Genomic DNA, 56,857 nt, shown 5'->3' with positions numbered 1-56,857 from the left:
GTGGACGGCATCGTGTTCGTGGCCGACAGCCAGACGCCGATGCTGGACGCCAACAAGGAGAGCCTGCAGAACCTCCGGGACAACCTGCGGGAACTGGGGCTGGACATCCAGGACATCCCCCTCGTCTTCCAGTGGAACAAGCGGGATCTGCGCAACATCGTCCCCGTGGAGACCCTGGAGGCGGAACTCAATCCCGACGGGCGCATGAGCTTCCAGTCCGTGGCCCAGGACGGCACGGGGGTCTTCGAGACCCTCCGGGGCATCACCCGGATCGCGCTGGCCCAGATCAAGGCCCTCCACCTGGCCGACGGCGCCCGCACGGCGCCCGCGCCGCCGCCGCCTCCGCCGCCCGCCCCGGTGGCCCTCGATGCCGCGTCCCTGCAGGTGCCCGCGGAGTTTCGGACGCCCCCTCCCGTTTCCGACGCCACCCAGACCCAGGGCGTCTCCGGCGCCCGGGACACCCGGGGCGACGCCGAGACCTCCTCCGGGTTCGCTGCGCCGGCCCCGGAGCGCGGCACCCAGCCCGTCCGGGCCCCCGGGATCCAGGTGATGGCCCCCCTGCGGGTGAAGGTCTCCCCCCAGGGCGCCCCGCCGGTGCCCCGCGTCGTGATCAAGCCGCCCACCCCCCGGGGGACCTCGCCGGGCCTGCGGCCGCTGCCGGTGCCCCTGCCGACCCGCCCCGCGGCGAGCCGCATGCTGGCCCACCGGGTCGACCTGGCCCCCGCCGTCCAGGACGGGGACCTGGAGGTGGTGATCACCGTTCGCCAGGCCGGAGTCGAGGTCGGCCAGGCCACCCTCCACCGCCCGGCGCCCGGGCATGGCGGGCTGGAACACCTCACCCTCGAGCTGAAGAGGTCCTGAATGAACGCAGCACCGATGCTCATCGCCCTCCTCGCCGCGGGCCAGGCCGGGGCCCAGGTGCCCGCCTGGTGGAAGGCCTTCACGGCCTCGCCCCGCCTGGAGAGCCGGTTCACCCAGACCTCCGAGAGCGCCGTGTTCGGCCAGCTGAAGCGGACCGGCCTGCTGCGCCTCGCCCGGGGCGGGAAGCTGCGGGTCGACTACCACCAGGGCCTCCTCCTGGTGGCCGACGGCACCTCCCTCGTCCAGTACGATCCCTCGACGCGCACGGCCCAGAAGGTGGACATCCAGGGCGCCCTCAAGGACGCCCCGCTGCTGGCGGTGCTCCTGGATCCCGCCGCGCTGGAGCGGGTCTACACGGTGAAGCCCGGCCCCGGCGCCGACGCCTTCAGCCTGGAACCCCGCGCCAAGGGCCTGCCGCCCGTGGCGCTGACGGGGCGGGGCGGCCTGCCCCGGAGCCTGGCCTGGACGGATCCCACCGGCGCCAGGCAGGTGCTCACCTTCGAGGACCCCCGGGTGCCCGGGAAGCCCTTCGAGGGATCGCTCTTCACGTTCAAGGCCCCGGCCGGGACCCGGTGGCTCAAGCCTTGAGTTCCTTCTGGATGAAGGCCACCACGTCGTCGGTGTTGGTGCCGGGCTGGAAGACCGCGCGGATCCCCACGGCCTGAAGGCCCGGGATGTCCTCGTCGGGGATGATGCCGCCGGCGAACACGAGCACGTCGTCGATGCCCTTCTCCTTCATGAGGCGCATCACCTCGGGGAAGATCTGGTTGTGGGCGCCGCTGAGGATGGACATGCCCAGCACCTGGGCGTCCTCCTGCTCGACGGCGGCGACGATCTGGGCCGGCGTCTGGCGCAGGCCGGTGTAGATCACCTCCATGCCCGCGTCCCGGAGGGCGCGGGCCACGACCTTGGCGCCGCGGTCATGGCCGTCCAGTCCAGGCTTGGCGATGATCACGCGGATGGGGGAAGTGGACATGGGTCTCTCCAGGCTATGCCCGGATTATAGGGTGTTCCGGGCCCGGCCCGGGAGCAGTTGTGACGGAGTTGCTCAGGGCACTTCCTTGACGGCGACGATGGTCACCGGCGCCGCGGGCACGTCCTTCATGCCTTTCTGCTCGGAGGTCTTCACCTTCGAGATGCGCTCCACCACGTCCATGCCCTTGACCACCTTGCCGAAGGGGCAGTAGCCGAAGTCGCCCAGGGTGCGGGCCTTGTGGTTGAGGGAGGGGTTGTCCTTCACGTTGATGAAGAACTGCGCCTTGGCGGAATCGGGCAGGCTCTCCCGGGCCATGGCGATGGTGCCGCGGGTGTTGAGGAGCTTCTTGGCCTTGGCCAGATCCGCCTCGTTGCGGATGGAGGCCCCCACGTTCTTCTTGGAGAGGTCGGGCAGGTGCTGGCCGCCCTGGATCACCGTGATGGAGCCGCGCACCACCCGGTGGAAGATGGTGCCGTTGTAGGTGCCGTTGCGGACATAGGCGAGGAAGTTCTGGACCGTCGCCGGGGCGGCCTCCGGGGCCAGCTCCACGGTGAAGGCGCCCAGGCTGGTGGCGATCTCCACCTTCGGGTTGCCGGCCAGCAGGGGCAGGGCCAGGGTGAGGGCGAACAGGACTTTGCGCACGGAATGCTCCTGGAAGGGGGGGACGTATTATCCTAGCTCAACCCGGAGACGCCCATGATCCCGCTTCTGACAGCCCAGGACATGAGGGACCTGGAAGCGGACGCCATCCAGGGCTGGGGCGTCCCCTCCCTGGTCCTCCAGGAGCACGCCGCCCTGGGCGCCCTGGACCTGCTGCCCGCCTCGGGGCCCCTCCACGTGCTGGCGGGCCCCGGCAACAACGGCGGGGACGCCCTGGCCCTGGCGCGCCTGGCGCGCCTGCGGGGCCGGGCCGTGGACGTGTGGGTCCTGGAAGGGGTGCCCGCCTGGAAGGGCGACGCGGCCCTCCAGGCGCGGCTCTGGGAGGGGATCGGCGGGACCTATCGCATGGCCGACCACCCCCAGGCCGCCGTGGAAGGCTTCGCCGGCTGGGTCGTGGATGGCCTGTTCGGCCTGGGGGCGCGTCCCCCCCTGCGGGGCGCCGCCGCCGCCTGGGCCGGGGCCCTGGCCGGCCACCCCCGGATCCTGGCCCTGGACCTGCCGTCGGGCCTGGATCCGAGCGCCGCTGAAGTGCCCGGCCCCGTGATCCCCGCCGCCCGCACCGCCGCCTTCGGCCGCCTCAAGGTCTGCCATGGCCTGCGCCCGGCCCGGGACCTGTGCGGCGCGATCTCCGTCGTCCCCATCCCCCTCCGGGGCGAGGGCCCCTGCGCCCTGCGCCTGCTGGAGGCCCCCGCGCCCCGCGCCCCGCGCTGGGACACCCACAAGGGCGAGGCCGGGCACCTGGCCATCCGGGCCGGATCCCGGGGCATGGCCGGGGCGGCGGTGCTCGCCGCCCTGGGGGCCCTGCGCATGGGCGCCGGTCTGGTGACCGTCTTCTGCGACGCCGAGGTGCGGGCCGAGGTGGCCGGGCAGGTGCCCGAGGCCATGGTGCGCCCCTGGGAGGGCGCCCTCCCCGCCGGCTTCACGGCCCTTGTGGCGGGGCCCGGCGGCATCGCCGAGGTGCCCGCCTGGGAGGGCCCCCTGGTGCTGGACGCCTCCGCCCTGCAGCCGGGGGAAGGCCCCCGGTGGCTGGCTCGGCCCGGCACCGTCCTCACCCCCCATCCGGGTGAGTTCAACCGGCTGTTCCCCGGGGCCGCGCCCCTGGGGCGGGGCCCCGACGCCCGCATCGCCCGGGTCCGGGAGGTGGCGGACGGTCCTGGCGTCCTGGTCCTGAAGGGCGCCCAGACGCTGGTGGCCGGAGGCGGCCTGGCCGAGGTCTGGGCCAATCCCACCGGCCATCCCGGCCTCGGCACCGGGGGCGCCGGCGATTTCCTGGCCGGCATGGTGGGGGCCCGGGGGGCCCAGGCCGCCGCCGCCGGCGGCGACCTCCGCGCGGCCGCCGCCGAGGCCGTGTGGCTCCACGGCGCCGCCGCGGACCGCCTGGGCCCCGGCCCCATCCTCATCCGCGAGCTGGGGGAAGCCCTGGCCGCCCTGCTCAGGACCCTGCACGGAGGACCCCATGACTGAGACCCGACCCCTGGCCGGCGAGGCCGCCACGGAGGCCCTGGGCGCCGAACTGGCCCGGACGACCCCCCCGGGCGGCACCTGGCTGCTGCGGGGCGCCCTGGGGGCCGGCAAGACCACGTGGACGAGGGGCTTCGTCCAGGGCCTGGGCGGCGACCCCGACCAGGTGGCCTCCCCGACCTACGCGGTCCTGCACCGCTACGCCGTGCCCGGCGCCCACGTCCATCACCTGGACCTCTACCGCCTGGGCGAGACCGGCGCCTGGACCCTGGGGCTGGAGGAGACCGTCGCCCCCGGGGACTACCTGGTGGTGGAATGGGCCGGCACGGAAGGCCCCTGGCCCACCGCCTGGGTCGCCGAACTGGCCCTGGAGGGGGAGGGCGAGGCGCGGACCGCCACCTGGCGCGTGCCCTGACGGATTCCCGCCGCCGCCGGCATCCATCCGGTTGCCCTGGGCCCGGGTTGTCCCGCACAATGGAGGGGACCCCACGGCCACCCAGGGGTGACCATGAAAGACAAGGCCGACAGATCCGCAGGGAACGCGGTCATCGCCGTGGACCGGAACTATGTGCCGATGATGGAGGTCGCCCGCCGCAAGGCCATCCGGGCCGTGGCCTCCGGCCGGGCCATGGTCCTGGATCCGGCGAGCCTCGACCGCCACGACAACCTGAAGGGGCGGATCCTCCTGATCATCTTCCCCCACGCCCGGGCCTGCGCGGAGAGCAAGCTCCTCATGGGCCGCCTGGACCGGCGCGTCATGCGGCGGGACCACTACCAGTGCCAGTACGAGGGCTGCCACAACCGGGCCGACACCATCGACCACATCATCCCCCTCTGCCAGGGCGGCCGGACCGCCTGGCAGAACCTCGTCGCCTGCTGCCTCCTCTGCAACCAGACCAAGGGCGGCCGCACCCCTGAGCAGGCCGGCATGCGCCTCAAGAAGGTGCCCGAAGCCCCCCGGGCGCACCTCTTCCGGCGGTTCGAGGAGATCCTGAAGGACGGGTCCGCGGCCTGAGGTTCCGGCCGCCGGGACCGGGACGCGGCGGAGGGGGGCCCGCCTCGGGTAGACTTGTCCCATGAAGACGATCTCCCTCCGCGTGGACGTGGACACCCTCGAGGGGTCCCTGAAGGGCATCCCGGCCCTGCTTAGGATGCTGGACAAGGTGGGGATGCAGGCCAGCTTCTACTTCAGCCTCGGCCCCGACAGCAGCGGGAAGGCCCTGCGTCGCATCTTCCGCAAGGGCTTCCTGGCCAAGCAGTTGCGCAACAAGGCCGGGAGCTACTACAGCCTGAAGACCATGATGTACGGCGTGCTCCTGCCGGCCCCGGTGATCGGCAAGCGCGCCGCCGCGGAGATGCGCCTGGCGAAGGCGGCCGGCCATGAGGTCGCCATCCACGCCTGGGACCACGTGCAGTACCACGACCTCCTGGACCGCAAGTCCCGGGCCTGGCTGGAAGCGTGGTTCCGGGACGCCCACGCGGGCTTCGAGGACGTCTTCGGGGAGAAGGCCCGGGGGGCGGTGAGCCCGGCCTGGCGCTGCAACGACCACACCCTGGAGATCCAGGAGGCCTACGGCCTCGACTACGCCGGCGACTGCCGGGGCACCCGCGCCTTCTACCCCGTGGTGCGGGGGCGGACCCTGGCCACCCTCCAGGTGCCCACCACCCTGCCCACCCTGGACGAGCTGCGGGGCCTGGACGGCCTGACGCCGGACGAGGTCAACGCCAAGGTCCTCGGGCTGGTGCGGGAGGACGCCCTGAACGTCTACGCCCTCCACACGGAGGTGGAGGGCGGGGCGCTGGCGGAGACCTTCGTGAAGTTCCTCCAGGGCCTGAAGGACCGGGAGGTGGTGGCCCGCACCCACGCCGACTGGGTGCCGGACCTGAAGGCCGCCAACCCCCCGGCGGCGGAGATCGGGCGCATGGAGATCCCGGGCCGGTCCGGATGGGTCAGCGTGGGCCTCTGAGTCCCGCCGCCGGGCGGCGGTGAAGTGACCCCCTGCACTCGGGCGGGCCTGGATAATCCGGACTGACGATCTGCCGGAGTTGCCCCCATGACGACGTTCATCAACGAACAGGACGCCTACGAACTGCTGGCCCGCGCGGGCCTGCCCGGCCTGCGCCGGGGCCTGGTGCGGAGCCTCGAGGACGCCCAGGCGCTGCCCTTCGCGCCCGGCGAGAAGGTCGTGCTGAAGGGCGTGGCCCAGGACGTGTGGCACAAGTCGGACCTCGGCCTGGTGCGGTTCGAGGCCTTCGACGCCGGCCGCATCTGGGCCCAGGCGCGCGAGATGGAGGCCCTCGGCGCCCCCCACGGGGCCTGGAAGGGCACGCTCGTGGTGGAGATGGTCGACTTCCGCAAGGTCTCCGGCCTGCCCACGGAGGCCCTCGTGGCCCTGCGCCGGACCCCCGAGGCGGGCTGGACCCTGGTCCTCGGCATCGGCGGCCTGCACACGAACGCCTGGGGCGAGGAGATCGCCCCCTGCCTGTGGCCGGTGAGCCTCGTCACCCCCGAGCAGGCGCTGGCCGACTTCAAGGCCCACTACCTGGGCAGGATCTGGCTGGGGGCGATGCGCCAGGGCAAGCCCCTGACCGACGAGACCACGATCCTGGACTGGCTCCGGGGCCTGTGGAAGCTCGTGGACCTGCTGGACGGCATGGGTGCGGAGCTCCTGGAGATGAACCCCGTCGTCCTGGATCCCCAGGGCCGCCCCGTGGCCCTGGACGGCGTCGGCACCCTGGGCGAGGTCCCCGCGCCGCCCGCGCCCGGGCCCGATCCCAAGGGCCTCCTGGACCTCCTGGTGAAGCCGCGCACCATCGCCCTGGCCGGCATCTCGGCCCGGCCCGGCACCCCCGGGCGCATGATCATGGACAACCTCCTCCTCTCCACCCTGGACCGGAAGGCGATCATCCCCATCAAGCCGAACACCGCCGAGATCGACGGCCTGCCCTGCCTCAACGGCGTGGAGGACCTGGCCGCGAACCCGGTGGACATGCTCATCCTCTGCCTCCCCGCGGCCCAGACCGTGGAGGCCATCCGCCAGCTCTGCGCGCAGGGCGGGGGGGCCCAGGTGGTCTACCTCGTCCCCGGCGGCGTGGGCGACGGTGCCGACACCGAGGGCCGGGGCCGGGCCGTTTCGGAGCTCCTGGCGGAGCGCCGCGCCCGGGGCCTCTGGACGCCGGCCCTGGTGGGCCCCAACGGCCTGGGCTTCGTCAGCAGCGAAGGCCGGGTGAACACCCTCTTCATCCCCCGGGAGAAGCTGCCGGTGGAGGCCCGCGGGGGCGCCCTGAGCATGGTCAGCCAGAGCGGCGCCTTCCTCATCAGCCGCCTCTCCACGGCCCCGCACCTCCCGCTCCGCTACGCCGTCTCCATCGGCAACCAGATCGACGTCAAGCTGTCGGACTTCGTGGCGGCCCTGGCCTCGGACGCCCAGACCCGCGTCATCGCCACCTACGTGGAGGGCTTCCAGCCCGGCGACCTCCTGGCCACCGCCAAGGCGGCCCGCGCCGCCGCCGCCCAGGGCAAGTGGGTGGTGCTCTACAAGGGCGGCCGCAGCTCCGAGGGCCAGAAGGCCGCGAGCAGCCACACCGGGGCCCTGGCCGGGGACTGGGCCCTGCAGCGGGCCCTCCTCAAGCGGGCCGGCGTCATCGTCTGCGAGTCCATGGGCAGCTACGAGGCCGCCCTGGCCTGGCTCGCGGCCTTCCCCGAGGGGCGCCCCTCCCGGGTGGCCGTCGTCACCAACGCCGGCTTCGAGTCCGTGTGCAGCGCCGACGTGCTGGAAGGGGCCCTCGGCGGCCACCAGCTGGACGAGGCCGGGACCGCCGCCCTCAAAACGCTCCTGGAGACCCACAAGCTCCAGGACCTGGTCAACCCGCGCCTCCCCCTGGACGTGACCCCCATGGCCGACGCCGAGGCCTACCTGGCCTGCACCCGGCTCCTGGCCCAGTCCGGCGCCGACACCCTCGTGGTGGGCCTCGTGCCCTTCACGCGCCGCCTGGACACGGAGTCGCCCGCCGCCATGGCGGCCTTCGCCCAGGCCCTGGCGGGAATCGCCCGGGAATCGGGCAAGCGCCTGGGCGTGGCCGTGGAGGGGGGCACCCTCTACGAGGCCTACCGCCAGGCCCTCATGGAAGCGGGCCTGCCCGTCTTCCCCAGCATGGAAAAGGCCCTCCAGGGCCTGCGGACGCTCGCGGAGGCCTGATGATCCCGGGCTGCCGGAGCAAGCAGCGGAGGGCGGAGCACGAAGCCCGCTCCTCGGTGGAGGATGGGGCGCGGCCTGCCCTGACCGCGGGGTGACCGCGTCACCCCGCCGCCCGTCCCGCATCCAACCCATTTCCGCTGAGAGGAATCCCATGCCCAAGACCATGATCGAACCCTTCCGCATCAAGAGCGTCGAGCCCATCCGCATGACCACCCGCGAGGAGCGGGTCCGCCTCCTGGAGGAGGCCAGGCTCAACGTGTTCAAGCTTCGCGCCGAGGACGTCCTCCTCGACTTCCTCACCGACTCCGGCACCGGCGCCATGAGCAGCCGGCAGTGGGGCGCCATCATGGAAGGCGACGAGAGCTACGCCGGCGCGCGCAGCTTCTTCCGCCTCCAGGGCGTGCTCCAGAAACTGACCGGCTACGAGCACATCATCCCCACCCACCAGGGCCGCGCCGCCGAGCGCATCCTCTTCGCGGTGGCCACCGAGAAGGGGCAGATCGTCCCCAACAACACCCACTTCGACACCACGCGCGCGAACCTGGAGTTCGACGGCGTCGAGGCCGTGGACCTGGTCATCCCCGAGGGCCTCCAGCCCGCCACCGTGCACCCCTTCAAGGGCAACATCGACCTCGGCAAGGTGGAGGACCTGCTGAAGAAGGAGGGCCACCGCGTCCCCTTCGGCATGCTGACCGTCACCAACAACTCGGGCGGCGGCCAGCCCGTGAGCATGGAGAACATGCGGGCCTACAGCGCCCTGCTGAAGAAGTACGGCAAGCCCCTGATCCTGGACGTGTGCCGCTTCGCCGAGAACGCCATGTTCATCAAGCTCCGCGAGCCCGGCATGCAGGACCGCACCGTCGAGAGCATCGCCCAGGAGATGTTCCGCCTCGCCGACGGCTGCACCATGAGCGCCAAGAAGGACGGCATGGTCAACATCGGCGGCTTCATCGCCCTCAAGGACGCCTCCCTGGCCGAGGCGGCCCGGGCCAACCTGGTGATCACCGAAGGCTTCCCCACCTACGGCGGCCTCGCCGGGCGCGACCTGGAAGCCCTGGCCGTGGGCCTCGAGGAGGGCCTCCAGGAGGACTACCTCCGCTACCGCCTGCGCACCGCCGAGTACATGGGCGAGAAGCTGCTGGCCGCGGGCGTGGACATCGTGCGCCCCACCGGGGGCCACGCCGTGTACATCGACGCCAAGGCCTTCCTGCCCCACCTCCAGCCCTGCGACTACCCGGCCTGGAGCCTCTGCAACGCCCTCTACCTCGAGGGCGGCATCCGCGGCGTCGAGATCGGCGGCGTCATGTTCGGCAAGCGCCTGGAGGACGGCACCGAGACCTACTCCGCCATGGAGCTGGTGCGCCTGGCCTTCCCGCGCCGGATGTACACCCAGAGCCACTTCGACTACGCCGCCGAGGTCATCTGCGAGCTGAAGGCCAAGGCCTCCGAGGTCCGCGGCGTGCGCATCGCCAAGCAGGCCAAGTTCCTCCGCCACTTCACGGCCGAGATGACCTGGGCCTGATCCGGACGGCCGGTATCCGCGCCGGGGCCTTCGGACCCCGGCGCGGGGCCGTGGGTGGCGGTCCATCCCCGGACCTGGCGGACGGAGCCTGCGCCGGGGGCCTCAGACGGGCGCGGGCTGGTCCTTGAGCCGGAGCACGGCGATCGCTTCCCGGCCGGCCCGGCGAGGGTGGCTTCGCTCGGCCGGGCCCAGGAACGCCACGTCGAAGACCCCCTCCACCAGCGTCCTGAATCCGGCCGGATCCTGGGCGAAGGGCGGCCCTTGCGGATCCCGTACCTGGGTGAAGAACACGACCAGCCACAAACCCCCGGGCCGGAGCCGCCGGGCGCAGGCCGCCATATAGGCGGCCCGACGCTCCGGGGCCATGGCCGAGAAGCAGGTGTGGTCGAAAATGGCGTCGAAGGCCGCTCCACCCCCGAACCAGTCCTCCTGCCGCCACGCCACCGCGTCGCCATACCGCGCCTGGGCCCGGGCCAGGGCGGGGGCGGCGAAATCCAGCCCCGTCACCTGGAACCCCCCCGCAGCCAGGGCGGCGGCATCGTGGCCGAAGCCGCAGCCGGGCACCGCCACCGTGGGCCCCAGCGCCAACCCCGCCGCGGCAACCCGGTCCAGGAGTTCGGGCAGGACCGGCGTCGGACCGTCCATGTCCCAGCCCGGCCGGTCTTCCCGGGCATAGCGGTCCAACCAGAATCCAGGCGAATCGGGCGTGAGGTCCAAGGGCGGGCTCCCGCCCCAAGGTAGCTGGTCCCGCCGAGAAACGCGCGCCCCTTTTCAGGCCGGCGCCGATGGCCGATGGCCGGGGGCCGGCCATCCATCTGGCCGATCCGGAAGGGAACGGGCTGGACCTGAAGGGGCCCTGCGGGTCAGCGGGCCCGGTGGCCGATCGGCAGCAGGGCCACGGCCCGGGCGCCTTCGGGGAGCTTGAGCGCCTGGCCCACGGCGGCCAGGTCCACGCCGACCGCGGTCCCCGCGCCCAGCTCCAGGGCCGCCGCCTGCAGCAGCAGGGCCTGGGCCGCGGCGCCGGCCTCATATGCGGCCAACCGGACAGCGTCCTCCTGGCCGGCGCCGTCGATGCGGCGGGGGGTGGCGGCGACCACCGCCACGGCCGGGGCCGCCGCGATCCAGGGCTGCATGGCCTTGAGGCCGCCGAGCACCTCGGCGGGGCCCCCGCCGGCCACCCGGACCAGGGCGTGGCCGGCCGGGAGGTAGCGGTAGACGCCGGCGGGCAGGCCCGGGGTTCCGGCCGTCACCAGGTAGAGATCCAGGGGATAGCGGGCCTTCGCCGAGGGCACCGTGCGCTTGCCGGGGCGGTTTTCCCCCTGGGCGGCCCACAGGAGCTGGGCGGTCTCCGCCAGGGTCGGCGCGGGGCCGGCCAGGGCGCGGACCGTGGCCCGGGCCTTCAGGGCCTCGGCCAGGGTGCCCCGGGGCGCGGGGGCGGGCAGCTGGATGGGGTCCTGGGCGCCCAGGAGGGCGGCGCCGCAGAGGAGGGCGAGCACGGGGCGCATGGTGGCTCCCTTCAGGCCGGGCCCAGGGGCTCGACCCTGGGCGCGATGATGCGGTCGAAGTGCGGGATGGTGCCGATGAGGGGCCGCGCGTAGTCCCGGAAGGACTCGTCGATGTCGTGGTCGCCCTTGAGGTACACCGGGGGCAGGAGCTTCGTGCGGGCCGCCACCGTCGACAGCGGGGTCAGGAAGTAGTCCACGGAGTAGTCGCCGGTCCTGCGGATGGCCACGGACCCGTCCATCTGGCGGTTGAAGGCGAAGTGGACGGCGGTCTCGCCCACGTCCCGCGCCTCGCTGGAGTCCGAGTCCGAGATCACGCCCAGGAAGGAGCGCTGCAGGTAGCCGAAGGTGTCGCAGCGGACGCGCTTGATGCCCAGCCGCTGCTTGATCGCGTCGGAGAGGGCGTCGCCGAGGGTGCCGCGGCCCGAGAGCTGGAGGTTGCCGAAGGGATCCATCTCCGTCTCGCCCTGGAGGTGGGTGAGCACCGGCTTGCCGTCGGCGCCGACGATCCCCTCCGAGAGGGCGATGACGCAGCGGCCGTTGGCGGTGAACACGCGCTCCACGTCGCCCAGGAACCGCTCCGTGTCGAAGACCCGCTCGGGCACGTAGATGAGGTGGGGGCCGTCCTTGGGATCGCGGCGGGCCATCACGGAGCTCGCCGTCAGCCAGCCCGCGTGACGCCCCATCACCACGCCGATGAAGACGCCGGGGATGGCGAAGTTGTCCATGTCCAGGCACGCGAAGGCGGACGTCACGAAGCGCGCCGCGGAGCCGAAGCCTGGGCAGTGGTCCGTCACCGCGAGGTCGTTGTCGATGGTCTTGGGGATGTGGATGACCCGCAGCTCGTAGTCGACCTCGCGGGCGTACTCCGCCACGATGTGGCAGGTCTCGGCGCTGTCGTTGCCGCCGATGTAGAAGAAGTAGCGGACGCCGTGGCGCTTGAACACCTCCACCATCCGCGCGCAGTAGGCCTTGTCGGGCTTAACGCGCGTCGAACCCAGGGCCGAGGAGGGGCTGGAGGCCACCATCTCCAGGTTGTGCGTCGTGGTCTGGCTCAGGTCCAGGAAGTCCTCGTTCACGATGCCCTGGACGCCGAACCGGGCCCCGTAGACGTTGGTGATGTAGCGCCACTTGCGCGCTTCCATGACGAGGCCGACGAGGCTCTGGTTGATCACGGCCGTTGGCCCGCCACCCTGGGCGACGACCGCCTTGCCTTTGAGTTGACGCATGGCTTTCCTCCAGAGGGGCCCGGGGGCCCGGGGCATGGCGAATTTCGGGATGAAGGCAGTGTAGGCCTCGGCGCCGCGGGCCTTCAACGCGGGGCGGGCGGGTCGTGATGGAATGCACCTTGACTGTGCGAAAAAAAGGCGAATGATGGAGGCATGACGCCCCCGCTCCTACCGTTCGCACCGACGACGACGCCTGCGCTGTTCCGGGATCTCCAGGTCGAGCCCGAGGAGGCCCGGAGCATCCTGAGGCCCCAGAAGGACGAGCGCTACGGCTTCGGGTTCGCCCTCAGCCCCTACCGGGGCTGCGAGCACGGCTGCCGGTACTGCTACGTGCGGGACTACCCCCAGGCCCTGCCCGGGGACCGGAGCGTCCCGGTGAAGCGGGAGGCCTGGGGCACCTGGTCCGTGCCGAAGCTGAACGCTCCGGAGCTCCTGTGGTCCCAGCGCCACCGGCTGCACGGCCAGACCGTCTTCCTGGCCTCCGCCACGGACCCCTACCAGCCCCTGGAGCGGGAGTACCGCCTCACCCGGGCCTGCCTGGAGGTGCTCCTCATGTGTCCCACCACCCGGGTGCTCGTCCACACCCGGAGCCCCCTGGTGCTCCAGGACACGGAGCTCCTCAGGGCCTTCAAGGACCGCGTCTCGGTGGGGTTCTCCATCCCCACGGACGACGACACCGTGCGCCAGGTGGTCGAGCCCAAGGCCCCCCCCATCCCCTCCCGGTGGGCGGCCATGGAACGGCTCGCGGCCGCCGGTGTCCGGGTGAAGCTGGCCGTATGCCCCCTCATGCCCGTCCACGACCCCGAGGCCTTCGCGCGCCGGGCCAAGGCCTCCGGGGCCGCCAGCGCCTGGGTGGGGGGGCTCCGGCTCCTCAAGGACGACCCCTTCTACGACCTCCTGGCCCGCCACGGCTGGCTCCACATCCTCGACCCCGACTACGCCGACGGGGTGGCCCGGGTGCTGGAGGCCACCTTCCCCCGGACCCGGACCCCCCGGGACCGGGTCCCGGCGCCGGCCCCGGCGCCTCCCCGCGTTCTCCAGCCCAGCCTTTTCGAGGCCATGTGAAACCCGCCCCGGATCATGGGAGAATGGCCATTCCATGATAACCCTCGCCCTCAAGTACCGTCCCCGCGTGCTGTCCGACCTGGTGGGGCAGGAAGCCAGCGTCCGTGCCCTGTCCAACGCCCTGAAACGGGCGAAGGCCGCGGGCGGCGCCATCCACCACCAGGCCTTCCTTTTCGCCGGGGTGCGCGGCACCGGCAAGACCTCCACCGCCCGCATCCTGGCCCGCGCCCTCAACTGCGAGCAGGGCCCCACCGCGGAGCCCTGCGGCGTCTGCCAGGCCTGCCAGGCCTCGGAGGCCCCGGACCAGAACCTGGACATCGTCGAGATCGACGCCGCGAGCCGGTCCAGCGTCGAGGACGCCCGGGCCCTGCGCGAGCAGGTGCAGACCCGGCCGGCCTTCTGCCGCTACCGCGTCTACATCATCGACGAGGTCCACATGATGAGCCGCAGCGCCTTCGACGCGCTGCTGAAGATCCTGGAGGAGCCGCCTCCCCACGCGGTCTTCGTGCTCGCCACCACCGAGCTCCAGGACGTGCCCGACACCATCAAGAGCCGGGTGCAGATCTTCCCCTTCCGCCTCATCCCGCCCGGCATGGTCGAGGCCCGGCTCCGCTGGGTCTGCGAGCAGGAGGGGGTGACCTGGGACGAGGGCGCCCTCCGGCTCCTGGCCGAGGCGGGGCAGGGCTCCATGCGCGACGCCCTCACGACCCTGGACCGGGTCGTCTCCGCCGGGGACGGCCACGTGGGCGAGGACATGGTGCGGGACCAGCTGGGCATCGTGCCCGCCGTCCGCGTCCAGGGCGTCCTGGAGGCCCTCCTGGCCGGCGACTGCGGCGCCATCCTGGACCACTGCCGCGCCCTCGCCGACCTGGGCAGCGACTGGGTCAGCTTCTGGCGCGAGCTGATGCTGGCCTTCCGCGACCGCATGGAGGCCGAGGTGCGCCAGGGCTCCGGGCCCCAGGACGTGCTCCGCTGGGCGCGCATGCTCCAGCTCCTGATCTCCCGGGAGCGGGACCTGCGGGACACCAGCCTCCCCGACGTGGTGGTGGAGCTGGCCCTCCTGACGGCGGCCCAGCTGCCCCATCTGGCCCCCCTGGACGCCCTGCTCAAGGCCGGTCCCGGCGCCGCCCCCGCCGGCCCTGCCCGGACCCAGGCCGTCGGCGCGCCCATGGCGGCGCCCCGGTCCGCGCCGCCGCCCACCCGGACCCCGGAGGGTCCGGGCCGCCCTTTTGACGCGAGGCAGGCGGAGCGGCCCACCCCGGCCGCGGCGCCTGCCGTGCCCGCCCCCGCGCCCCGCGTGTCCACCGCCCCCCCTCCGGCCGCGCCCTCGCCGACCGCGCCGCCTCCGGCTGTCCCCGCTCCTGCCGCGCCGCCTCCGGCTGCCCCCGCTCCGGCCGTGCCGCCTCCGGATCCCCGGAACCTGGAGCAGTTGCGCCAGGCGGTGGGAGAAACCCTCCGCCAGGCCCCGGGCGGCCTGCCCCGGACCCTGGGCGCCCTGGCCCACATGGCCACGGCCCTCGTCTTCCAGGACCGGGTGCTCCACTGGCACTTCCCGCCCAATGTGCGCAACACCGTCCAGGACCTGGAGCGGGAGCTGGCCAACCCCCACCTCCTGGAGGCCCTGCGCCCCCTCCTGCCCGGCCTCGCGGGCATGACCGTCACCTTCGACGCCGGCGGCCGCGAGCGTCCCGAGGACCTGCTCCGGGCCGACCCCGTCTTCCAGCGCCTCCTCCAGGAGACGGGCGGGGAGATCGTGGAGATCCGGACCGAGGGCTGATCAGCGCTTGGCCGGGCGTGGCGGCAGGACCGTCAGGTGGAGGAGCTTCAGGCTCCGCTTCTCGTCGGACATATCGTGCTTCATCACCAGCACGTCCAGGGTGTCGCCGACCTTGCGGTCCGTGGAGCAGAGCGGATCGTCCACGACCGTCTTCTGGCCGCGCCACGTGATCACGTAGTAGATGCAGCTGAAGCCGTCCGCCGTCGTCTTGAACACCTGCTCCACGATGGCGGTTTCCCGGACCGGCGCCTCCTCGCCGGAGGTCCCGGCCAGGGCCGCCGGGGCGAGGAGACCTGCGAGCACTGCCGGGAGGAGGAGGGACGGGATGCGCATGGGGGCCTTTCTGTTTTTTCCAACGATGCGCCATCTTTTGGGGGAAAGCAAGGATCGGTCGCCCGGACTCAGAGCTGCACGGCGAAGGTGAGGGCCTCCTCCAGGAATTGGCTGAACCGGGCGCGGTCCTCGCGCTGCGCCCGGACGCCCTCCTCGGCGTGGGCCAGGTCGTAGCGGCGGGGCTCGCAGGTCTGGGTGAAGGCCAACGACCAGCCATCCTCGGCCCGGGCCGCCTGGAAGGTGGCCTTCCGGAAGGGGGTTTCCAGCGAGGCTGCTGGGCCGGTTGGCGCCAGCACCCCCCCCATCTTCAGATGGGCCTTCCAGGACCAGCCGATCCAGGCCCCGGTCTCCACGGCGCTGAGCCGGGGCCGGCCCAGCTTCTGGATGGGCCACGGCGCGCGGGGGAGCCCGAGCCCCGCGAGGGACCAGGCGCCGCCCGCCTTCCGGAGCGCACCGGGGGCCTTCAGGCGGAGGACCAGGTTCACGGTTCCGTTCCCGGCCATGGGATCGTCCACGGACACCGGCTGCCAGGTGGACCCCGGGGGCAGGTTGAGGTGTCCGCCCACCCACGCCTCCACCGGGCCCGGGCCTTCCAGGGCCGCGGATCGCAGGCCCAGGGCGTCCTCCTGCTCCCGCAGGGTGAGGGTGCCTTCGAAGGCCAGGCCTTCGGTGATCTGGCCGTCCAGGGCGACGGTGACGGCCGGTCGCGAGGTGGCGTCCGGGGGCACGGGGACCCAGAGGCCCCCCTCGGGCTCGCAGATGAGCACCTGCCGGCCGCGGTGGGCCGTCGCCAGCCTGCCCAGGGGGCTGAAGGCGTCGGTGGGGTCCACCAGCAGGTAGCGGCCCTTGGGCGTCGTCACCTCCGCCGGAAGCCCCGAGGGCGTTTCCAGGCGGATGGCGGTGATCACGTGGTTGAAGGCGTACGGGGAGGGGGGCTGGACCGGTTCCGCATGGCCCTCGTGGATGCGGGCGAGGGCCGGGACGGCGTGGAAGCCCGCCTCCCGGGCCGCATTGAGCAGGAAGGCGGCCTGGTCCTTGCAGTCGCCGTACCGGTTCCGGAGGACCGAGGCCGGCGTCGCGGGCTGCCAGCCGCGCTCGGGGCTGAGGTAGACGATGCGGTACCGGATGGACGTCTGGATCCATCGGAGGGCCGCCCGGAGCGCGTCCAGCCCCCGGGCCTCCGGGACAGGGGCGAAGGGGGCCCGGGGCAGTTCGAAGCGCGTGTGCGTCCCCCGGGCGATGCTGTCCCAGGTGGAGCCATCCATGCTGCCGGGCAGGGCGGGGTCCTGGAACCTCACCAGCACCCAGGGAAGCGTGTCCTGGGGGTGCGGTGCGCCCCGCACCCGGCGCGGGGCCGCGGGAACCCCCTCCAGGCGGATCTGGGTGGCATCCGGCGCCGGCGGGGGGAACCCCGGCGGGAGGTTCCAGGTCGCCATGCGCGGGGGGATGGGTTCCGCGCCCAGGGACGGGAACCCGTTGGCCGACTTGACCCAGGCCAGCTCCCACGTGCGCACCGGGTGGGGGCCCATGACCGGGGTCACGACCAGAGGGCCCAGCGGCGGCCGCAGGACCTCCTGGCTTTCGAAGGCCACGAGGCTCCCCTTCACGACGCGATCCAGGAGGGCGACCGTCCTTTGGTCGCGGGTCAGCTCCCCGTTCCCCGAGGCGGAAACGGTGGCCACCCAGGCCTTGTCGAGGGTCACGAGGGTCCCGTCGGGCCGCAGGTTCCAGCCCTTCAGCTTCTCGATCCTGGAGGCGGCGCCGCCCAGGCCGTCCCGCTCGAAGGCGCGCGCTTCCAGGCCCTGCTCGGTGAGGATCTTCACCAGGCGGAACGCGCGCAGGCGGATCTCCCCGCCGCCCCGGTAGGTGAACTCGGTCCGGTCCAGAAGCACCCAGGCGTCGGCGTCCGCCGGCGGGGCCTCGGTGCAGGCGGCCGGCCCCTGGGCCCAGGCCGGGAGCTGGTCCAGGGCGGGGGCGCCGAGCAGGGCGGTCGCCAGGAAGGGGGCCAGGGGTTTCAGCCAGCTCATGGCGCGCTCCGGACGAGGACGAGGGGGGTCTCGAAGGCCTCCTGGACCCAGGCCAGGTAGGCCTGGAAGGCGGTGTACAGCTCGGCGCCCCCCGCGCTGCGCTCCGCCCGGACCTCCAGGTCCACCGTGAGGTCCCGGCCGGACAGGGCCGCTCCCAGGGTCACGGAACCCCAGGCGTTGGTCCGCTGGATGCGGGGCAGGTCGGGGCACGTGGTGCCCTCCGGGAGGGTCAGCCGGCAGCGGGCCCGCTGCACCTGGGCGAAGGGCAGGACGATGAGGTCCTCCCGGGTCCGGGGCCAGGCCTGGGGGATGGCCAGGGCGGGTTGGCTGGCCGGGAAGGGGTCGAGGCGCCAGACCCGCCCCGCGGGGGCATCGATCCGCCCTTCGACCCTCAGCCCCAAGGTCTGGCGCACGTCGGCCCCGTGCTGGACCTCCGCGCGGTCCACCACGAGGTCCGGGACCTCGGCTTCCAGGGAGGCGCCGAGCTCCCGCCCCTGTTCCCGGGGCTCCAGGTGCCGGAAGGGCGCCGCGGCCGCGTAGGCCGCGAGGCCTCCGAACGTCGAGACCAGGGTGAACCGCGCCTCTCCGGCCCCCAGGTCCACGACATAGGCGTCCTCCCGCCAGTTCCGGCCCGCCTCCTGGAAGGGGAGGGTGAGGGTCCCCACCGTCCAGGTCTCGGGATCCGCCTCCAGGACCCGGCTGCCCTGGACCGCCGGATCGATCAGGGTGGGATGCAGGTGGGGCTGGGCCGGATCGATGAACAGATCCGGCTTGCCGGCCTCCTGGACCCGCACCAGGACCCGCTCGATCTGGGAGAGGTCCGGCTCCGACTCCTGGAAGATCCGCGTGTCCCGGTCCGACCCGAAGACCAGGTGGGGCTGGAGCCCGGCCCGCCGGGCCAGTTCCAGGAAGCAGAGCAGGGTGCCCTGGCTCGAGGTGCCGCCCCGTTCCAGGGCCCGCTCCAGGTCGTGGGCCGGCACGTCGCCGACCAGCTCCTGGAGGGTGGCGTCGCCGGCATCACCCAGGCCGGCGGCCTGGAAATTGCGCAGCCGCTCGCGCATCCGCAGGGCCAGTTCGACCGCGCGATCCTGGGGGCCGGGCGGCAGGTCGCGGCAGGCCTCCTGGGCGAAGGCGTCGAAGCGGGCGCCGGTTCTGGGCCGCTTGAACGCGGGTTGGAGGTAGGTCACGGCCAGGCGGTCCCAGAGGCTCCGGCCCGACGGGGACGGCGGGAGCAGGACGGGATAGACCTTCAGCTGGGGCCGCTCGCGGGCGCCGGCCACTGAATAGGGCGCGGGGGGCTCCGGGGGCAGGTCCTTCAGGGTGATCACCGTGAACCCGGGGAGGTCGGTCCGGGATTCCACCACCGTGCGATCGGGGGTGAAGGTCCATGTGAAGGAGGCGGGGCGGACGATCTCCAGGCGGACTTCGGCCACCGGGTGGGGGCCGGAGAAGGTCCAGAGGCGGGGGCGCTTGATGTCCAGGCGGCCTTCCCGGTGGCTCGACAAGTCCTGCCAGCGGAGGTCCACCAGGCAATCCTCGGTCAGCCCCGGGGGAATGAGCACGTGCTCCTTCTCCTCCCAGGTCCTGAACCGGATCCGGGTCTGGCGGATCAGGTCCTGGGGGCCGTTGAGGGGCAGCTCGCGTCCATCCGGGTAGACCACCCGCCCTTCCAGGGTCTGCAGGGATGCGGGGAAGGGCGGCAGCCACACCGCGTCCTTGCCGCGCTCCGAGCAGATGCGGATGCGCAGATGGTGCGTGTCGAAGCGGTTGTCCACCCGCAGGTGGTCCAGGAGCACGAGGGCCCCCGTGCTGCCCTTCAGGTCCCGCGCCTTCAGGGCCCAGACCTCCGGCGGGATCGGCGGCCAATCGGCAATCGCGGGCAGGGCCGCCAGGCAACAGAGGATCGCGGGACGGAGACGGCAGGAGAGGGGCACGGCGGATCAGGCTCCGGGCGGCAAGGTCCTTCCGCCCGGATCCGGGGGAGGACAGCGTTTCGACAGGTGGATGGTTCCACCCTGCCGGATCCGGCGGTCGGGATCAAGCCCGAAGGGCGGGAGCCGCCTCAGGATGGGCCGGCCAGCGCCGCCAGGGCCCGGTCGAGTTCCCGGCGCATGGCCCCGGGGGTGTCCGCGGCCCAGGCCCGCCCGTGGCCCGGGAGGATCCGGCGGAACCGGAAGGTCCGGAGCCGCTCCAGGCTCGCCATCTGGGTGGCCCAGTCGTGCCAGCAGTGCTCGCGGCTGGCGTCGAGCCTGCCCCTGGCGGGGCTCCACCACAGGGTATCCCCGGTGAAGAGCACCTCCTCCCGGAGCAGGAGGCAGGCGCTGCCGGCGGTGTGGCCGGGGGTGGGGATGTAGAGGAGATCGGGGCCCAGGGCGCGCGGCTCCAGGCCGCGCTGGGGGAGCTCCACGCCGGCGGTGTCCGGTTCCAGGTCGGCCTCGTGGAGGACGCGGGCGCAGCCGAAGCGCGCCCGCAGGCGCGCGTGGTCCGCCACGTCGTCCTTGTGGGAGAGCACGAGGAGGGCGACGCCCCCCTGGGCCTCGAGCCGGTCCAGGAGGCCCGGGAAGGCCCGGGGGCTGTCCACGAGCAGGTTGCCGTCCTCCCGCGGCACGAAGTAGCTCCAGGCCCCGTAGCTCCGGCTGGAGGTGTACCCGCAGAAGAAGACGCCGTCCCCCAGCGGCTCGGGGAAGGCGGCGGCGGCCGCCTCGATCCCGGCCTTGTCGTCCGTGCCGATGGAGCCCGTGGGGCAGGCCAGGAGGGCCATGAGGGCCCGGTGCCGCTCCGCGGCGTCCCCGGGCTGCCGGTGCACGGCGCTGTGGTCCCCGGCCTCCCGGAACAGGGCGGGGGCCATGCCGTAGCACGTGCCGCAGTCGATGCAGGAGGCGTCCACGAACAGGGGGCCGGGGACATTGTCGGGGTATGCGCGGGATCGCTGGGCCATGGCCCGCATCTTGGCATGGACGGCGCCGGTGTCCAGTCCCGACCCCACGGAGGTTGGCTGGTTGAAAATAAGCGGACGAGGCGTCCGAGCAAGAGCCATCCGATGCATCCCCGTTGCCGCAGGGCCAGCGGAGCATGGGGTCGGCGCGTCCATGACCTGCATGCAGCGGCCCATCGCGGCTTCAGCCCTGCGAGAACAGGGATGCATTGGATTGCCAGGATGAATGGGATGGGGAAAACGGTCCTGAGGCCCATGCTGCGGCGGGATCCCATTCATCCTGGAAATTCGATGCATCCCTGTTGCCGCAGGGCCAGCGAAGCATGGGGTCGGCGCGTCCATGACCTGCATGCAGCGACCCATTGCGGCTTCAGCCCTGCGAGAACAGGGATGCATTGGATTGCCAGGATGAATGGGATGGGGAAAACGGTCCTGAGATCCCAGCTAGGATCCCAAGCGAGGCGTGACCGGGCGACCCGGTAGGACTAGGCTGTGTTCGGAATCTATAGATTAGATAAATAGTTGACTTGTACTCATACGTAAAGGCTCGTACACCACGAATTTTCCTGGGGTAACGATGCCGAGAAGTTTCCTGACCGATGCCATGTGGGCAAAGCTTGAACCGCTCCTTCCGCCAGAGCGTGGAGGGATGGGGCGATCCCGTCACCCCAACCGTCCCATGGTGGAGGCGATCCTGTGGAGGCACAGGACTGGGGCGCCGTGGAGGGACCTGCCGGAGGAATTTGGACCTTGGACAAGCGTGTACACGCGATTTGAGGCCTGGACCAAGCGCGGCGTGTGGCAAAGGATCCTGGAGTTCCTGCGCAAGGAAGCCGACCTGGAGTGGGTCATGCTGGATGGCACCATCATTCGCGCTCATCAACATTCAGCAGGCAAAAGGGGGGGGGCTCTGGAACCAGGCGCTCGGACGATCTCGGGGTGGATGCTCGACCAAGATCCATTTGATCTGCGATGCCCACGGTAATCCTTTGGATTTCCTGGTCACTCCGGGGCAAGCCCATGAAAGCCGGTCTGCTGAAGGATTGCTGTGCGGTTGGCAGGCAGAGTACGTGTTCGGAGATCGGGCCTACGATGGGAACCCGGTAAGGAAGGCGATCGAGGCCATGGGTGCGACAGCCGTCATCCCACCTCATCCCCGGCGCAAGAATCCGGCGGCCTGGGACTCACACCTATACAAGGCCCGCCATGCCATCGAGCATGGGTTCGCCAAGCTCAAACAGTTCAGGGCGCTGGCCGCCAGGTTCGACAAAACGGCGCGAAGTTTCTCAGCCCAGGTGGCTTTGGCCTGCATCGTGATCTGGCTGAGGCTATGAGCGGAGGGTGACAAGCGTTCCGGATCCTCATTGATCCTATGAAACGCGGAGGCGCGGAGGATCTCGCAGAGGGTCGCGGAGGAAAGCGCTCCTGGAACCTGCCACCTCCCAATGACACGTCCCAACGGGAGGCGTGATGGGAAGGCATTGGGGAGAGGTCGACGGGGAGGATCATCCGCACAAGGAGATCACCCAGGCCATCATCGGGGAGGCCATCGAGATCCAGAAGGCTCTGGGGCACGGACTCCTGGAAGATCCCTACAAGGTCTGTCTGGCGCACTCCCTGAGACTGGCCGGCCATAAGGTGAAGCGGGAGGTTTTCCTGGATATCGAGTGGAGGGGGCTTGTGGTTGAGCGGGCCTACCGGCTGGATTTGCTGGTTGACGACCTCGTGGTCGTGGAGGCTAAGGCGGTCCTCAATTTCCGTCAGTGGCCTTTCAAAGACGGTGGAATCAAGCGGGTGATACATACAAGGGCTTGATCCTTTCTCCGCGAGCCTCAGCGAGATCCTCCGCGCCTCCGCGTTCCAATAGGATGCTGCGAATGCGCGGCGCCATCAGGCACTGCAGCACAGACTCACTATTCCAGCTCCTCCATGCTCCGGCACGGATGGGTATTAGCCATTACTATCCTAGATTACGAACACACCCTAGCACTACTGTGTCAATAATCAAGCGCATTGGCCCCTCCCGCACGCCGGGCAACAGGATAGAGAGCGAATCAGAATTCGCTCAAGGCGCCTGCGCAGCGTCGTGATTGAGTAGGGCGAATGGCGTTCAGGCCGGAACGGGCCCATGTCCTCTAGGAAGGGGTCTGGCTCCTGGGGGTGCATGGACGAACTCAAAGATGGATTGGATCGTAGGGGGGGAAAGGCGGCTACGTTCCGCCACGATGAAGGCATAAGTGGCGGCGCATAGGCTCAGGTGGTGGTGAAGGCCCCTCCATCCGCGACCTTCGTAATGATCTAGGCCAAGCTCGTCCTTCATTTCTTGGTAGTCCCGTTCGATTCTCCAGCGGAGCTTTGTTGTTCTGACGAGTTGGGCAATCGGTGTATTGCTGGGAAGGGTGGAGAGCCAGTATTTCGTCGGCTCAGCCTCTTTCTCGGGCCATTCGATGAGAAGCCACTCCTCTGGGCGCAATTCTGCTTTCTCGTATCCCCTCCTCGCAGAATGAACGCGCAGCGCCACGAATCGAGATTCCATGAGACCGCGAGTGCCCTCTCCCCAGACCACCCGCTGCCAATCCTTTTTCGGCGTGCTTTCCGCCAAGGCTTTAACGGAGACGGGCTGGTGCTCATCATCGCGGCGCAGATTCTGTCCTGGACGCCCCTTTCCGCCACGCCCTCTCGCCGGCAGAGGGGCATTTCCATTAGCCCATACCAAAGCTGTTTTCGCGATGCCTACGGCATAGACCAAATTGCGCTCGGATAACGCTTCACGAAATGCGCCGCAGTCTCCATATCCAGCATCCGCCAACACGGGGAGGTCGGGGACCTGATCCTGTCTTTGGGCATCGATCAGCGCCAACGCTATCTGCCACTTGGGCATGAACACGACTTCCTTTGGAACCCCAGCCCCATCACGCCGGTCCCGGTCATTCGCCCAGGCTTCTGGAAGGTACAGGCGGAAACCCACCGGCACGCTGGCCCAGCGAGAGGCCATGGACAAGCTGACCACGTTCTGGCAATTGGCCGTCTTTCCGAATGGACCGCAATACTGGTGGCCAACTCCGACTGAATGCGTTCCTTTTTTCGGGAATGCAGTGTCGTCAACGATCCACGCCTCGATAGGCCCTTGGATTTCCATGGCCTCGCGGGCATAGGACCTGACAACACGAAGAACTGCTTCATCGCTCCAGGACGCTTGGGCCACCAAGTGATGCAGGGACTGGTGCCGAGCCTGAACGTGGGCCGGATCCAACCTGGCAGCCATTGGCTCGATGCTCTTTCTGTCTCCCGGAAGAATCAAGCCCTGACAATACAACGTCAAAGGAGCCCGCCGATCGGCATGGCCAACAGCCTTAACTAACTGATCAGCGTATGCATCAAACCGCGCCCGACTTTCGATGGATTCGCTCATAGATAGCCCCACCTTAGAACATAGGCAGGACGTTCTGCTCGTCAAGCTTTATGACACAGTAGTGCTAGTGCTTCCGGGTATCCAGGTCGGAGAGCAGGGAGGCGACGGCGGCCTCCAGCTGGGCGTCCCGGCCGGTGACGAGCTGGGCGGGGTCGTGGGCCACCCGGACATCGGGCTCGAACTGGTTGTTCTCGCAGAACTTCCCATCCGGGGTGCGCCAGCCGCCCTGGGGGATGCCGAACACGAGGGTGGGATCGATCTGGCCCTCCCACCACACGAAGGTGCCGGTGCCGGGCACGGGCATGCCCACGGTGCGGCCCAGGCCCTTCAGGCGGTAGGCCACGGGGAACAGGTGCGCGTCGGAGTAGCAGCCCTCGCTGACGAGGACGACCGAGGGCTTCACCCACTTGAGCAGGGGTTCGTGCCCGTAGGGCAGGCCGCGGGGGATGACGTCGAAGTACTTGCGGCCGCTGAGGAAGTCGGAGAGCTGCTCGTGGATGTTGCCGCCGCCGTTGAAGCGGGTGTCCACCACCACGGCCTCCTTGTCCAGGCACCGGCCGAGGATCTCGTCGAACACCGTGCGCAGGCTGCCGTCATCCATGGCCCGCACGTGGACGTAGCCGAGGCGGCCCTTGGACAGGCGCTCCGTCTCCAGGCGGTTGCGCTCCACCCACCGGCGGTAGAGGAGCTCGCCCTCCACCATGGGCGGGATGGGCTTGGCCACCTCGTCCCAGGCGCGGGCCCCGTCCTTGAAGGACAGGAGGGTGGGCTGGCCTGCGCGGCGGTTCAGGAGCCGGGCCACGTCCTCCACGTGCGCGACGGGGGCGCCGTCCACGGCCACGAGGAGGTGGCCGGCGCGGACCTTGGCCTCGGCCCTGTCCAGGGGGCCGCCCTTGAGGACCTCGGCGACCTTCAGGCCGGCGGAGGTCCGCTCCAGGAAGAGGCCCAGGGCGGGGGTGGCGTCCGTGTTCATCTGCGGCGCGTTGTAGCGGCCGCCGGTGTGGGAGGCGTTCAGCTCGCCCAGCATCTCGCTGAGGAGTTCCTGGAAGTCGTAGTTGTTGGCCACGTGGGGGAGGAAGCGGCGGTAGGCCTCGCGGTAGAAGGCCCAGTCCACCCCGTGCAGGTCGGTCACGTAGAACTTGCGCTCCACCTGCCGCCAGGCGTGGTCGAAGATGTAGGCGCGTTCCGCGGCGGGGCGGATGGCCATCTCGGAGGCGACGGGCAGGTCCTCGCGCTTGCCGGACTCGGCGTCGATCTTCAGGAGCCTGCCGTCGGCGAGCACGAACACGGACTTGCCGTCGTCGGTGAGCTCGAGGGAGGCGCGCTCGGAGCCGACCTTGGCCAGGAGGCGCGTCTCATGGGTGCGCAGGTCGGCCGTCCAGAGGTCGAAGCCCTTCTCGAACCGGGCCAGGTAGAAGAGCTTGTCGGCGGCCTTGGAGATCTCCCAGTCGGCGATGGAGGCGGTGTGGGTGCTGAGCCGGGCCTTGCGGTCGTCGAGCCCCTCCCATTCGATGGCCACGGGCTTCGCGGCCTCCTTGGCCTTGGCGTCCTTGGTCTTGTCCTTGTCCTTGTCCTCCCGCTCCTTGAGGAGGGCAAACTCCTCCTTGGTGAGGCGGAAGCGGTCCCAGGCGGCCTGGGTGAGGAAGAGGCCGTTGATGTCGCCGGAGAGGGCGTTCTGGGCGAGGTTGAGGACGCCCTCCCTGCCGCTGAACCACGCGATCATGGAGCCGTCGCGGCTGAACCGGGCGTCCTCGTCGCCGAAGCCGCTGTGGGTCAGGTTGCGCACGGGGGCGGAGCCGTCGGCGGGGACGATGCCGATGTCGCGGAGCCAGCCCAGGCCGGTGTTCATGCTGAACACGAGGTAGCGGGAGTCCGGGGACCAGCGGAAGCTCTGGTCGCCGTCCGAATAGCTGTAGTTGCGGCCCGCGGGCAGGAGGGTGGTCTTCCGGCCGGAGGCCACGTCGACGACCTTCAGCTCGGTGCGGTCCTCCAGGTAGGCCACCTTGGCGCCGTCGGGGGAGAACAGGGGCTGGAAGGCGTCCCGGGCCGCGGCCACGAGGACCTTCTCCTCCAGGCGCGTGGAGGCGTAGAAGCGGTCCTCCTCCTCGCGGACGAGGCGCTTGGTGCAGACCTTCCAGCCGTCCTCGCGCTCGGCGGCGTAGAGGAGGGTGCGCCCGTCGGGGCTGAAGCTCACGCTGCGCTCCTGGCCCGGGAGGCTGGAGATGCGCCGGGTGACCTTGCCGTCGGCGGAGGTGACGAAGATCTGGCCGCGCACGACGAGGGCCACTTCCTTGCCGCCGGGGGCGACGGCCATCTCGGTGGCGGCCCCGGCCAGGGGCTGGGTCCGCTCCAGGTTGGCGCGGCCGTCGACGCGGACCGTGGTCTCCAGGCGGCGGGGGGCCTGCCCCGGGGCGGCCAGGTAGATCTCGCCGTCGAAGGCGAAGCAGAGGGTGCCGTCCTTGGCGGCGGTGAGGAAGCGCACCGGGTGGCGGGTGAAGCGCGTCACCGCCTCGGCCCGGTCGGGGTGGGACACGGATCCGCGCCACACGTTGAAGGAGCCGCTGCGCTCGCTCAGGTACCAGTACCCGTCGCCGTCCGCCGCGAAGACGGGGTTGCGGTCCTCACCCTCGAAGGCGGTGAGCTTCGCGAAGGCGCCGGAGGCGGGCTGGAAGCTCCACACGTCCCGGGCGATGGAGGAGGTCTGGTGCTTGCGGTACCGGTCCTCGTAGCCCTTCACGTCGTGGTAGAGGACCCGGGATCCGTCCGGGGACCAGCAGGCGTTCTCCAGGGTCACGTCCGTGAGGAGGCGGGTTCCGCCGTCGGCGACGGACACGAGCCAGGTCTCCGCGAAGACCCGGCCCGGGTACTGGCGGTCCGCGGCCGCGTGGCCCCGCGGGGAGGTGAAGAGCACCTCCCTGTCGTCGGGGGTGAAGGCGTAGGGCAGGTCGGGCGCCGAGTTCCAAGTCAGGCGCCGGGCGGGTCCGCCCTCGGCGGGCATGACGTACACGTCGAAGTTGCCGGCGCGGTCGGAGGCGAAGGCGATGGACTTGCCGTCATGGCTCCACACGGGCATGAACGCGTACGAGCCGCCCACCGTCAGGGGGGTGGCCGGGCCGCCCGCGGCCGGCACCCGGTACAGGTCCCCCTGGTACGAGAAGACCACGGTCTTCCCGTCCGGGGAGATGGCCGGGTACCTCAGCCAGAGGGGCCGCTCCTGGGCGCCCAGGCCCATGCAGAAGAGCAGCGGGACAAGAAGGGAAGCTCGGCGCCTCATGGGGCCTCCAAGAGAAGGAATGACGCTCGGCGGCCCTGGTCAGGGCCTCACTGCCACTGGCTGAAGTCGGCGACCCGCAGGAAGGCCCGCCGCAGGCGGTGCAGGAGGCTCAGGCGCGCGGCGCGCAGTCGCGGATCCTCGCACTTGACCATCACGGCGGTGAAGAAGGCCTCCAGCGGCCCGGCCAGGTCGGCCAGGGCGGCCAGGAGCGTGGCGTGTCCGGGGTGGGATTCCAGCCAGGGCAGCCGCTCGGCCAACGCCTTCTCCTCGGCCTGCTGGAGGCAGGCGGCGTCCAGGTCGTCGGAGGGGGTCTCGTCCTTGAGGATGTTGCTGATGCGCTTGGCGCTCTGGGCCAGGCTGGCGAAGCGGGGATCGTCGCCGAAGGCGGCGAGGGCCTCGCAGCGGGCCTTGAGATCGACCAGGTCCGTCCAGCCCGCGGCCAGGGCCGCGCGCCGCACGGGGGCGGGGTAACCGGCCTGCTCGATCTGGTAGGCCACCCGGTCCCGGAAGAAGGCCTCGAGGGCCTCCAGGGTCTCGGCCCGGGGCTTCGTGGCCCGCTCCCCGACCGCGTCCAGGGCCAGGGCGGCGGCGCGCATGGGGTTCAGGTTCCAGCCCATCTCGAAGAGGATGCGCACGATGCCCTGGCCCGCGCGGCGCAGGGCGAGGGGGTCCTTGGAGCCGGTGGGGATGATGCCCACGGAGAAGCAGCCCGCGACGGTGTCCAGCTTGTCGGCCAGGGCCACGACCCCGCCCAGGGGCGTGCCCGGGATGGGGGCGTCGCTGGCGTCGGGGCGGTAGTGCTCCTTCACGGCCTGCCACACCTTCTCGTGGGCGCCCTCGCGGCGGAGGTACTCGCCGCCCATGATGCCCTGCAGCTCTGGGAACTCGCCCACCATGAGGGTGACGAGGTCGCACTTGGCATACTGGGCCGCGAGCCTCCCGTCGGTGCCGTCGAGGCCCAGGGCCCCGGCGATCGCCTCCGAGAGGGCCATCATGCGCTGGGTCTTGTCGAAGTAGCTGCCCAGCTCCCGCTGGAAGGTGAGGTTCTTCAGCTTCTCCATGCGGTCCGCCAGGGGCTGCCTGCGGTCCTCGGAGAAGAAGAACCGGGCGTCGTAGAGGCGGGCCCGCAGCACCCACTCGTTGCCGCTCTTGAGGAAGCCGGCGGGATCGTCGGCGCGGTTGGCGGCGGTGAGGAAGCAGGGCAGGAGGGCGCCCGAGGCGTCCTCCACGCAGAAGGCCTTCTGGTGCTCCTTCAGGGAGGTGACGAGCACCTCCTTGGGCAGGTCGAGGAAGGAGGCGGGGAATTCGCCCTTGATGATCCTGGGCACCTCGACGATGAGGGCCAGGGTGCTCAGCAGCTCCTCGTCGGCGACGACGCGGCCGCCGGACTCGGCCGCGAGGCGGTCCATCTCCTGGGCCAGGCGGCTCCGGCGCGCCTCGAAGGACACGACGACCCCGGCCGCCTCCAGGGCGGCCTCGTAGGCCGAGGGCTCCGGCACGGGGACCGCGTCGGGGTGGTCCATGTGGTACAGGCGGTGGCCCCGCGTGGTGGCGCCGGCGGCGACGCCGTCCAGTTCGAAGGGCACGACGTCCGTCCCGAACAGGGCCAGGACGTTGCGGATGGGGCGCACGAACTCGAACGTGCTGTTCCCCCAGCGCATGGCCTTGGGCACGTGGAGCCCGGCCACGAGGCGGGGCAGGACCTCGGCCAGCAGGGCCAGGGTGGGCCGGCCCGGGCGCACCAGGGTGGCGACGGCGACGGGCTCCTTCTTGCCCGCGGGCTGCTCGAAGAGCACCTGGTCGAAGGGCACGCCCCACTTCTCGGCGAATTTCAGGCCGGTCTGGGTCGGCGCCCCGGCGGCGTCCAGGCACATGCGCTGGGGCGGGCCCACCTGGACCTCGCGCTGGTCGGGCTGCTGCTCGGGGATGCCCTTCACGCGCCAGGCCAGCTTGCGGGGGGCATGGAAGCGCTCCACGGCCGGGGTGACGGCGAGGTTGTCCCGGAGCCACGCCAGGAAGGCGTCGGCGAATTCCGTGGAGAGGGGCTCGAGGAACCGGGCCGGGATTTCTTCGCAGTGGATTTCCAGCAGCAGGTCCCTCATGCCAGCACCTCCTTCCCGCCCTCGGCAGGTGGCGCGGACTCCCGCTCCACGTAGGCCCGGGCGCAGGCGCACGTCAGGTCCCGGATCCGCTTGATGATGCCCGGGCGCTCCGTGGTGGACACGGCGCCGCGCGCGTGGAGCACGTTGAAGGTGTGGCTCATCTTGAGGGCCTGCTCGTAGGCGCTCAGGTAGTGGCCCAGGTCCTTGAGGAGGCGCCAGGCCTCCCGCTCATGGGCCTCGAAGCTCTGCCAGTGGAAGTCCAGGTCCGCGTGTTCGAAGCTGAAGGCGCTCAGCTCGAACTCCTCCCGCTGGCGCACCTCGCGGTACGAGACGGGGTGGACGCCGTCGTCCGTCTTCACTTCGCCCCAGGTGATGTCGTAGATGTTGTCCAGGCCGCCCAGGAACATGCAGATGCGCTCGATGCCGTAGGTCAGCTCCGCGGAGACCGGCCGGCAGTCCATGCCGCCCACCTGCTGGAAGTACGTGAATTGGCTGATCTCCATGCCGTCCAGCATCACCTGCCAGCCCACGCCCCAGGCGCCCAGGGTCGGGGCCTCCCAGTTGTCCTCCTCGAAGCGCAGGTCGTGCTTGCGCATGTCGATGCCCAGGGCCTCCAGGCTCTCGATGTAGAGGTCCTGCACCCGGGCCGGGCTGGGCTTGAGGAGCACCTGCATCTGCAGGTGCTTGTAGAGCCGGAACGGGTTCTCGCCGTAGCGGCCGTCCACGGGGCGCCGGGAGGGCTCCACGTAGGCCACGTTCCAGGGCTTCGGTCCCACCGCGCCGAAGAAGGTGAGGGGGTTCATGGTGCCCGCCCCCTTCTCCAGGTCGTAGGGCTGGCCGATCAGGCAGCCCCGGTCCGCCCAGAAGCGCTGCAGTCGAAGGATGAGCTCTTGAATATGCATGGGGATCCGCGGAAAACCTAGATTTTACCAGGGCCGGGCGGATCCGTCAGCCCGGAAAGGGGGAGGGAATTCGGCCCCCGGAGGCCCACCGCGTCCCGGACGGTCCGGCTCCGGCGGCCGGGGCCCAGAAGAACGCCCCGCCGGCCCTGGGGGGCGCGGGCGGGGCGATGGCGGGGCCGACGAAGGGCGCCGGGGTCGGGCCCGGCCGGCAGGGGCGTCCGCTCAGAAGCGGACGGTAACGCCCACCTCCGTGGTGCGGAGGCGGAGGGAGCCCAGCTGGACGGTGCCCGTGAAGGGCTGCCCCAGGGTGGTCTCCGCCGCCGCGACCCGGGCGGTCGGGGTCTGGCTGATCCGGTGGCGCACCTCCAGGGACAGGTGCTCCCGGAGTTGGTAGCCGACGCCGACCTGGGCGTAGGGCCGGTAGACGGCGTCATGGAACGCGTAGGTCCACACGCGGTCGCCGTTGAGATGGAGGTCGCCGGAGCCCTTGAGGCGATGGCGGCTGAGGCCCGCCCCCGCGAAGACGTACAGCCCCTTCCGCTCCGCATCCAGGTGGTAGAGGTAGTCGGCGCCCACGGACAGGGACTGGATGGCGAAGTTGCCGTCGGTCTGCACCTGGCTGGGGTCGACCCCCGTGAACACCAGTCCGGACTTGAAGTAATCATGGATGAGCTGGGTCCAGTCGGCCCGGGGCCGGATCGCGTGCCCGCCGCCCAGGTCCACGACGGCCTGGAAGCCCGCGGTCGGGCCGGATTTCGCGCCCAGGGAACGCAGGTCCCCGTTGGTGAGGACGGATCCGACCTGGAACCCGTAGACGGGCGCTTCGGACTCGCCGGCGGCGAGGGGGACGAGGGCCAGGGAGAGGGCGGCGAGCAGCGCCCGGGAGGGGGAGGTGAACGACATGGTACGGCTCCGGAAGGGGCCCGAGGGGCCTGGATGTTATAAACCGTTAATGCCAATTTCTCTCGCCAGGTTCCCGTGGGATGGACGGGTTCCCCTTCCTCCCGGCCGGGCAGGGGTGTCCCCCGTGCCGGGGCATCGCCTTCACCCCCGCCGGCGCGGGGATGCCTGTTCGGGCCGGGCGCGAGCCACGGCGGAAGCCGGGTTCAGCCCCGCTTCTCGGCCAGGTAGCGGTTGGCCAGGGCCACGGCCAGCTGGCGGGGGGGCACGTCCAGGCTGGTCCAGCCCCGGGCGGAGAGGCCCAGGAAGGTGCGGCGGCGACGTTCCAGGTAGGCGAGCACGGAGCCGGTGCGCAGGGCGGCTTCGAAGGTGGCGGGCACGGCCTCCAGGGCGGCGTCGAGGGCGGGGTCGCGCAGGCTGGCCAGCACCACCCGGTGGCGCCCTGCCAGCAGGCGGAGGGCAGGGAGGAGGGTCTCGTCATCCTCGTCCCGGGCGTCGGTGATCAGCACGACCAGGCTGCGCTTGCGCACGCGGGCCAGGAGGGCGCGGGCGGCCTCCAGGAAATCGGTGGGCTCCAGGCCGGCGTCGAGGCCGTACAGGACGTCGAGCAGGCCATCCAGGGCCTTGGGGGTCTTCCGGGGGGGCACGAAGCGCACGGGCCCGCCGAAGGTCAGCAGGCCCACGGCGTCCCCCTCGCGCAGGGCCACGATGGCCAGGAGGAGGAGGGCGGTCAGCATGTGGTCGAAGTGGGAGGCCCGGCCCTCCCGCGCCCGGAGGCGGCGTCCGCAGTCCAGCAGGCAGATCACCTGCTGGTCCCGCTCCTCCTGGTAGTCGCGGCTGATGAGGCGCCCCAGCCGCGCGGTGGCCTTCCAGTCCAGCTGGCGAAGGCTGTCCCCCGCGCGGTAGTCCCGCAGCTGATGGAACTCGCTGCCCTCGCCCCGGCGGCGGCGGCGGTGGATGCCCATGTCGGCGAGGCGCTGGCTCCGGGCCAATTCGGCGTACACCTTGACGGGCGAGAAGTCCGGGAAGACGCGGACCGGCGTGGGCCCGCCCAGGCGCGCGCCCCGCCACCAGAGGCCCAGGGGGGAGGCCAGGAGGGCGTGGGCCGCCCCGAAGGCGAAGGGACCCCGGCGGCCGGGGCGGACCCGGTACCGGACCTCGGCCCAGCCCTGGGCCGGCACCTCCAGGGTCACCGGCAGGCCCTGGACCTCGAAGGACCCGGGCAGGTCGTCGAAGATCCGGAGGGTGCGCCGTCCCGTGGCCGCCGCGCGGAGGCGGACGACGCTCCAGGTCCCCACGGGGAGGACGGCGGCCACCTGGCGGTCCAGGCCGGGGGCGCGGAGGCGCCAGGCCAGGCCGGCGTCCAGGGCCGCCAGGGCGATCAGGCCCCCCCCGCTCCAGGCCCAGGCGGCGTGGAAGACCGCGGGCCAGACGACGGCCAGCCCCGCCAGCGCGAACCAGGCGGCGGCAAGGGCGAGGAGGGGGCGGGCGGGCCTCATGTCAGGTCCGGGGGGCGTCCACCTGCTCCAGCAGGGCCGTGAGCAGGGCATCGGCGGTGAGGCCCTCGATCTCGCTCTCGGCGCTGGGGGTCACGCGGTGGCGGAGCACGGGCAGGGCCAGGGCCTTCACGTCGTCGGGGGTGACGTAGTCGCGGCCCGCCAGCAGGGCCATGGCCCGGGCGGCCCGCACGAGGGCGATGGCGCCCCGGGGGCTCGCGCCCACCGACAGGCCCATCCAGGCCCGGGTGCCCCGGGTCACGGCCACGGCGTAGGCCAGCACCGGGTCCTCCACCCGCACCTGGGCGGCGGCGGCCTGGAGGGCCACCACGTCCGCGGGCGTGCCCACCTCGGCCACGCCGTCCACCTGGAGGGCGTCCCCCACCTGGCCGGCGGTGACGAGGCGCACCAGGGCGCGCTCCTCGGCCTCGGAGGGGAAGTCGAGGGTGATTTTCAGGAGGAAGCGGTCCAGCTGGGCCTCCGGGAGGGGGTAGGTGCCCTCCTGCTCCAGGGGGTTCTGGGTGGCCAGCACCATGAAGGGGGCGGCCACCTCGAAGGCCCGGCCCTCAATGGTCACCTGCCGCTCCTGCATCACCTCCAGCAGGGCCGACTGGGTCTTGGCGGGGGCGCGGTTGACCTCGTCGGCGAGGAGGAGGTGGGTGAACACCGGGCCCTTCCGGATGCGGAAGCTCTCGGACTTGGGGTCGTAGATGGCGTGGCCCATCACGTCCGAGGGCATCAGGTCGGGCGTGAACTGGATGCGGGCGTGGCTGCCCCCGAAGGCCCGGGCCAGGGCCCGCACCAGCAGGGTCTTGCCCAGGCCGGGGTTCCCCTCGAGGAGCACGTGCCCCCCCGCCAGGAGGGCGGTGAGCACCTGGTCCACGACGGCCTCCTGGCCCACGAAGACGTGGCGGATCTCGCTCCGGACGCGCCCGGTGAGGTCCCGGGCCCAGGCGAGGAGCTGGGGGTCGAGGGTGTCGGTCATAGCTGCTTCCTCAGGGTTTCGAGGGTCCGGATCGCCTCCAGGAAGCTGTCCGGATCCTCGGCGGTGTCGTAGCGCAGGGCCTGGAAGACCTTCGCCTCGTCCAGGCCCGCGTGGCGGGCCAGGCGTTGGCAGAGGGCGTCGGGATCGAGGCCGGCCCAGCCGGGGTGGACCTGGGCCAGGCGGCGGAGGAAGGCGGCGCGGCAGGCCTGGAGGAGGGGCCGTCCGTCCTCCCTGCGCCAATGCCACTGGCCCGCCGCGTCCAGGTGCTCCAGGAAGCGGCGGCCGCCGGGGGGCTGGGCCTCGGCCATGGGCCCGAACCGGGCCGCCCGGGCCCACAGGACCAGGGCGGCCAGGGCCAGGCCGGCGAGGAGGAGGGGGCGGGCGTTCCGCCACAGCCAGGCGGCGAGTCCCGGGCGCCCCTCCCAGGCCACGATCCACACCCGGTGGGGCGCCTCGCCGGCTTCCGGCGCCCGCAGGGCCATGAGGCTGAAGGCCTCGGCGTGGTCCCGCTCCCCGAGGGCGCTGTTGGCGAGCCAGTCGAGGCGGGTGAAGGCGTAGACCTCGCCCGCGCCCCGGTTGATCTGGATGGCCTGGGTGCCTTCCGACGTGGCGGCCCCCGTGGGATCGCCCTTGCCCGTGAAGCGGAGGCGCAGGCCCTGGCCGGTGTAGAGGGTGACCTCCGTGCCCTGGATGCGGGCCTTCAGGAGCCCGGTCGCATCGGGGTCCCGGGCGGGCAGGAGGCGCAGGCTGAAGGGGCGGAACAGGGGATCCCGGGTCCGGGGGGCCCCTTCGGTTTCGGGCTCCAGCCCCTCCAGGATCAGGGTGCCGCCCCGGTCCACCCAGGCGGCGACGGCCCGGGCCTGGGCCTCGTCGGGCGCCACGCGGCGCCGGGGGAGGACGAGGGTGTCCTGCACGGGCAGGCGGGCCAGGTCCGGCAGGCCGTGGAGGCAGGTGGCCGGGTGCCCCATGCGCACGCTGAACCGCTGGAGGGCCAGGAAGGGGTTGGTGGCCGCCTGGCCGCGGTAGCCCTGCCAGGTGGGGACCTTGACCCACCGGTACGTGGTGGCCAGCCATCCGCCCAGGGCCGTGAGGAGGGCCAGGGCCGCGAGGGCGAGGGCGAGGCGGAGGCCCCTCACGGACGCCCCCCGCCGAAGTGCTCGGTCCAGAGGCCGCACAGGCGCCGGTCCCCCTCGTCGGGGAGGCGGCCCCCGTAGGCCAGGGCCCCCCAGGCGGCCGTCAGGTGGGCGAAGGTCGCGAAGCCCTCCGGGGCCAGCGCGTCCCGGGCCCGGGCCAGGCATTCGCCTTCGGTGGCCCCGGGGCCGAGGGCGACGCCCCGGCGCTGGACCAGGTGCGACAGGGCGGCGCGGTACAACAGGGACAGAGCGCCCCGCACGTCCCCGGCCCCCCAGAGCCGGTCGGCGGCCGCCCCGGGATCGGCGGGCAGGGCTTCGGGCCGCAGGTCCAGCCCGAAGAGCCGCTGGGGCGGGGCGGGGCGGCCGGCCTCGTCCAGGCTCGCCAGCAACGTGGGGCCCCGTCGCCAGAGGAGGTAGGCCAGTCCGGCGAGGAGGAGCAGGGGCAGGGCCGCCTTGAGGGCGAGGCCGCCCAGATTCGGCAGCCGGCGCATCCAGGGGGGGGGCGGGGCCACCTGGAGACCCGGACCCGCGGGGCGCCGGCGCTCCAGGACCCAGGTGTCCCGCCGGGTGGCGAAATCGGGGTGGGCCAGGACCTCCCGGATGGCCTCCCGCGGGGGCGGCGGGTCGGCGGCCCAGAGGGCGGGGACGAGCAGGAGCAGGAGGAGGAGGCCCAGGGCCCGCTGGGCGGCCCGGGCCCCCAGCCGGCGGAAGGCCAGTTCCAGGTCCCACCCCTCCAGCTGGACCCGGCGGTTCAGGTACAGGCCGAAGCCCCCGGCCACATGGAAGGGCTCGATGAGGATCATGACCAGCATGGGCAGGTAGACGAGGGCCTGGTCCACCCACGCCACGCGGGCGTCCCCGGACGCGAAGACCCGCTCCAGGATGTTGGTCCCGCCCTCGGGCCACAGGTAGCCGGCCAGGGCGACCAGGGCCATCCACCCCGCCGCCGTGAGCAGGCTGCAGGTGACCGCCAGGAGGACGGCCTGGGAACGCACCCGCTTCTGGAGCACCTTCTGGCGGGCCCGGAAGGCGCGGCCCCCCGGGGCTTCCAGCTGCCACACCGGCAGGGTGAGGCACCGGGCGGGGTCAAGGCGCCGCCAGAGCAGCTGCGCCGCCAGGCCCCGGCGCAGGCCCGGCCGCAGCTGGCGCCAGGTGTCCCGCAGGCCCGGCGGCGCCCCGAAGGCCGCCTTGGCCAGCACGTGGAGGAGGGGGCGGTCCAGGAGCGGCAGCAGCCACCAGAAGAGGAGCGGAGCCCAGCCGGGATGGCCGCGGAAGACCCAGCCGAGGCCGAGGGCCAGGGGCAGGGCCGCCGAGAGGAAGGCCGCCGCCGCCTGCCGGCCGTTCTCCCGGGCCAGGGCGAAGCCCAGGTCGATGGCTTCCCAGGCCGTCCGCGGTCGGGCCGCCACCCGGAGTTCATCGGGCACGGGTCCTCCCCGCCGCGAGGAAATAGACGAGCATGAGGGCCCAGAGGACGCCCCCCGTCGTGAACTTGACCGCCGGGGGCACCGCCGCGCTGGAGGACCAGAAGGCCTCCAGGGCCGCCGCCGCCACGTCCATGAGGGCCGCCCCGATCACCAGGGGCATGGCCTGGACCACCGCGGCGCGCAGGGCCTCGCCCCGGGTCCGCCGGCCCGGGGCCCACAGGGCCCAGCCCACCGCGAGGCCCGCGGCGCCGGAGAGGATGAGGGAGGGGAGTTCCAGGGCGCTGTGGGTGACCACGAAGGACCAGAAATTCCGCCCCAGGCCGGCGTGGGTCACCCAGCCGGCGGCCGCGCCTCCGTGCAGGCCGTTGTGCACGAGGAAGAAGAGGGCGCCCACCCCCATCAGGAGGCCCCCGGCGAAGGCCTGGAAGCCCACCCGGACGTTGTTCCAGACGTAGAACCCGAACATGCCCACGTCCGTGTCCGCCTCGCCGCTTCGCCCGAAGCGCCCGCCCTGGCCCTCGTACATGCCCTCCATGCGGGACAGTTCCTGGGGTTCCAGGATCACCTGGGCGGCCTCGGGCCGGCGGGCCGCGCCCAGGGCCAGGGACGCGAAGGGCACGCCGAAGAGCAGGGCGGAGGCCAGGACCGGGACCCGGAGGCGGCGCACGGCCCGGGCGAAGCCTCCCGCCAGGAAGGCGCCCCAGGACCGGGCCGGGTTGCCGGCGGGGCCGTAGAGGGCCTGGTGGCCCTGGCGGACCAGCCCGTTGAGGTGGAGGACCAGCCGTTCCGTGTAGCCGCGCTGGCGGGCCAGGGCCAGGTGGAGGCAGACCCGCCGGTAGGCCGTGGGCAGATCCCCCGAGGCGCCCCCGCAGAGGGCCTCGAACCGGGCCCAGGCCTCCCCATGCTGCCGCTCGAAGGCTTCCTGCTTCACGGGGCGCCTCCCCGCAGGACCCGGGCCAGGGCCAGGGTGCGGGCCACGCCCTCCCCGCCCCGGGCGCCCGTGAGCGGCTCCAGCAGGTCCGCCAGCTCCTGGGCCCGGGCCGGGGTGAGCGCCGGGACCCGTTCGGCGAAGTCCATGACGGCCCGCTGCTCCTCCAGGGTCAGGGGCAGGCGCGGCTCCAGGAGGGCCTCCCCCTCCGCCGGCGGGGGCAGGGCCCGGACCGGCGCCGGTTCCGCGTGCACCACGTAGGTGCCCGCGGCCAGGTCCCCCAGGCGCTGGAAGCGCCGGGACGCGAACATGGCGACGAGGCCCGTGCCGTAGGCGAAGGGGAGGAAGTCCACCACGGCCACGATGCTGCGGACCATGGACTGGGTCCAGGCCACGGGGGCGCCGTCCTCCCGCACCACGCGCAGCCCCAGGGCGGCCTTGCCCGGGGTGCGCCCGCCGTTGAGCACCTCGAAGGCCACCGGGTAGCCCCACTCCAGGAGGAAGAGGGCGAGGAACAACAGGCCGAGGCCCGTCTTGCCCAGGAAGGCGAAGCCGGGGCTGAGGGTGGCGTAGACGACCCACCGGATCAGGGCGTCCAGGAGCCACGCCAGGCAGCGGGGCACGGGTCCCGCGGGGCTGAGCGTCAGCTCCACGCCCTCGGGGGTCTCGACCCGCACCTGGGTGTCGATCATGGGCGCCTCAGGCCCTCACGACGATGGTGTCGGCGATCTGGTCGTGGAGGCACTGGCGGCTCTCCCGGAACACGAGCAGCGAATCCACGAGCGCGACCAGGTTCCCGATCCAGGGGATCAGGGTGCACAGGGTGAGGGGGAGGTACCGCAGGAAGAACACCCGGAGCAGGGTGACCCGCTCCCCGTTGGCGCGCAGGACCTTGATGCCCGTGATGCGCTTGCCGGCGGTCTGGCCCCGCTGGTGGATCCAGACGGCGTTGAGGGCCGTCATCGCCAGGGCCGCGAGTCCCGCCAGGCCGAGGATCACCAGGGAGGCGGTGCCGGGGCGGCCGTTGCCCGCGAAGGCGATGGCCGCCGTGACCCCGCCCAGGCCGAAGGGGATGCCCAGGAAGATGCCGTCCAGGATGGACGCCGCGAGCCGGGCGCCCCGGTCCGCCAGCTCCAGGCCGGCGCCCGCGACATCCTCCAGCGCCGCCTCAGGCGCCTGATAGCCCTGGTAGCCGTCCATGACCCGCTCCGTGGAATAGCCTCCATGATGCCACGGGGCCGGATGGATTGTGCCTTCCGTCCTTGCGCCCTGTGGTATGCCTCGTAGACTTGTTTTTTTCATTGGGATAACCATGGCCGGAAAAATCGCGCTCATCGCCATCGGCGGCAACGCCCTCCTCCAGGAAAAACACCGGGGCCTCCAGGAGGAGCAGCTGGACAGCGCCCGGCAGACCGCCGAGATGTTCGGCAACGTCATCCGGGCGGGCTACAGCCTCTGCATCGTCCACGGGAACGGGCCCCAGGTGGGGAACATCCTCATCCAGCAGGAGGAGGCGGCGAACCGCATCCCGCCCTACACGCTGGATATCTGCGACGCCATGACCCAGGGTTCCATGGGCTACATGATCGAGCGCACCCTCATCAACCGCCTGGCCTTCCTGGGGCAGGAGGTGCCGGTCACCACCGTCCTGACCGAGGTGGTGGTGGACAAGGACGACCCCGGCTTCCAGAACCCCACCAAGCCCGTGGGCCCCTTCTACCGCGAGCACCGCGCCCTGGAGCTCCAGGCCCAGAAGCGCTGGCACATGAAGGAGGATTCGGGCCGGGGCTGGCGGAAGGTCGTGCCCAGCCCGAAGCCGCTGGAGATCGTCCAGCTCGAGGCCATCAAGCTCCTCCTGGGGGCCGGCCACTGCGTCATCGCCGGCGGCGGGGGCGGCATCCCGGTGATCCGCGACGCCTCCGGCCTGCTGGTGGGCGTCGAGGCCGTCATCGACAAGGACCGCCTCAGCAGCCTCCTCGCCGAGAAGCTGGGCGCCGACACCTACGTGATCCTCACGGGCGTGCCCAAGGTGGCCCTGGACTTCGGGAAGCCCACCCAGCGCTGGGTCGATCGGCTCACCGCCTCAGAGGCGGCCCGCCACCTGGCCGAAGGGCAGTTCCCCCCGGGCTCCATGGGGCCTAAGATCGAATCCGCCCTGGCCTTCCTTCAGGCCGGGGGCTCCGAGGTCCTCATCACCAGCCCCGACGCCCTGGAGAAGGAGGACTACGCCACCGTCGGGACCCGCATCGTCAAGGACTGATCCATGTACGCGCTCGCCATCGTCCGCTACCGCAAGCCCATCGAGGTCATCGACGCCCTCCTGGACCCCCATCGGGCCTACCTGCGCGGCCTGAAGGCGCAGGGGCTGCTCCTGGCCTCGGGCCCCCTGGACCCCCGCAACGGCGGCGCCCTCCTCCTCCGGGTGCCGGACGCGGACCCCCAGGGGGCCCTGGACGCCATCCGGGACGGCGACCCCTTCGTGAAGGCGGGCGCGGCCCAGTACGAGCTGCTGCCCTGGACCCCCGTCATCGGCCAGGAAGGCCTCGACACCCTCTGATCCCCGCCGGACCCCCGGAGCCCCCATGCGAACCGCCCTCCTGCCCCTGGCCGCCCTCGTGGCCACGCCCCTCCTCGCCGCCGCCCCCGCCGGGCTCGACCTCGCCGGCATGTCCCGCGCCACCGCCCCGGGCGACGACTTCTTCGGGTTCGCCAACGGCGGCTGGATCGCGTCCACGCCCATCCCGGCGGACATGGCCGGCTACGGCACCGGCGCCATGCTCGTGGAGCTGACCCTGAAGCGGAACCGCGGCCTCGTCGAGGCCGCCGTCAAGGCGGCCCCCGGCACCGAGGCCCGCAAGGTGGGCGACTACTTCACGGCCTTCATGGACGAGGCGGCCATCGAGGCCCGGGGCCTGGCCCCCCTCAAGCCCTTCCTCGACCAGGTGGCCGCGGCGGGCGACGTCAAGGCCCTGAGCGGGCTCCTGGGCAGCACCCTGCGAGCGGACGTGGACGTCCTCAACGCGACCCGGTACGACACCCCGCACCTCTTCGGCCTGTGGGTGGCCCAGGACCTGGACAACCCCTCCGCCTACAGCCCCTTCCTCCTCCAGGGCGGCCTCACCATGCCGAGCCGGGACTACTACCTGGACGGCTCGGAGGCCATGAAGGCCGTGCGCGCCAAGTGCCTGGCCCACATGGAGGCCATGCTGGCCCTCGCCCGCGTTCCCGATCCGGCGGGGACCGCCGCGCGGGTCCTGGCCCTCGAGACCCGCATGGCCCAGGTCCACGCCTCCCACACGGAGACCGAGGATGTCCTCAAGGGCAACAACCACTGGACCCGCAAGGAGATCGAGGCCCGGGCCCCCGGCATGGACTGGGGCGCCTTCTTCCGCATCGCCGGCCTGGCGAAGCAGGAGACCTTCGTCGTGTGGCAGCCCGGGGCCCTGAAGGGCCTCTCCGCCCTCGTCGCCTCCGCGCCCCTGGAGGACTGGAAGGCCTGGCTCACCTTCCACGCCCTGGACGACGCCGCGGGCGTGCTGCCCAAGGCCTTCGCCGAGGAGGCCTTCGCCTTCCACGGCCGGGTCCTGGCGGGCACCCCCGAGATGCCGGCCCGGTGGAAGCGCGGCGTGGACGCCGCCAGCGAGGCCCTGGGCGAGGCCCTGGGCAAGCTGTACGCGGCCAAGTACTTCCCGGCCGCGGAAAAGCGCCGGGCCGAGGCCATGGTCCGGAACATCCTCGCCGCCTTCAGCCGTCGCATCGACGCCCTGGACTGGATGAGCCCCTCCACCAAGGCCGAGGCCAAGCGCAAGCTCAAGGCCCTCAAGGTCGGCGTGGGCTACCCGGACCGGTGGCGGAGCTACGCGGGGCTCGAGGTGAAGCCCGGCGACGCCTTCGGCAACGCCGAGCGCGCCTCCCGCTTCGAGTACCAGCGGAACCTGGCCAAGCTCGGCCGGCCCGTGGACCGGGGCGAGTGGGTGATGACCCCCCAGACCGTGAACGCCGTCAACCTCCCGGCCATGAATGCCATGAACTTCCCGGCCGCCATCCTGCAGCCCCCCTACTTCGATCCCCGGCACACCGCCGCCATGGGCTACGGCGCCACCGGCGCCACCATCGGCCACGAGGTGAGCCACAGCTTCGACGACCAGGGCGCCCTCTTCGACCACCAGGGCCGGCTGCGCAACTGGTGGACCCCCTCTGACTTCGAGCATTTCAAGGCCGCCGGGGCCCGGCTCGCCGACCAGTTCAGCCAGTACCGCCCCTTCCCGGACTTGGCCGTGAACGGCAAGCAGACCCTCAGCGAGAACATCGCCGACGTGGCGGGCCTGGCCGCGGCCTACGACGCCTACCGCATGGCCCTGCGGGGCCGGCCCGCGCCCCAGGCGCAGGGGTTCACCGGGGACCAGCAGTTCTTCCTGAGCTACGGCCAGTCCTGGCGCGAGAAGCGCCGGGAGCCCGCCCTCCGCCGCCAGATCCTCACCGACGGCCACGCCCCGGAGGCCTGCCGGGCCGACACCGTCCGCAACCTGGACGCCTGGTACAAGGCCTTCGACGTGAAGCCCGGCCAGAAGCTCTACCTGGCGCCCAAGGACCGGGTCAAGATCTGGTAGGCCCCACCCCGGCCGGCGGTCCGGGCCTCAGGGCGCGGCGGGGGCGGGCTCCGTCTGGAAGCGGGTGCGGGTGAGCCAGACGGTCAGCTCCTTGCCGTTGTCGCCCTTGCCCGCGTAGGTGAGCTTGACGGGGCCCTGCCGGTCCCGGCGGGTCACCTTGACGCCGGGGCCCTCGCCCTCGGTCAGGAGGCGGTGGAGGGCGGTCGGGCTGCCCAGCTTGGGCAGGAAGGGCAGGGCGAGGCCGCCCAGGGTGAGGGCGCGCTGGTCGACCTCCTGGCGGGGGATGATCAGGTGGTAGCCGTTCTTGGCGTCGCCCTCCAGGAAGGCCAGGCGCTCGCCCAGGCCCATGAGCTCGAGGAGGGTGCGGCCCGTGCCGGGGTCCACGAGGACGGTCAGGGTGCCCTTGCCGGAGCCGTCCGGGCTCGCGTAGCCCCAGTCGTACTGGGCGCGCACGACGGGAGGGGGCGCCTGGGCCGAGAGCAGGGCGGCCGCGGGCAGGAGGAGGAGGGCCCTCATGGGGCCTCCACGCCGGGGTCCGCGTCGTCGTCGGCGTACTCCTCGGCCTCCGGGTCCGGGGCGTCGGCCTGGACCGCGCCGCGGCGGTCCTTGGCGAGCCGGGCCTTCAGGTCCTGGACCTGCTTCTCCACGACCTTGCGGTCGGGGAAGGCGAAGGCGAGGGCCCGCTCCCACTCGTCCAGGGCCTCCTGGGGGCGGTCCAGCTTGAGGAGGGCCTCGCCCAGGTGGCGGTGGACCTCGGGGCTGTAGGGGCTCTTGGCGGCGGCCTTGCGCAGGGCGGCCTCGGCCTCGGGGAAGCGGCCCTGCTTGTAGAGGGCCCAGCCCCAGCTGTCCAGGGTGGAACTGTTCTCGGGGTCCTTGGCCAGGGCGGCCTGGATGAGGCGGGAGGCCTCCTCGAGGTCGCCGCCCCGCTCCAGGATGAGGTAGCCCAGGTTGTTCTGGAGGGTGGCGTTGCCCGGGTCGAGGCGCTGGGCCTCCCGGAGCACGTCCAGGGCCTGGGCGGGCCGGGCGAGGCTCTCCAGGGCGTTGGCCTCCAGCAGGAGCAGGTCCACGCCCCCCGTGAGGGGCGCGGCGGCGCGGGCCTTGCGCGCCGCCTCCAGGCACCGGTCCCAGACGTTGAACTCGGACCACATGACCGCCATGGCCTCCAGGTCCAGCTGGGAAAGGGCGCTGCGGGAGCGGGCGTGGGAGAAGAAGCCCTCGTCGAAGCGGTCGGCGGGGATGGCCGAGGCCCGCCGGAAGACCATCTGGCGGGGGAAGCGCTTCATGCCGTCCCGGAGGAGGACGCGGGCGTGCTTCCAGTCGCCGGTCTGGATCAGGGCCTGGGCGCGCAGGGCGAGGATCTCGCCATCCCCGCCGGCCTCGGGCCAGTCCCGGGTCAGGGCCAGCAGGTCCGCGGGGCGGCCCTCCAGGAGGAGGCAGGAGGCGTAGAGGACCTTGATGGAGGCCGCGAGGGTCGCGTCCTCCGCGGCCAGGCGCCCGGTCTCGGGGAGCAGGGCCTTCCACCGGGCCTCGGCCTCGGTGAACCGGCCCAGCTTCATCAGGCAGTAGGCGGAATTGGCGGAGGTGCGGGGGGTGGGCCGGAGGACCTCGGCCCGGCCGAGGGAGGCCAGGGCGGCGTCGAAGCGGGCGGTGCGCATCTGGATGAGGGCGATGTTCTCCCAGACGATGGAATCCTTGGGCAGGAACTGGGCCAGCCGGGTGAAGCTCTCCTCCCCGTGGCCCAGGAAGCCCTTGTCCACCTGGTCCCGGGCCAGGTCCTCCAGGAGCCGGAGGTACTTGGGGTCCGTGCCCTGGCGGGAGCAGAGGCCCAGGACCGCCTCCCGCCGCCCCTCGTAGTTCTGGCCCTTCTGGGCCAGGTCCAGGGCGCGCTCGAAGGCGTACTCGTAGAGCAGCTTGCCGCCGATGGACACGTAGGGGTGGAGGCGGCCCACGTTCAGCCAGGAGCGGAGGGCCCCCGCGTCGTCCTTGGCCGCCTCCTGCACCTCGGCGAGGCGGGTCCAGATCTCGGGATCCCCGGGGAGGAGCTGGGCGGCGCGGTTGAGGGCCTCCCGGGCCTGGGCCAGGGCCTGGGGCTTCGACCCCCCCTGCCAGAGGCGGTAGCGCAGGATGGCCAGGTGGGCCCAGGCCTCGCCGCTGCGGGGGTCGAGCTGGGTGGCCCGCACCGCGGGGTCCACGGCGCCGGCCAGGTCCCCGGTCTCGAGGATCGCCTCCGAGAGCCGGAGCTGGGCCTGGCTACTGGTGGGGACGAGGGCGGTCACCCGGCGGTAGAGGGCCGCGGCGCCCTTGGGGTCGTCCCCGCCGGTGCGGAGCTGCAGGGCCCGGGCCTGGAGCATGAGGGCGCGGGGGTCCTCCTGGGCGGCGCCGGGCGTTCCCGCCCCCAGGACGATGAGGAGGGCCAGGGCGGGAAGGAGCTTGCGGATCACGTGGGCATCTCGGAGGACTGGAGCAGGCGGGCCATTCGTTCGTGGGGACGTCGCCAGACCTGCGGGGGGAGCGGCCTCTGGTCCGCCAGCGCGTGGGGACGGGGCAGAATGCAGTGTATCCGCGATTCCCCCGGGCCATCGGCGCCCACGGCTTTTTTGTCCCGGCGCAGCAGGGGAAGGCAGGCCTCCCAGGCGGGGAGGTCGGGGCGGAGGGGGGCGAGGCGCGCGGCCATGGCGGCCAGCAGGTCCCCGGGGAAGGGGGGCAGCCCCTCGGCTTCGGCGAGGAAACATGCAGCCAAGCAGCCAAGCCCCACCGCCTCGCCGTGCAGGAGGCGGAAGGCGGAGGCCGCCTCCAGGGCGTGGCCCAGGGTGTGCCCCAGGTTGAGGAGGCGCCGCTCCCCGGCCTCCCGGGGATCCCGGCCGACGATTTCGGCCTTGGTCCGCAGGGCCCGGGCGAGGCTGTCGGCGCCGGGCATGCCCGGCGCCAGGAGCGCGCGGGCCCAGGCGGCGTCGCCGGCCATGAGGGCCATCTTCACCAGCTCCCACCGGCCCGAATCCAGCTGGCGCGGGGGCAGGGTGGCCAGGAAGGACCGGCAGGCCACGAAGCGGGCCGGATGGTGGAAGGCCCCGGCCAGGTTCTTGCCGGCCGCCAGGTCCACGGCGGTCTTGCCGCCCAGCCCCGCATCCACCTGGCTCAGGAGGGTGGTGGGCCAGGCGTGCCAGGGGATGCCCCGCATGTACAGCGCGGCGGCCAACCCGGCCATGTCGGTGAGCACGCCGCCCCCCACGGCCACGACGGTGGCGGCGCGGTCCAGGCCGGCCTCCGCCCAGCCCTCCAGCCAGGGCACCAGGACCTCCAGGCGCTTGGTGGCCTCCGAGACGGGCACCCACCGGGAGCCCGGCGGTTCGGGCAGACCCGCGGACCGCCAGGTGTCCCGGACGGCCGCGTCCCCCAGGAGGACCCACCGGCCCTCGGGCAGGAGCCCCGCGTGGGGGGCCTCCTCGACGAAGATCCGCGTGGGCAGGCCGTCGGCCGCGGGCAGCTCCATCAGCGCCCCTTCAAGGTGGCTTCGGCCTGCATCTCCACCCCATCGCGGAGCCAGCGGATCAGCACTTTGTCCCCCGGCTTGCGGCCGGTGAGGGCGGCCATGTAGTCGTAGATGCCCTTCACCGGGGCGTCCCCGATGCGGATGATGATGTCGCCGCCCTTGAGGCCCGCGGCCTCGGCCGCGGAGCCGCGGGAGGTGTCCGTGATGCGGAACCCGGCCTTGTTTTCCGTGAAATCCGGGAGGATGCCCAGGGAGACCCCCATGGGGGAGGCGTCCCGGGCGGACTGGACCTTGGCGGTCTCCGGGTCGAAGGCGGGCACCTCGGCCGAATCCGCCAGATCCTGCACCACCCGGGCCACCATGGCCTCCACCCGGGCCATGCCGTCGTAGTCGATGCGGTCGGCGGTGTCGGTGGGCTTGTGGTAGTCCTGGTGGAGGCCGGAAAAGAAGAAGAACGTCGGGATCTTGCTGGCCGAGAAGGACATGTGGTCGGATCCGCCCACGGCGGCCCCCACGTCGGTGCCCAGGGCCAGGCCCTCGGGGGCGAAGGTCCGCGCCCGCTCCAGGGCGGCCTTGGGGGCGCCGAGCCCGCCCATGAGGAGGGTGGGCCTGGCCTTGTCGAGGCGTCCGACCATGTCCAGGTTCACCATGAACTTGATCTGCGCCAGGGGCACGGTGGGGTTCCGGGTCCAGGCCGCCGAACCCAGCAGGCCCTCCTCCTCGCCGCTGAAGTGGAGGAAGAGGATGGGGCGGGCGGGACGTTGGCGCTTGAACCGGCGGGCCAGTTCCAGGGTCATCACGCTGCCCGAGCCGTTGTCGTCGGCGCCCGGGTGGATCTGGCCCCGGCCCGCCTCCCCGGCGGCGGAATGGCGTTCCCCGTGGCCCAGGTGGTCCAGGTGGGCCCCCACGGCGATGATCTGGTCCCGGAGCTTCGGGTTCCGGCCCGGCAGCAGCACGGCCAGGTTGGGCAGCTGCACCTCCTCGCGGGCGAGGGCGAGCTTCAGGTCCAGGGTGGCGCCGGGCTCGGAGGTCTGGGGCAGGCCCGTCTCCACGAGGCGGGCCCGGAGGGCGGGCAGGTCGAGCCAAGGCGCGAGGGTCCGGGCGGGGAGGCTCAGGATGGGAAGGTGCAGCTCGGTGGGCCCCTCCTCCCGGCCCAGGGTCCGGGGGGCGTCGCCCTCCTCCACCAGCAGGATGGCGGCGGCTCCGGCGGCCTCGCAGGCGCGGATGCGGGAGAGCAGGGCCGTCTCCGCCCGCTTCACCTGGGCGAAGGCGGCGGCTTCGGGCAGGCGCCGGAAGATGACGGCGGCCCGGCCCTTGAGATCCCCCAGGTCGTCGTAGGCGCCGGCCCGGAGGCCGCAGCCCACGAAGCGCAGGGGCAGGGCCTTCAGGTCCGCGCCGGCGCTGTAGCCGAGGGCCTCCACGTCGCGGCCCCAGGTGAGGGGCCGGCCGCCCAGCACCGCGGCGGCCTCGGTGCGCTTCACGCGGGCGATCCACGCGTAGCGCTGGACCTTCGGCCTGAGGCCCAGCTTCCGGTAGGCCCGGGCCACGTAGGCCACGGCCCGCTCCAGCCCCGGATCCCCGTTGCCCCGTCCCGCCAGGGCGGGGGAGGCCAGCACCGTCAGGTCCTGGCGCATGCGGGCGACCGCCGGCGGTTCGGCGGCCAGGCAAAGGGTGAGTCCGGAGAGGAGGAGGGCCCGCATCAGAGTTTTTCCCGGTATTCGTCGGCCTCGTCGTCCAGGCCGCCCTCCTTGCGGAAACGCTCGGCCAGCTGATCCAGCTCGATGTAGCGGTCGGCCGCGTCCATGACCTTGTTGGCCATGGCCGAGCGGAACCCGGCCACCTCCACCCGGACGCCGTTCTGGGCGAGGGTCTGGAGGGGGTAGGCGAAGTCCTCGTCGCCGCTCACCAGGATGATGAGGTCCACCTTGTCGGCGTAGTTCATCATGTCGGTGGTGATTTCCACCTCCAGGCGCGCGCGGCGCGTGCCGTCCCGTTCCTGCTTGACCGGTTTCTGGACCACCCGGAAGCCGTTGCGGCGCATCCAGTGCAGGAAGCCCCGCTGACGGTCGGCCGTCTCGTCCACGCCCGTGTAGAAGAAGGCCCGCAGGAGTTCCCGGTCGCGGCCCACCAGCAGTGCGAGGAGCCTGCTGTAGTCCACGTCGTAGCCGAGCTGGCGGGCGGAATGGAAGATGTTGTTCCCGTCGATGAATACGGCGCAGCGCATGTGGGCCCCACCTTGAAACCGGGCTTTCCCCGGGCATGTGAATAGTTCCGCTCTCGCGGATGAAACATGATGGCATGACAGCAATCATGGAAGAATGGATTCATGACGGATTCCGCCCGTGCCTTCTTCCAACCGGACCAGGTCGACCAGCAGCCGGGACGGCACGCCCTCCTGGTGAGGCTCGTGAGCTACCTCCGCCCCTACTGGCTTGGGCTGGCGGCGCTCCTGCTCCTCATGGCCGCCGGCGCGGCCCTGGAGGTCCTGCCCAGCGAGTTCACCCTCCGCCTCATCGATCACCACCTGGCCAAGGGCTCCCTGCGGGGGGCGGGCCCCCTGATCGGGGCCTTCATGGGCTTCATCGCCGTGGGGTTCGTGGTGCAGGTGGCCCGCTACGGGCTGCTGAGCTGGATCGGGCAGATGGCGATGCTGGACCTGCGGATGCAGGTCTTCGGGCACCTCATGAAGCGCAGCACCCACTTCTTCCACAAGAACCCCGTGGGCCGCCTCATGACGCGGGTCATCAGCGATGTGCAGAACCTCAACGAGATGTTCTCCTCGGGCTTCGTGGCCATCGTGGGGGACGCCCTCAGCCTGACGGCCATCGTGGTGTGGATGTTCAGCAAGCACGTGGGCCTGGCCCTGGTGGCCGTGGGCATCATGCCCCTCCTGCTGATCTCCACCGAGATCTTCCGGCGCTACGCCAGCGAGGCCTACCGCGAGACCCAGGGCCGCTACGCGGCGATCCAGGCCTACCTGCAGGAGCAGCTCAGCGGCATGAGCCTGGTGCAGATGAACGCGCAGGAGGCCCGGAGCCGGGGGGCCTTCGGGGAGCTGAACCAGCAGTACCTCGACGCCTTCCTCCGCACGATCTTCGCGTACGCCGTCTTCTTCCCCGTGGTGGAATTCATCACCAACGGCACCCTGGCCGCCCTCATCCTCTACGCGGGCTTCAAGCTCCAGGCCGGCACCCTCACCCTGGGCCTGCTCCTGGCCTTCATCCAGCAGTCGGGGCGGTTCTTCCGGCCCATCCGGGAACTGGCGGAGCGGTACAACATCATGCAGACCGCCCTGGCCTCCAGCGAGCGGATCTTCAAGCTCCTGGACAACGAGGAGCAGATTCCCGAGGCCGCCGAGCCCAAGCCCCTGGCCTTCCGGGAGGAGGTCCGCCTCGAGGGCGTCACCTTCGCCTACGAGCCCGGGGGGCGGCGGGTGGTGCGGGACCTGTCGGGGGTGATCCCCCGGGGCCGCCGCGTGGCCGTGGTGGGCCACACGGGCGCGGGCAAGTCCACCCTGATCAACCTCCTGATGCGCTTCTACGACGTGGAGGCCGGGCGCGTCACCGTGGACGGCACCGATGTGCGGGACGTGCGGCTGCGGGACCTGCGGGGCCTCTTCGGCCTGGTCCTCCAGGACGTGTTCATCTTCTCCGGGACCCTGGAGGAGAACATCGTGCTGGGCCGGCCCTTCGATGCGACCCGGCTGGGTTCCGTCCTGGAACAGAGCCAGCTGGGTGATCTGGTGGCCCGGTTGCCCCTGGGCCTCCAGACCCAGGTGGGGGAGCGGGGCCAGAAGCTGTCCGCGGGCGAGCGCCAGCTGGTGGCCTTCGCGCGCATGCTCTACCAGGAGCCCGAGATCCTCCTGCTGGACGAGGCCACCGCCAACATCGACAGCGAGACCGAGCACAAGATCCAGAAGGTGATCGAGCGCGTGAGCCACCGCCTCACCACGTTCACCATCGCCCACCGCCTGAGCACCATCAAGGATGCCGACGAGATCTGGGTGATGGACCAGGGCGCCCTGGCGGAGCGGGGCACCCACGACGAGCTGATGGCCCGGGAGGGCATGTACGCCAAGCTCGTGCGCCTCCAGTTCGAAGGCGAGGCCTGACCGTCCCCCTGGAACCTGGAGGCCCCGCATGCACCTGCCCCCCCTCTACGCCATCACCGATGCCCGGAGCGCCGTGCCCCTGGCCGAGCAGGTGCGGCGCCTGGGCGAGGCCGGGTTCCCGCTGGTCCAGTTCCGGGGCAAGCCCCTGGATGCCCAGGCCCAGGCGCGGGAACTGCGGACGGCCCTGGAAGCCGCCGAGGCCGCGGGGGGCTGGCCGGCCCTCGTCGTGAACGACCGGGCTGATTTGGCCGTGCTGGCGGCCGAAGCCGGGCTGCCCCCCTGGGGCCTGCACCTGGGGCAGGGGGACCTGCCGCCCACCGAAGCCCGGCGCCTGCCGGGCCTGGGGGCCCTGCACCTGGGCACCTCCACCCACGCGCCCGCGGAGTGGGAGGCGCCCGATCCGGCCTGTGACCACGCGGGCATCGGCCCCTTCCGGGCCACCGCCACCAAGGGCGATCACGCCGCCCCCGTGGGCCTGGACGGCCTGCGGGCCGGCGCGGCGGCCCTGCGGGCGCGGGGCGTGGCCCCCATCGCCATCGGCGGGCTCACCCTGGCGGATGCCCCGGCCTGCTTCGCCGCGGGGGCGGCCTCCCTGGCCATGGTGGGGGAACTCCAGCGGGCCGCCGATCCCCGGGAGCTGCTCTGGCGGGCCCAGCTGGATCGCTGGGCGGCCCAGCCCCCCCTGGCCGGCGGCCGGGGCGTGGCCCTGGTGGGCGGGAGCGGCGCGGGCAAGTCCTCCCTGGCCGTGGCCCTGGCCCAGCGCCTGGGCCTGCCGGCCGTGGACGCGGACCGGGAGATCGGCCCGGATATCCCGGCCCTGTTCCGGGACCTCGGCGAGGCGGGCTTCCGCGCCCGGGAGGCCGAAACCATCGCCCGCTGCCTGGGGGCGCCCTGCGTCCTGGCCCTGGGCGGGGGCGCCTGGGAGGACGCCGGGACCCGGGCCCGGGTGGCGGCGGCGGGGTTCACGGCCCTGTGGCTGGCGGAGCGGCCCGAGACGGCGTGGGCGCGGGTGGGGGGTGATCCCAACCGGCCCTTGGCGGCGGCGCGGGCCACCTTCCTGGCCCGGTACCGGCAGCGGCGCGAGGCCTGGTGGACCGCCCCCATGGTGCTCCCCCTCGGCAGACCGGTGGATGCGCTGGCGGAGGCGCTTGTCAATTACCGTTGACATACCATTTCGTGACAATTGCGGTCCTGGCATGGGTTAAGCTCTTTCCAGGCAACCCCAACGTACCTTTTCGTCTACCCCCTCCGGCGTCGCACCGGCTTGCCGGAAATCTGCGACACTACCGCAGCACTTGCCTTCCATGGACCTCATCCTCTCCGACCTCCACGCGAACCTGCACGCCCTGCGGGCCGTGATGCGGTATGCCAGGAAGCGCAACATCGACCGGTACGTGCTCCTCGGAGACCTGGTCGGATACGGCGCCAACCCCAACGAGGTGCTGGACCTGGTGCGCCAGATGGAGCCCCGGGTGCTCGTGCGGGGCAACCACGACCGCGCCTGCGCCTCGCCCGTGCCGGACCCCAGCTTCAGCCTTCCCGCGCGCATGGCGGTGAGCTGGACCCGGGGGCAGCTCACGGAGGAGAACGCCTGGTTCCTGGAGAACCTGCCCCGGGGCCCCCGGCTCCTGGACGCGGGCTACACCATCGCCCACGGCAGCCCCGTGGATGAGGACGACTACCTCCTCCACCCGCGGGAGGCCCTCATGGCCTTCGACGGCTTCGACACCCAGGTCTGCTTCTTCGGGCACACGCACCTGCCCGGGGCCTACGAGCTGGACGAGGCCGCCCAGAGCCTCAGCATGCTGGGCTTCGAACCCGGCAGCTGGTTCCAGCTCCGGGACGACTGCCGCTACCTCATCAACCCCGGCTCCGTGGGCCAGCCCCGGGACCGGGACTGCCGGCTCTCCTTCATGACCTACGATCCCGTCCACCGGCGCCTCAAGCTGCACCGGCTGGACTACGACCACGCGGGGGCCGCCCGGGCCATCCAGGCCGCGGGCCTCCACCCGCACCTCGCCGAACGCCTCCACCACGGCATCTGAGGCCGCCATGACCCAAGACGACAAGCACCTCGAGACGATCCTGAACGCGGCGCTCAAGTCCGGAGCCTCCGCCAGCCTCCGGGCCGAGGGCGAGGTCCGCATGCTCGGCCATCTCCACGTGCGGAGCCTCGAAAGCGGGGCCGTCATCCGCCTGGAGGGCCTGAAGCTCCGCGACGTGCTCCCCCCGGCGGGGACCCCCGTCACCCTCACCCTCGTCCACGGCGAGGAGGTCATCACCATCCGCACCCACCTCCTGGAGCCGATCCTGGCCGAGCACGAGCCCAAGGCGCCGCCCGTGGTGCAGGCCGCCTGGCCCACCGAGCCCCTCCAGGTGCACCCCCGCCGGGCCGTGCGGGTGGCCACCCCGGACCTGCCCCCGCTGGAGGCCACCATCACCTGGCACGGCCAGCGCCATCAGGCCAAGCTCCTGAACCTCACGGACATGGGCATGGGCCTCGGCCTGACGGAAACCCTCGCCTTCGGCTACCGGGATCCCATGGAGGTGACGACGGAATTGCCGGGCCACGGGACGCTTACCGTCCAGGGGGACGTGCGGCACGCCGAGGCGCTGGAGGACGACGACCTCCCCACCCGCGTCGGCCTCGTCCTCGTGGACCTGCCGGTGGAGACCCGGGAGACCCTGCAGCGCTTCATCCAGGCCCGCCGCATGGACCGCTCCACCGAGATGCGGGGACGCTGAAGCGAAGGGCTTGTCCCAGAGGCGGCCGAGGCGGCAGCGCGCGCGGAGGAAAGGAAATCCCTGAGATCCGGCCTTCGGTCAGTGCATCCAAACTGGGGATGGAGGAAGACCCTTCGCCAGCATGGGGGGGAAGAATAAAACCCCCACCCCTTGAAGAAGGAGGTGGAGCCCGATGATGCGCCTCTGGCGGAGGTGAAGGTCGGTGCATCGGGATGGGAGGGCCATTGATCAGGTAGTCATTAATACTTGATTTGTTAGGACGCATTTTATTGTTGAATCTGGTGTTAGTGAATTCATGCAATCCTTTCTTGGCTTCGGGTGTTTCTTCTGGGATTCTGTAGACCACAACTCCCCAGAAAGCGAACTACCTCCTGAGTTTTCGAGCTCGTCCCAGCATGGGCGCTGGAGAAAAACCACGGCCAAATTTCATTTCTCCAGCTTCCTTCGGCTCATCCGCCCAGGTGTTCCATTGAAACATCTGACCCTGCTGGCCGCCCTCTTCCTGCCCGCCCAGGCCCAGGTGCGCCTGAGGGTCATGGATCCCCTGCAGGCTTCAGGGCTGTCGGAGGGCTGGGCTGTGAGCCCGGCCACCGGCGCCCTGGCGATGACCTTGCCGGCCCTGACCGTACCGGGGGATATCAACGTTCCCGTCGTCTTCCGGTTCAATGCCTCCCAGGCGACAGAGATGCAATCCGTAGGGGTGTGGACCGAGCAGGTCAATGACCAGGGGCGCACCCATTATGGTTATGTCCAGAATTGGGAAGCACTGGTCCGGCCCATCTTCGGGACGATCCATTTTGGTTTCATCACGTCCGGGACGAGTCAGAATCTCCCCCCCACCGGTGCCACCACCCGGGCGGACCTCTATGCGGCCCCCGTCTGCACCGTGCTGGAGGGCGGCACCCAATTGCTGGCGAGCGACTTCACGCCGTTCACGAACGCCCTGGGGACCTCCTTCACCCTGGCTGGCGCCTTCGGGCTGCAGGACAAGGCCGCTGCCGACGTGCGGGTGAGTTCCAACGGGGCCCTCGGCGTCTATGCCGCCTCCCTTGCGGAACTGGGCACGTGGTCATCCAAAGCCAGACTCCTGGCGCCGGACGTGACCACCTTCCAGGTGCTCCTGGGCCGGGACCGGGCCCGGATCCTGGCGCCCCTTGGGACGGGCGGAAGCTGGGTGCCGGTCCTCTGGATCGACCGGTTCAACCATGCGGTGACCTTCGCCTACCAGACCGTGACGACAGGGCTTCCGGCCAACCTCAAGGCCGTCCGGGCCGTGACCGTCCTGAACGACCGCGGCAGGGGCTTCCAGCTCCAATGGGTCGAACCTGCGGCGGGATCCGCCGCTCCCGCCCAGGTGCTCGCCCAGCTCGACTACGTGGGCATCCAGGCGCAGTCCATGCAGATCACGGGCTATTCAGGCACGGTCGGAGGCCTGATTCAGCCCGTGGCGGCGGGTCCCGTCCTCCGGCCCACCGAGGTCCGCTTCGGAAACCCATCGACGCTGGCGGCCCCGGCCTGGCGGATCCTGAATCCGCCGAGTACGTCCGGTTTCAACGCCCCCTGGACGGACGATCAGGTCTGGACCTTCCGGTATGACCCCACCCTGGCGGAATTGACAGGCTTCACCGATCCCCGGAATGTTGCGACGACCCTGGGCTGGCAGACCTGCTCCCTGTACCATCCCCTGGCCGATGCCAACAACCTCTACCGGTGCGTCGCGACGGCCGTCTCGACCGACCAGGATACCCAGGTCTCCCTGAACCGGACGTGGACCTGGGCGCTGCCGTCCAAGGGGGACCTGGCGCATTGGAACAACAGCTTCTCCTAGACCTGGACCGGGGCCGACATCGTCAGCGCGCCGGTGGGCTCCACCCAGATCGCGTTCTACCCGCCCACGGACCCGAAATACGGCAATGCCGTGCCCATCAGCGAGAGCCGGCTCGACGATCGGGGGCGCGTCGTGTCCTCCCGGACGACGACGAGCACGGATGAGGCGGGGGTGGACAACTCCCTCACGAGCGTGACTGGGGAGGTCATTTGGTCCGCCGGCGGACCTCGCATCACGGTGACCAACGTGATCGACAACACCACGGGCCTGCCGATCATCGTCACCCGCACGGCGGGAGCGTACTCGGATAAATCGACCACCTCGACGATATTCCATCCGGAAATCCTGGACCCGGCCCGGAAGAGTAGTTCCGATTATGAACGAACGACCCCGGCCGGGACCTTCCATGCGCCTATGCAGGCGCTCAACTGGGATCCGACGACCTGGTTCCCGTCGCGAGCCTACCGGACGCCCTGGTCCGGAGGCGCGTATCAAGGCACCAACCTCACGTATGACGCCGCCTCCGGGCGCGCCACGGGCAGTTCCACCTATGGCACGGCCCCGCTGCTGATGAGCGGGAACGCCACGCGCACCTTGACGCGCGAGGCCACGTCGGGCCTCCCCACCTCCGAACAGACGACCTTCGATGTTCCCGGTGGGACGGACACGATCACGACCCGGTGGACGAGCTACGATTCCGCGGACCGGATCCTGGAGTCCAAGGCTGTGCTCATCGACGACCAAGGGGCCGAGCACGAGGTGACGACCACGACCTCCTGGGACGCGAGGGGCCGGATGACCGGCAGTTCCACGGGCGGCCAGAGTCCGGTCACCACCGCCTATCCATCCGAGCGGCAAGTCGCGGTGACCCTCCTCGGCCTGACGACCACGACGACCTTCGACGGCTTCGGCCGGGTGAGGTCCCGGGTGCGGGGCGGGGATGGGGTGACCGAAACCTATACCTATGATGCCAACGGCCTCCAGGTGAAGGTGACGGAGACCAACCCGAAGGGCGATGTCCGCGCCTCGACCCGCAGGTATGATGCCCTCGGCCGGGTGACGGCTCTCCAGCCTATGGTCGGGCCTTCCGTCGCCTACGCCTACACCTCCGATGACGTATTCCAGACGGTTACGACGACGGTTTCACCCGCGGGCGGAACCCCGTTCACCACCTCCAGCACCACCGATCTCTGGGGCCAGGTCGTTTCGTCCACGGACGCCGTGGGAACCGTGACCCAGGCCACCTATGACGTCCAGGGCCATCCCTTGACGATGACCGTGACCTCCCTGGGAAGCACCCAGACCCGGAGCTGGGAGTACAACGGCATGGGTTTCCTCACGGCTTCCACGCAGCCCGAAACAGGAACGACGACCTATTCGGGGTTCGACATCCAGGGCCGCCCGACGATCATCTCCGACGCCACGGGAAGGGTCCAGACCCTGCAGATCGACGGCCTTGGGCGGGTCCGGAGGGTGTCCAAGGGAGGTGATTTCCTATCGACGGCCTATGTGGGGCTTCGGCTCACCTCCATGACCTCCAGCTGCAGCGGGATCCAGACGGGCATCACCTTCCAGCACGATGGCTTTGGCCGCCTGACCCAGGAAACGGCTTCCCTCACGGGCCTGGGCATGGGGACATGGGGTTTCAGCTATGACTATGATTCGCTCGGGCGAAGGTCCACGGTCACCTACTCCCCCTCCGGCCGGGTGGCCACCACGGTGTGGGGTGGGGCCTCGGATTATGGCAGGGTGATCGGCCTCAAATTGGGCGCGCGGAATGTGGTCACCTCCGTGACTTACGACGATTGGGGCAACCGGACCGGACTCACCTTCGCCTCCGGCGCCTCCAACACCTGGGCATGGTCCACGGACGGGTTGCAGCGGGTGAGCCAGACGATCAAGCCGAGCCAGACCACGGGCATCGTCCGGTCCTATGCCTACGACGCCATGAATCGCCTGGAGAAGGCAGGGGAATGGACCAGCCTGGTCCACGACAACCTGGGGCGGCTGACCCGGGCGACCCTGGCCCAGATGGCAGGCCTGCCGCTTCCCGCGGGAGATGGACCCGTGACCTATGGCTATGATGGGTTTGGCAACAACACGTCCACCTCAGGTGCCCAGAGTGCCGCGATGACGAACGTTTCCCTGGCCATTCCCCCCGCCACCAACCGCATGCCGCCTTCCGCCACCAACGGGGCGGTGACGGGATGGTCCTATGCGGCCAACGGCGAGGCCCAGACCGTCGGCAGGGCGCCGGGAACGGGGACCGTGCAACTGGGCCTGACCTGGGACAGCTTCGGGCGCCTCCAGGGGGCGGACACGGACACCTACAGCTACCTGCCCAACGGGCTCCGGGCAAGCCGGACCAACAGTGCAGACCTCACGCAGAACCGCATCTACGCCTATGGGGCCTCCGGCCAACTCCTGTCCGAATTCCGCAAGAACCCCTCAGGGGCGTTCGAGGGGCGGGACATCCTCTACCTGGGCAATCTGGCCATCGCCGAAGTGGACGCCAGTGGGGATGTCCATGAACTCCACTCGGATCACCTCGGGACGCCCCTGGTCGTGACAGCGGGGGCCACGGGGCAGACGGAAGGCACCCAGTACTATGGCCCCTATGGAGAATGGCTCCAGAGCAGCGGCACGTACGTCCCGACGACAGGGTTCACCGGGCACCTGCAGCAGGAACCGAATGGCTTGGTGTACATGCGGGGGCGATTCTACAGCCCGGTATGGCACCGGTTCCTGAACAGCGATGGTGGCGTCGACCCGGCCCAGCGCAACCAATTCGGTTATTGCGTCGGAAGCCCGATGATGGCGAAGGACCCTTCAGGCATGTTTGTCAACATGGGTGACAAGACGCAGACGCCCAATTGGTCCAACTTCGACAGCCCCGTCCTTCCTCCTGGCTGGGGGGTCACCTTTGTCCGACCAGGATTCGGATATTCCGGGAAGCAGGTTGACAACTTC

Annotated in this window: 47 protein-coding genes and 1 pseudogene (2 of these 48 only partly in view); 22 read left to right on the top strand and 26 right to left on the bottom strand. The window is 71.5% G+C overall.

Annotated features, from left to right (window positions below):
- Window positions 1-291: pseudogene (locus R2J75_RS19915) on the top strand (GTP-binding protein) (its annotated part extends 285 nt beyond the left edge of the window); the annotation flags it as partial.
- A gap of 570 nt (window positions 292-861) precedes the next feature.
- Window positions 862-1,449 (top strand): LolA family protein, encoded by a 588-nt coding sequence (locus R2J75_RS11585; protein WP_243334495.1) that lies wholly within the window; start codon window positions 862-864, stop codon window positions 1,447-1,449.
- Here the strand turns inward: R2J75_RS11585 and R2J75_RS11580 are convergent.
- Together R2J75_RS11580 and R2J75_RS11575 are read right to left on the bottom strand one after the other, a co-directional pair.
- Window positions 1,439-1,837, bottom strand: a complete 399-nt coding sequence (locus R2J75_RS11580) for a cobalamin B12-binding domain-containing protein (RefSeq protein ID WP_243334498.1) — start codon at window positions 1,835-1,837, stop codon at window positions 1,439-1,441. The two genes, R2J75_RS11585 and R2J75_RS11580, sit on opposite strands and share 11 nt — an antisense overlap.
- 72 nt (window positions 1,838-1,909) lie before the next feature.
- Entirely contained in the window at window positions 1,910-2,479 is a 570-nt protein-coding gene (locus tag R2J75_RS11575; protein WP_243334499.1) for a peptidylprolyl isomerase, read from the bottom strand.
- A gap of 54 nt (window positions 2,480-2,533) precedes the next feature.
- Here R2J75_RS11575 and R2J75_RS11570 point away from each other — a divergent pair, with 54 nt between their 5' ends.
- The 6 genes from R2J75_RS11570 to R2J75_RS11545 all read left to right on the top strand — a co-directional run bounded on the left by R2J75_RS11570 (window position 2,534) and on the right by R2J75_RS11545 (window position 9,679).
- Window positions 2,534-3,961 (top strand): NAD(P)H-hydrate dehydratase, encoded by a 1,428-nt coding sequence (locus tag R2J75_RS11570; RefSeq protein ID WP_316410224.1) that lies wholly within the window; start codon window positions 2,534-2,536, stop codon window positions 3,959-3,961.
- Window positions 3,954-4,373: a tRNA (adenosine(37)-N6)-threonylcarbamoyltransferase complex ATPase subunit type 1 TsaE gene (gene tsaE / locus R2J75_RS11565; protein ID WP_243334501.1), complete on the top strand. Its 420-nt coding sequence runs from the start codon at window positions 3,954-3,956 to the stop codon at window positions 4,371-4,373. Before R2J75_RS11570 ends, tsaE begins: the two co-directional genes overlap by 8 nt.
- A gap of 93 nt (window positions 4,374-4,466) precedes the next feature.
- Window positions 4,467-4,973 carry an HNH endonuclease gene (locus R2J75_RS11560; protein ID WP_243334502.1) on the top strand — a complete coding sequence of 169 codons (507 nt, stop codon included), beginning with the start codon at window positions 4,467-4,469 and terminating at the stop codon, window positions 4,971-4,973.
- Window positions 4,974-5,034: 61 nt separating this feature from the next.
- Complete coding sequence (locus tag R2J75_RS11555; RefSeq protein WP_243334503.1) at window positions 5,035-5,925, top strand: polysaccharide deacetylase family protein; 891 nt, start codon at window positions 5,035-5,037, stop codon at window positions 5,923-5,925.
- 87 nt (window positions 5,926-6,012) lie between these two features.
- The gene (locus tag R2J75_RS11550; protein WP_243334504.1) at window positions 6,013-8,157 is read left to right on the top strand and encodes an acetate--CoA ligase family protein; all 2,145 of its coding nucleotides are present in this window, start codon (window positions 6,013-6,015) and stop codon (window positions 8,155-8,157) included.
- Between the two features lie 151 nt (window positions 8,158-8,308).
- Window positions 8,309-9,679: a tryptophanase gene (locus tag R2J75_RS11545; RefSeq protein ID WP_243334505.1), complete on the top strand. Its 1,371-nt coding sequence runs from the start codon at window positions 8,309-8,311 to the stop codon at window positions 9,677-9,679.
- Between the two features lie 102 nt (window positions 9,680-9,781).
- Here the strand turns inward: R2J75_RS11545 and R2J75_RS11540 are convergent, their stop codons facing one another.
- The 3 genes from R2J75_RS11540 to R2J75_RS11530 all read right to left on the bottom strand — a co-directional run bounded on the left by R2J75_RS11540 (window position 9,782) and on the right by R2J75_RS11530 (window position 12,410).
- Window positions 9,782-10,363 (bottom strand): methyltransferase domain-containing protein, encoded by a 582-nt coding sequence (locus R2J75_RS11540; RefSeq protein ID WP_243334507.1) that lies wholly within the window; start codon window positions 10,361-10,363, stop codon window positions 9,782-9,784.
- A 179-nt stretch (window positions 10,364-10,542) separates the two neighbouring features.
- Window positions 10,543-11,184 (bottom strand): nitroreductase family protein, encoded by a 642-nt coding sequence (locus R2J75_RS11535; RefSeq protein WP_243334509.1) that lies wholly within the window; start codon window positions 11,182-11,184, stop codon window positions 10,543-10,545.
- Between the two features lie 11 nt (window positions 11,185-11,195).
- A complete protein-coding gene (locus R2J75_RS11530) occupies window positions 11,196-12,410 on the bottom strand; it encodes a 6-phosphofructokinase (protein WP_243334511.1) in 1,215 nt (404 codons plus the stop codon).
- A gap of 153 nt (window positions 12,411-12,563) precedes the next feature.
- Between R2J75_RS11530 and R2J75_RS11525 the strand changes: the two genes are divergently transcribed.
- Window positions 12,564-13,475 carry an SPL family radical SAM protein gene (locus tag R2J75_RS11525; RefSeq protein ID WP_243334514.1) on the top strand — a complete coding sequence of 304 codons (912 nt, stop codon included), beginning with the start codon at window positions 12,564-12,566 and terminating at the stop codon, window positions 13,473-13,475.
- A 34-nt stretch (window positions 13,476-13,509) separates the two neighbouring features.
- A complete protein-coding gene (gene dnaX / locus R2J75_RS11520) occupies window positions 13,510-15,252 on the top strand; it encodes a DNA polymerase III subunit gamma/tau (RefSeq protein ID WP_243334515.1) in 1,743 nt (580 codons plus the stop codon).
- Here the strand turns inward: dnaX and R2J75_RS11515 are convergent, their stop codons facing one another.
- The 4 genes from R2J75_RS11515 to R2J75_RS11500 all read right to left on the bottom strand — a co-directional run bounded on the left by R2J75_RS11515 (window position 15,253) and on the right by R2J75_RS11500 (window position 20,550).
- Entirely contained in the window at window positions 15,253-15,585 is a 333-nt protein-coding gene (locus tag R2J75_RS11515; protein ID WP_243334517.1) for a hypothetical protein, read from the bottom strand.
- Window positions 15,586-15,653: 68 nt separating this feature from the next.
- Window positions 15,654-17,612, bottom strand: coding sequence for a transglutaminase domain-containing protein (locus tag R2J75_RS11510; RefSeq protein WP_316410222.1), 1,959 nt, complete (start codon window positions 17,610-17,612; stop codon window positions 15,654-15,656).
- The gene (locus tag R2J75_RS11505) at window positions 17,609-19,546 is read right to left on the bottom strand and encodes a hypothetical protein (RefSeq protein WP_316410221.1); all 1,938 of its coding nucleotides are present in this window, start codon (window positions 19,544-19,546) and stop codon (window positions 17,609-17,611) included. The genes R2J75_RS11510 and R2J75_RS11505 overlap by 4 nt, the downstream gene beginning before the upstream one ends.
- Window positions 19,547-19,674: 128 nt before the next feature.
- Window positions 19,675-20,550 (bottom strand): MBL fold metallo-hydrolase, encoded by an 876-nt coding sequence (locus R2J75_RS11500; RefSeq protein WP_316410219.1) that lies wholly within the window; start codon window positions 20,548-20,550, stop codon window positions 19,675-19,677.
- Between the two features lie 574 nt (window positions 20,551-21,124).
- Between R2J75_RS11500 and R2J75_RS19910 the strand changes: the two genes are divergently transcribed.
- From R2J75_RS19910 to R2J75_RS11490, 3 genes are all read left to right on the top strand, one after another.
- Window positions 21,125-21,532, top strand: a complete 408-nt coding sequence (locus R2J75_RS19910) for an IS5 family transposase (RefSeq protein WP_394365839.1) — start codon at window positions 21,125-21,127, stop codon at window positions 21,530-21,532.
- Entirely contained in the window at window positions 21,426-21,881 is a 456-nt protein-coding gene (locus tag R2J75_RS19905) for an IS5 family transposase (protein WP_394365915.1), read from the top strand. The genes R2J75_RS19910 and R2J75_RS19905 overlap by 107 nt, the downstream gene beginning before the upstream one ends.
- 136 nt (window positions 21,882-22,017) lie before the next feature.
- Window positions 22,018-22,362, top strand: a complete 345-nt coding sequence (locus tag R2J75_RS11490) for a GxxExxY protein (RefSeq protein WP_243346704.1) — start codon at window positions 22,018-22,020, stop codon at window positions 22,360-22,362.
- Between the two features lie 295 nt (window positions 22,363-22,657).
- On the opposite strand, the gene R2J75_RS11485 is transcribed toward R2J75_RS11490, so the two are convergent.
- From R2J75_RS11485 to R2J75_RS11430, 12 genes are all read right to left on the bottom strand, one after another.
- The gene (locus R2J75_RS11485) at window positions 22,658-23,959 is read right to left on the bottom strand and encodes an IS701 family transposase (RefSeq protein WP_243332134.1); all 1,302 of its coding nucleotides are present in this window, start codon (window positions 23,957-23,959) and stop codon (window positions 22,658-22,660) included.
- A 64-nt stretch (window positions 23,960-24,023) separates the two neighbouring features.
- A complete protein-coding gene (locus tag R2J75_RS11480) occupies window positions 24,024-27,233 on the bottom strand; it encodes a S41 family peptidase (RefSeq protein WP_316410217.1) in 3,210 nt (1,069 codons plus the stop codon).
- Between the two features lie 47 nt (window positions 27,234-27,280).
- Window positions 27,281-29,335, bottom strand: a complete 2,055-nt coding sequence (gene glyS, locus R2J75_RS11475) for a glycine--tRNA ligase subunit beta (RefSeq protein ID WP_243332147.1) — start codon at window positions 29,333-29,335, stop codon at window positions 27,281-27,283.
- A complete protein-coding gene (locus R2J75_RS11470; protein ID WP_243332149.1) occupies window positions 29,332-30,237 on the bottom strand; it encodes a glycine--tRNA ligase subunit alpha in 906 nt (301 codons plus the stop codon). Before R2J75_RS11470 ends, glyS begins: the two co-directional genes overlap by 4 nt.
- A gap of 222 nt (window positions 30,238-30,459) precedes the next feature.
- Window positions 30,460-31,140 (bottom strand): outer membrane beta-barrel protein, encoded by a 681-nt coding sequence (locus R2J75_RS11465; protein ID WP_316410216.1) that lies wholly within the window; start codon window positions 31,138-31,140, stop codon window positions 30,460-30,462.
- 203 nt (window positions 31,141-31,343) lie between these two features.
- Complete coding sequence (locus R2J75_RS11460) at window positions 31,344-32,636, bottom strand: DUF58 domain-containing protein (RefSeq protein WP_279342177.1); 1,293 nt, start codon at window positions 32,634-32,636, stop codon at window positions 31,344-31,346.
- Between the two features lies 1 nt (window position 32,637).
- Window positions 32,638-33,618 (bottom strand): AAA family ATPase, encoded by a 981-nt coding sequence (locus R2J75_RS11455; protein ID WP_243332155.1) that lies wholly within the window; start codon window positions 33,616-33,618, stop codon window positions 32,638-32,640.
- The gene (locus tag R2J75_RS11450; protein ID WP_243332260.1) at window positions 33,615-34,754 is read right to left on the bottom strand and encodes a DUF4350 domain-containing protein; all 1,140 of its coding nucleotides are present in this window, start codon (window positions 34,752-34,754) and stop codon (window positions 33,615-33,617) included. The genes R2J75_RS11455 and R2J75_RS11450 overlap by 4 nt, the downstream gene beginning before the upstream one ends.
- Window positions 34,751-36,175 carry a DUF4129 domain-containing protein gene (locus R2J75_RS11445; RefSeq protein ID WP_316410215.1) on the bottom strand — a complete coding sequence of 475 codons (1,425 nt, stop codon included), beginning with the start codon at window positions 36,173-36,175 and terminating at the stop codon, window positions 34,751-34,753. Before R2J75_RS11445 ends, R2J75_RS11450 begins: the two co-directional genes overlap by 4 nt.
- Window positions 36,165-37,106, bottom strand: coding sequence for a stage II sporulation protein M (locus tag R2J75_RS11440; RefSeq protein ID WP_243332157.1), 942 nt, complete (start codon window positions 37,104-37,106; stop codon window positions 36,165-36,167). The genes R2J75_RS11445 and R2J75_RS11440 overlap by 11 nt, the downstream gene beginning before the upstream one ends.
- Entirely contained in the window at window positions 37,103-37,795 is a 693-nt protein-coding gene (locus R2J75_RS11435) for an RDD family protein (RefSeq protein ID WP_243332159.1), read from the bottom strand. Before R2J75_RS11435 ends, R2J75_RS11440 begins: the two co-directional genes overlap by 4 nt.
- Before the next feature lie 7 nt (window positions 37,796-37,802).
- The gene (locus tag R2J75_RS11430) at window positions 37,803-38,303 is read right to left on the bottom strand and encodes an RDD family protein (protein WP_243332160.1); all 501 of its coding nucleotides are present in this window, start codon (window positions 38,301-38,303) and stop codon (window positions 37,803-37,805) included.
- Between the two features lie 112 nt (window positions 38,304-38,415).
- On the opposite strand from R2J75_RS11430, the gene arcC reads away from it, so the two are divergent.
- Genes arcC through R2J75_RS11415 form a run of 3 tightly spaced genes read left to right on the top strand, consistent with a single transcriptional unit; the run spans window position 38,416 to window position 41,713 of the window.
- Window positions 38,416-39,363, top strand: a complete 948-nt coding sequence (gene arcC, locus R2J75_RS11425) for a carbamate kinase (protein ID WP_243332162.1) — start codon at window positions 38,416-38,418, stop codon at window positions 39,361-39,363.
- A gap of 3 nt (window positions 39,364-39,366) precedes the next feature.
- Window positions 39,367-39,660 (top strand): YciI family protein, encoded by a 294-nt coding sequence (locus tag R2J75_RS11420; RefSeq protein WP_243332164.1) that lies wholly within the window; start codon window positions 39,367-39,369, stop codon window positions 39,658-39,660.
- A 25-nt stretch (window positions 39,661-39,685) separates the two neighbouring features.
- Entirely contained in the window at window positions 39,686-41,713 is a 2,028-nt protein-coding gene (locus tag R2J75_RS11415; protein ID WP_243347159.1) for a M13 family metallopeptidase, read from the top strand.
- A 27-nt stretch (window positions 41,714-41,740) separates the two neighbouring features.
- On the opposite strand, the gene R2J75_RS11410 is transcribed toward R2J75_RS11415, so the two are convergent.
- Genes R2J75_RS11410 through R2J75_RS11390 form a run of 5 tightly spaced genes read right to left on the bottom strand, consistent with a single transcriptional unit; the run spans window position 41,741 to window position 47,427 of the window.
- On the bottom strand, window positions 41,741-42,229 hold the full coding sequence (locus R2J75_RS11410) for a hypothetical protein (RefSeq protein WP_243332168.1): 489 nt from the start codon (window positions 42,227-42,229) through the stop codon (window positions 41,741-41,743).
- A complete protein-coding gene (locus tag R2J75_RS11405; protein WP_243347157.1) occupies window positions 42,226-44,154 on the bottom strand; it encodes a tetratricopeptide repeat protein in 1,929 nt (642 codons plus the stop codon). Before R2J75_RS11405 ends, R2J75_RS11410 begins: the two co-directional genes overlap by 4 nt.
- A complete protein-coding gene (locus R2J75_RS11400) occupies window positions 44,151-45,203 on the bottom strand; it encodes a 3-dehydroquinate synthase (RefSeq protein ID WP_243332171.1) in 1,053 nt (350 codons plus the stop codon). Before R2J75_RS11400 ends, R2J75_RS11405 begins: the two co-directional genes overlap by 4 nt.
- A complete protein-coding gene (locus R2J75_RS11395) occupies window positions 45,203-46,903 on the bottom strand; it encodes a M28 family peptidase (RefSeq protein WP_316410203.1) in 1,701 nt (566 codons plus the stop codon). Before R2J75_RS11395 ends, R2J75_RS11400 begins: the two co-directional genes overlap by 1 nt.
- Window positions 46,903-47,427 (bottom strand): LabA-like NYN domain-containing protein, encoded by a 525-nt coding sequence (locus tag R2J75_RS11390; RefSeq protein ID WP_243332175.1) that lies wholly within the window; start codon window positions 47,425-47,427, stop codon window positions 46,903-46,905. The genes R2J75_RS11395 and R2J75_RS11390 overlap by 1 nt, the downstream gene beginning before the upstream one ends.
- Window positions 47,428-47,529: 102 nt before the next feature.
- On the opposite strand from R2J75_RS11390, the gene R2J75_RS11385 reads away from it, so the two are divergent.
- The 6 genes from R2J75_RS11385 to R2J75_RS11360 form a co-directional block, all read left to right on the top strand.
- The gene (locus R2J75_RS11385) at window positions 47,530-49,314 is read left to right on the top strand and encodes an ABC transporter ATP-binding protein (RefSeq protein ID WP_243332177.1); all 1,785 of its coding nucleotides are present in this window, start codon (window positions 47,530-47,532) and stop codon (window positions 49,312-49,314) included.
- A gap of 28 nt (window positions 49,315-49,342) precedes the next feature.
- Window positions 49,343-50,479 (top strand): thiamine phosphate synthase, encoded by a 1,137-nt coding sequence (locus R2J75_RS11380; protein ID WP_243347155.1) that lies wholly within the window; start codon window positions 49,343-49,345, stop codon window positions 50,477-50,479.
- A 139-nt stretch (window positions 50,480-50,618) separates the two neighbouring features.
- Window positions 50,619-51,359: a metallophosphoesterase family protein gene (locus R2J75_RS11375; protein ID WP_243332182.1), complete on the top strand. Its 741-nt coding sequence runs from the start codon at window positions 50,619-50,621 to the stop codon at window positions 51,357-51,359.
- 7 nt (window positions 51,360-51,366) lie between these two features.
- Window positions 51,367-52,059 carry a PilZ domain-containing protein gene (locus tag R2J75_RS11370; RefSeq protein ID WP_279342176.1) on the top strand — a complete coding sequence of 231 codons (693 nt, stop codon included), beginning with the start codon at window positions 51,367-51,369 and terminating at the stop codon, window positions 52,057-52,059.
- 469 nt (window positions 52,060-52,528) lie between these two features.
- Window positions 52,529-53,887: a hypothetical protein gene (locus tag R2J75_RS11365; RefSeq protein ID WP_316410197.1), complete on the top strand. Its 1,359-nt coding sequence runs from the start codon at window positions 52,529-52,531 to the stop codon at window positions 53,885-53,887.
- Window positions 53,888-54,058: 171 nt separating this feature from the next.
- On the top strand, window positions 54,059-56,857 hold the 5' portion of the coding sequence (locus tag R2J75_RS11360) for an RHS repeat-associated core domain-containing protein (protein ID WP_316410196.1). 534 nt of this gene lie beyond the right edge of the window; the window shows 2,799 of its 3,333 coding nt (coding positions 1-2,799); it begins with the start codon at window positions 54,059-54,061; its stop codon lies off the right edge, out of view.

Source organism: Mesoterricola sediminis (assembly GCF_030295425.1).
Lineage (GTDB): Bacteria > Acidobacteriota > Holophagae > Holophagales > Holophagaceae > Mesoterricola > Mesoterricola sediminis.
The sequence above is the reverse complement of the archived record's forward strand: the minus strand, read 5'-3'. Positions and strand labels throughout refer to the sequence as shown.

Bases quoted from the DNA above. Each gene is read 5' to 3' on its own strand.
- R2J75_RS11510 (WP_316410222.1), bottom strand. From the start codon at position 17,612: ATGAGCTGGCTGAAACCCCTGGCCCCCTTCCTGGCGACCGCCCTGCTC.
- arcC (WP_243332162.1), top strand. From the start codon at position 38,416: ATGGCCGGAAAAATCGCGCTCATCGCCATCGGCGGCAACGCCCTCCTC.
- R2J75_RS11435 (WP_243332159.1), bottom strand. From the start codon at position 37,795: ATGATCGACACCCAGGTGCGGGTCGAGACCCCCGAGGGCGTGGAGCTG.
- R2J75_RS11470 (WP_243332149.1), bottom strand. From the start codon at position 30,237: ATGCATATTCAAGAGCTCATCCTTCGACTGCAGCGCTTCTGGGCGGAC.
- R2J75_RS11485 (WP_243332134.1), bottom strand. From the start codon at position 23,959: ATGAGCGAATCCATCGAAAGTCGGGCGCGGTTTGATGCATACGCTGAT.
- dnaX (WP_243334515.1), top strand. From the start codon at position 13,510: ATGATAACCCTCGCCCTCAAGTACCGTCCCCGCGTGCTGTCCGACCTG.
- R2J75_RS11455 (WP_243332155.1), bottom strand. From the start codon at position 33,618: ATGACCGACACCCTCGACCCCCAGCTCCTCGCCTGGGCCCGGGACCTC.
- R2J75_RS11555 (WP_243334503.1), top strand. From the start codon at position 5,035: ATGAAGACGATCTCCCTCCGCGTGGACGTGGACACCCTCGAGGGGTCC.
- R2J75_RS11500 (WP_316410219.1), bottom strand. From the start codon at position 20,550: ATGGCCCAGCGATCCCGCGCATACCCCGACAATGTCCCCGGCCCCCTG.
- R2J75_RS11535 (WP_243334509.1), bottom strand. From the start codon at position 11,184: ATGCGCCCCGTGCTCGCCCTCCTCTGCGGCGCCGCCCTCCTGGGCGCC.
- R2J75_RS11465 (WP_316410216.1), bottom strand. From the start codon at position 31,140: ATGTCGTTCACCTCCCCCTCCCGGGCGCTGCTCGCCGCCCTCTCCCTG.
- R2J75_RS11395 (WP_316410203.1), bottom strand. From the start codon at position 46,903: ATGCGGGCCCTCCTCCTCTCCGGACTCACCCTTTGCCTGGCCGCCGAA.
- R2J75_RS11400 (WP_243332171.1), bottom strand. From the start codon at position 45,203: ATGGAGCTGCCCGCGGCCGACGGCCTGCCCACGCGGATCTTCGTCGAG.
- R2J75_RS11460 (WP_279342177.1), bottom strand. From the start codon at position 32,636: ATGAGGCCCGCCCGCCCCCTCCTCGCCCTTGCCGCCGCCTGGTTCGCG.
- R2J75_RS11515 (WP_243334517.1), bottom strand. From the start codon at position 15,585: ATGCGCATCCCGTCCCTCCTCCTCCCGGCAGTGCTCGCAGGTCTCCTC.
- R2J75_RS11480 (WP_316410217.1), bottom strand. From the start codon at position 27,233: ATGAGGCGCCGAGCTTCCCTTCTTGTCCCGCTGCTCTTCTGCATGGGC.
- glyS (WP_243332147.1), bottom strand. From the start codon at position 29,335: ATGAGGGACCTGCTGCTGGAAATCCACTGCGAAGAAATCCCGGCCCGG.
- tsaE (WP_243334501.1), top strand. From the start codon at position 3,954: ATGACTGAGACCCGACCCCTGGCCGGCGAGGCCGCCACGGAGGCCCTG.
- R2J75_RS11410 (WP_243332168.1), bottom strand. From the start codon at position 42,229: ATGAGGGCCCTCCTCCTCCTGCCCGCGGCCGCCCTGCTCTCGGCCCAG.
- R2J75_RS11430 (WP_243332160.1), bottom strand. From the start codon at position 38,303: ATGGACGGCTACCAGGGCTATCAGGCGCCTGAGGCGGCGCTGGAGGAT.
- R2J75_RS11415 (WP_243347159.1), top strand. From the start codon at position 39,686: ATGCGAACCGCCCTCCTGCCCCTGGCCGCCCTCGTGGCCACGCCCCTC.
- R2J75_RS11580 (WP_243334498.1), bottom strand. From the start codon at position 1,837: ATGTCCACTTCCCCCATCCGCGTGATCATCGCCAAGCCTGGACTGGAC.
- R2J75_RS11530 (WP_243334511.1), bottom strand. From the start codon at position 12,410: ATGCGTCAACTCAAAGGCAAGGCGGTCGTCGCCCAGGGTGGCGGGCCA.
- R2J75_RS11370 (WP_279342176.1), top strand. From the start codon at position 51,367: ATGACCCAAGACGACAAGCACCTCGAGACGATCCTGAACGCGGCGCTC.
- R2J75_RS11545 (WP_243334505.1), top strand. From the start codon at position 8,309: ATGCCCAAGACCATGATCGAACCCTTCCGCATCAAGAGCGTCGAGCCC.
- R2J75_RS11420 (WP_243332164.1), top strand. From the start codon at position 39,367: ATGTACGCGCTCGCCATCGTCCGCTACCGCAAGCCCATCGAGGTCATC.
- R2J75_RS11490 (WP_243346704.1), top strand. From the start codon at position 22,018: ATGGGAAGGCATTGGGGAGAGGTCGACGGGGAGGATCATCCGCACAAG.
- R2J75_RS11380 (WP_243347155.1), top strand. From the start codon at position 49,343: ATGCACCTGCCCCCCCTCTACGCCATCACCGATGCCCGGAGCGCCGTG.
- R2J75_RS11390 (WP_243332175.1), bottom strand. From the start codon at position 47,427: ATGCGCTGCGCCGTATTCATCGACGGGAACAACATCTTCCATTCCGCC.
- R2J75_RS11570 (WP_316410224.1), top strand. From the start codon at position 2,534: ATGATCCCGCTTCTGACAGCCCAGGACATGAGGGACCTGGAAGCGGAC.
- R2J75_RS19910 (WP_394365839.1), top strand. From the start codon at position 21,125: ATGCCGAGAAGTTTCCTGACCGATGCCATGTGGGCAAAGCTTGAACCG.
- R2J75_RS11585 (WP_243334495.1), top strand. From the start codon at position 862: ATGAACGCAGCACCGATGCTCATCGCCCTCCTCGCCGCGGGCCAGGCC.
- R2J75_RS11385 (WP_243332177.1), top strand. From the start codon at position 47,530: ATGACGGATTCCGCCCGTGCCTTCTTCCAACCGGACCAGGTCGACCAG.
- R2J75_RS11560 (WP_243334502.1), top strand. From the start codon at position 4,467: ATGAAAGACAAGGCCGACAGATCCGCAGGGAACGCGGTCATCGCCGTG.
- R2J75_RS11375 (WP_243332182.1), top strand. From the start codon at position 50,619: ATGGACCTCATCCTCTCCGACCTCCACGCGAACCTGCACGCCCTGCGG.
- R2J75_RS11525 (WP_243334514.1), top strand. From the start codon at position 12,564: ATGACGCCCCCGCTCCTACCGTTCGCACCGACGACGACGCCTGCGCTG.
- R2J75_RS11550 (WP_243334504.1), top strand. From the start codon at position 6,013: ATGACGACGTTCATCAACGAACAGGACGCCTACGAACTGCTGGCCCGC.